Genomic DNA, 57,671 nt, shown 5'->3' on the forward strand with positions numbered 1-57,671 from the left:
AAGAACAACCTATCATGATAAATCTTGCATTGGAAATCAGAATTCTATATTTCTTCATTCGCTGGTTTCTATAAACTTAGAAATGCGATATAATAGGAAGAGAAAGTGAGTGATATAATGAAAAAAGGAATTCCGTTAGGAATCATGAATTACAGAGAATTGAAAGAAAAAAATTATTATGTAGTTGATAAAAGTCTTCTGATTCAGGAATTTCTTGAGCGGATGGCAAAAGCCACGTTGGTTACACGGCCCCGCCGATTCGGTAAAACACTCAATATGAGCAGGCGCTGCCCGCCCATGGCGTGCTTGCAGAATTCTTCGATATCACAAAGAATTCAAAAGTAATTTTTGCAGATACTGCTATTATGAAAACAAAGTACGCAGAACATATGAACAGCTACCCGACAATATTTCTTTCATTTGCAGATGCAAAGGATAGTAAAAACCGGATTGTTGCATGCGTGAAAGAACAACTGCTTAAGGTGTATGATCAATACTCCTTTACATTGGAAAATTTGAGCATCTTTGAAAAGCCCCAATTTGATTCTATTTTGAAGGGACTGTCAAATTTGGATGATGGAAATCTGGAGACCGTTGATCGCGCCATCAGTTTTCTTATGACAAGGTGTCATCAATACTATGGAAAGCGGGTCATGCTTTTTATAGACGAATAGGCGCTGCCCGCCCAAGGCGTGACACGCCTTTTATAGAAGCTCATACGGGAGGTTTTTATGAAGATGTACGCGGGGCGTTTGCTGCTTTGCTTCATACCTCACTGAAATCCAGCGATGATTTGGAATATGCTATGATTACCGGGATACAGCGTGTTGCGAAGGAGAACGTTTTTAGTGATTTGAATAATATATTTGTATGCACAGTGAAGGATGCTGATTATGCAAGCTATTTTGGATTTACAGAGAATGAAGTTAAGAAGATGCTTGTTGATAACGGGATGGAGTATACAGCTGATGTAAAGGAAATGTATGACGGATATAACATAGGAGGCATCGACATCTATAATCCATGGTCAATTGTGAACTATGTATGCAAGAAGGTATTGGCTCCCTACTGGATCAATACCAGTTCCAATACAATGATCAAAGAAGCAATGCAAAGCTGTGAACAGGATTTTAAGGATGATTATGAGAAACTTATCAAAACCGGTACAGTAGAAACATTGGTGAATTTTGAAACCTCCTTTTATGAATTGAAAAATACATCCAGCTTGTGGGGACTATTTGTCAATGCGGGATACTTAACTGTACATAAGACTTTGGATGTACTTGAGGACATGTACTCCTTACGGATTCCCAATAATGAGATCGCAAGAGAATTTCAATCACTGACGGTGTTTTTTCTGAATGTGGATGAAACCACGGTGGCAAAAATGTTTCAGGCACTAAAAACACAGAACTGGGATGGATTTTTGAAGAATTATCAGAGAATGCTGCTGGAGTCTGTCAGCTATTATGATTTAAGAAATGAGAATTCATACCACTCACTGCTTTTAGGTATGTGTATGTGGCTGCGAAACGATTATGAAATCGTCAGTAACAGGGAAAGCGGAGAAGGACGTTTTGATATTTTGCTCAACAGTAAAAACAATGCTCTGCCATCTATGCTGTTTGAATTGAAATACACGAAGGATGAGAGCGTGAATCTGGAAGCATTAGCTGAAGCGGGTATGGAACAGATGAAAAAGAAAAAATATGGTATCGGTTTGGAGAACTGTGTTTATATCGCCTTGGCACATTGTGGAAAACGTGTTTTCATGAGCAGAGAATAAGATAATGAAAAGAAGTTTCGAGACGATTGTGTTTATGAAATAATCACAATCCACAAAGAAACTTCTTTTTATCTGTCGAGCTAAACGAGTGCCGCGGATTTAAATTATTGTACAGATACCATAGGACAGGCGATACCTGCTTCAGCAGTTTCATAGTCTGCGGATTTCATCTTTTCACTTCGCATATTTTCTCATGCTTTTGCAAGGTCAGACACGAATTGATATCAAACGCAAAGAGCCTTTGTATTTTCAATTATGAATCTTCATATTCAAAGTGAATTTCTAGCTATCGTATGATGGTTTAATTCCATATTTTACACAGCAGGCAGTTGACATTTTATGCAGCTTCCTGTACGATATAGGTGACTTAATAAAGAATCTTTAAAAAGAGGTGGTGATTTATTGGCTTGGAATCCCATACAGATGAAACAGGAGAATCTATCTGTTTTACGAAACGTATTTCTCAAGCAGCACAGTGCGACAAAGCCACAGCTGGCAAAGCTGAGTGGTTTAAGCGTTGTGACTGTTAATTCTTTGATCCATGAGCTTTTGGAAACCGGTGAAGTAATACAAAAGCAGATGCTTCCATCCGGTGGAGGACGACCCGCCCTGCAGTATCAGTACAATGGCCGTTATAAAATGGCATTAACAGCGTATATGTATGTTCAAGAGGGAAGAGAGCGGTTATTTCTGGAGGTTCAGGACTTATTTCAAAACATGGTAGCATCCGATGCCTATGAGATAGCGGATATGGATATTGATATGCTGGAGCATGCCATTTCAAGGTGGATGAAACAGTATCCGACAATTTCAGTTATGGTCTTCGGTATTCCCGGTACGGAGTATCAGGGAAAGCTGAAGGTTATGGATTATGCAATCTTCCAATCACAGGAGCTGTTCGCAAGACTGCGCAGCACCTATCAGATGCCTGTGCTTATAGAAAATGATATCAATGCGGCTTTATTTGGTTACTGTCAGCGGCAGAATATACGTCAGGAATGTACAGCGGGTCTGTATTTTCCAAAAAAGTATCCGCCGGGTTCGGCACTCTATATCCGCGGAGATATTTATCGCGGCGCGAATCACATGGTAGGTGAGCTTGACCAGCTGCCACTGGGCGTTGATTGGAGAGAACAGAATATCAGTGATGAGCAGCAGCTGCGTAACATGGATTTGCTTATACAAAGCATCGCCTGTATGTATGATCCGCATGCGCTTCTGATTTATTGTGACACAATGGATGAGGCACTGCTGAAGAAGCTGATTACTATCATGAAGACAGAGTGGAAGGTGCTGACGCCTCCAACGATGATCTTACGTAGCAGTATCCACGAGGATTTCTCACTGGGCGTCAGAGAAATAGCCGCAAGAGAGCTTTTTGATCAGATCATACGGAAAGAAAGAGGTACTTCATTATGAAAAAACTGGATCTGCATATGCATTCCAAATATAGCGACGATGGGCAGTATGAACCCATAGAATTATTGAAAATGTGCAAAGCTGCCGGTCTGGATATGATGGCCATTGCCGATCATAACAGTGTAAGAGGAAGCCGGATTGCACTTCGCCATCAGCAGGAATATGGAATCACCTGTATACCTGCAATTGAAATAGATGCTGTATCACAGGATGTCGGCTATCATATTTTAGGATATGGAATTGATGTTCATAATCCTGTATTTGATGAAATTGAGGAGCATGTGGCTTCTCAGGAACGCGAGGCAAGCAAGCGCCGCCGCCAACTGGTACGGGACATGGGGATCGCCTTTGATGAAAAGCGTATTCAGGAATTAAGTCCCGGCGGTATCACGACCGGTGAGGCGATTGGAGAAGCTGCTATGGAGTATGATGTGGAAAAGAAAAACCCGCTTCTGCAGCCGTATTATCCAGGGGGGGAACGCAGCGATAATCCTTTTGTGAATTTTTACTGGGATATATGCGCACCTGGGAAGCCGGCCTATGTGGAAATCTTCTATCCGAGTGTCAGCGCCATCGTGGAGCTGCTTCACCAGCAAAATGCATTGGCCATTGTGGCACATCCCGGGATGAATGCCAAAGAACAGATGGATCGCATACATGATCTGCTTCAACTCGGTGTTGACGGGTTTGAGGTGTTCAGCTCCTATCACAGTGAACAGCAGACACAGTTTTATTATAATCTGGCAAAGAGCCACGGCTTGTATATGACCTGCGGAAGTGACTTCCACGGGAAGACGAAGCCTGCAGTTCACATTGGTATGTGCAGCATGGAGGAAAAAGAAAATACATGTCTGGTGCGTAAGCTGGAAACACTGCGCATATGAGAAAAAGCTGCGGTTATGCTCTCAACCGCAGCTTTTTCCATGGAAATGTCCTGACGAATGCCGCTTTTTTACGTATAATGCAGGCAGAACCAAGGCGTTCATTCTCTCATAATATCATTAGATGTCAATACCTGCACGTTCCAGTCCGCCCTGTGAAAAGTGCCAGCTTTTGATATGTCTGCCCTTGCTCAGAAGTGTCACGAAAGCCTCACCCCTCAGGGTTTCCTGTATCCTTCCCTGCATGGCTCCCTGTTTCGGTGAAGCAAGCGTGTGTCCCTTTTCACCAAACAAGCGTATGCGCAGCTCCAGAGGATATTGCTTCAGCACGATTTGCTGGTTTTTCCTGTCCTCTGTGGCACGACACCCCAGATAGGTCGCAAAGCACAGCTGTTTTTCATGAACCATCAATACGCAGATACAGCCCTGAAAGGAGCCGGTGAGAAATGGAATATGTGCCAGAGAAAAGAAAAAGCAGGAAGCAGTGTCCTCACAGTTGTTTGACTGAAACCAGGCATAAGCGGAGGGAAACGAGGTACCGCGGTCCTTCTCCATATAGCCGCTGCCATGAATCTGAAAGCAGCGATTGTTCAGTCGGATTGTTCCGCTGACGGTGTGACGCAGAGAAATGATGGAATGCACACATTCCATAGACACATAGGAAAACGGACCCATAATGGTCGGTGCATACGGGGAAGTATGCAGCGGTGTTAAGGAGCTGTGCAGCAGATCCGCCTGCAGCTGCGACAGGCGCAGTGTTACGGAATTCATAGACAGCCGGTTTCCTCTGATGTTAAGCACAAACGGATGCTGCTGTATGGTTACAGCCTTCCATGGATACTCCACATAGCGGCTTTTCTTCGTATGGGTGTCAAGAAACTGAATAAATGCGCTTTTCTTAGCATTGCTGATCTGTAATCCGAAGATGATTGCAAAGCTGATTTCTTTGGTTTGAACACGTACATACCAGCCCTCAAACCAGGGCTTGTTTCCCTTTGGCAGATGCAGTGCGAATTCCTGTTCAAGTGATGATTTCATAAGCAGCCTCCCATGTCCATTCGTATATCGCATGGAATATTGTATGTAGGAAGGATGCTTCCTATACCCATGGATTCTTCTTTACGCAAGGAACTGTTTTTGAAAGATGCTTTTCAACTTTCTACAATAATAAAGAAACTGAGATCAGGGGGATGAACACTTTCATATCTCAGGCTGAACACAGGCTGTAATCTTTTTCTGAAGGAACAGTTAGATGTTCTGCCGGCTTCTTGCTAATGTAAAAGCGGTAAAAGTAAGAAGCTGTAATTCATCCATCTATCTAGTAGAATCCAGCTTGGATAAGGACAAAATAATATTGTATGGCAGTAATCTCATAGATTAAGAGTCCCCTTTATAGTAGCCTTGATTGATTTATTCTCCGCTGAATCGTAATCAATCATAAAAAAATGTTAAAAATATACAAAAAAATGGTATTGACAACGCTTTCAGCGTGGTGCTATACTGTAGGTGCGGATAAAGAAATGACTGGATTGTAATTCTTAACTTGATTTTAGGAAGCAAGACCTATCAGTAAATCCAAATTTTTGGTATGATAACGTCTTGCTTTTTTGTGTCTTATAAACATAAGCGAAATGAGCGGGATGTGCAGAAACGGATACTGTTAAAGCACAGTGCTTCATACATAAAGGTGAGGCTGTGAATTAAACAAGGAAAACAGGAGGGAAAGAAAATGGAAGTTTTATGTAGTCCGGTGAATGGCAAAGCTACAATGCTGGAGAATGTACATGATGAAATGTTCTCGGAAAAAATGCTGGGAGACGGTATCGCAGTAATACCGGATGAGAATGAATTGAGGAGTCCTGTGGAGGGAACGGTAACCATGATTTATGAAACACAGCATGCAATCGGTATTCAGACAGATTTGGGAACCGATATTCTGATACATATCGGTATTGACACCGTGCAGCTGCACGGGGTACCGTTTCAAACAAAAGCAAAGGTTGGAGATCGGGTTAAGCAGGGAGATTTGCTGACCATCGTAGACTGGGATATGATAAGAAATAAAAACATGGATGTTATTGTGCCGATTATTGTAACAAATAAAAGGGTTGATCAAATGAAAACAAATGGGGATATCAGAGTGGGGGAGCCTTTGTTTGAGATAGTGTAAGCGGGTGCTCATATGCAGATCAAGAAAATTTATAACAATAACATCGCCATGGTCAAAAACGAGGATGGGGATGAGGTCATTCTGGTGGGAAAGGGCATTGTATTCGGTTTGAAAAAAGGGGATGAAATTCAGGCGGAAAAAGCGGAAAAGAAGTTCGAGCTGAAGGGGGAGGCGAAGCATAAATTTGAAAAAATGATTCAGGATACACCAATCGACTATATTCTGGTATCTGAGGAAATCATTGCGTATTTCAAGGAGCACAGCACAAAAGAACTGAATGACGGTATTTATGTAACACTCACCGATCATATAGCGAACACCATAGAGCGCATACGACTGGGAATAGATTTCGACATGACGATGCTGTTAAATGTGAAGTCATTGTACAGAGAGGAATATAAGCTCGCTTTACATGCAATCGAAATGCTGCGCAACGCATTTCATCTTCATATCGATGACAACGAAGCAAATTTTATAACGCTGCATATCGTCAACGCCGAGCTTACCTCCAATATGATGGAAATATATACCATTACATCCATCCTGGAAAGCATCAATACAATTGTGTTGCAGAGCTTCCAAGTCGATGTACAGGATAATTATGATTTTGACCGGTTCCTCATCCATTGCCGCTTCTTTGTGCAGCGCATTGTCAATGCGGAAGCCGGTGTGCACCACTCAACGGCAAATCAGGCAATCTTTCAGATGATGAAGGAACAGAGTGTGCAGCAGTATGCCTGTGTAAATCAAATCGCAGAGATGCTGGAAAAAAAGTATGCATACTCTGTCAATGATGAGGAAAAATTATATCTTCTGATTCATTTGAATAAATTAACGAAGGACAGCGTTTAGAAAAAGAATCCTGAATAACATACAAAAAAAGCCTGCAGAGAGCTTTTGGAATACCGGTACAGCATTGCCGGCTTACTCTTGTTTCACTGGTTTCAAAAGAGATAGCTATATGTGGTATGTACCCGTATGATATTCCGGAAAGCCTGGGGATGAACGGCACTTTCAGCGGCTTGTATGTAGTCTTCAGGTTCTGATATAAAATCAGTGAGAAAGGGATATAGAGAAGTAAGCCAAGCGATACCATCTCTATACTAGGTGAAAGACACACAGCATTGGATGGTGACGGTAGATCCGGCCAAACCTCTTAGAAAATTTATTTTCATAAAAGGAGGAAAATTTATGGCAAAGTATACAGAAATGGCCAAAGGAGTCTTGACGAATGTTGGCGGAATTGAAAATATCACATTCGTTGAGCACTGTGCGACGAGATTGAGAATTCACTATAAGAGCAAAAACAAGGTAAATGTGGAGGCCCTGAAAACGGTGGACCGTGTTGTTGGACTTGTTGAGAAAGCCGGACAGGTACAGATTATTATCGGTCCGGAGGTCAATGATGCGTATAATGAATTTCTGGATGTTTCCGGCTTCAAGGTAACGGATGAACAACCGTCCGTGGGGAATGATTCGTCCGATGATGAGCAGGAAAAGAACTTCATGTATTATTTGAATGTCTTCGGAAACAAATGTGCGGCAATCTTTATGCCGATCATTCCGGCTATGATTACCGGAGGTCTGATCCTGGCTGTTAAAAACCTGCTGGTAAACTACTTCGGTATGAGTGCGGATGGCGGAACTGCGACGCTGCTTCTGAATATCTTCACGGCTGGCTTCTCATTCTTCCCGATCTGGATCGGATACTCCTTCGCGAAATCATTGCGTATGGAACCGATTATGGGTGGTTTTTTAGGAGCTGTACTGTTTGTATGCAGTGATGCGAAGGGGCTTGATTTCCTGGGACTCAGTGTGCCAACCGTAACCTATGCAGGCAGTGTGTTCCCTATCATTCTGGGTGTGGCTGTTATGTATTTCGTTGATAAGTTCCTGAAACGCGTCATTCCGGAAATGTTTGTGTATTTCTTAAAACCAATTCTAACTATGATCATCGTTGTTCCTATAACTCTGATTGTTTTAGGACCGATTGGTACCGTGCTAAGCAACAGTGTCGGTGCCGCAATTCAGGCAGTCATGAGTGTTGCCGGCTGGATTGCAATGCCTATTCTGTCTGCCCTGTATCCGTATATGGTTATGCTTGGGCTGGATAAAGCATTTACACCGATTATGGCACAGTCCATTGCGGAAATCGGCTATGATCCATTCAATATGGTTATGGGTCTTGTATCCAATCTATGTATTGGCGGCAGTGCACTTGCAGTTGCGTTCCATTTAAAAGATAAAGCGAAAAAGGGTATGATTTCATCCTTTGGTATTACAGCACTGTGCGGTGTTACAGAGCCTGCCTTCTACGGCTCCCTGATCATGCGTCCGAAATGTCTGATCGGTACTGCAATCGGTGCGGTATGCTCCGGTCTGATTGCCGGAATCTTCGGTCTTCAAAACTATGTTGTCGGAGGATGTCCGGGTCTGTTATCCTTCTTCTATTTCCTGCCCGCAGATGGTTCTACGGGGAATATCATCCTATATTTTGCAGTAGCGGTTGTTGCGATTGTCGTATCCTTTGTGGCGACCAGCTACATTCTTAAAAAAACAGATACTGTGAAAGAATAGAGTAAGAAAAGACTTTGACGAAACTGTATTTGTTGAAGTCTTTCTTTCAAATGAAACAAACAAAGGAACGAAGAACACGGAGGTAAGAAAATGAAGGTACTCGTCGGAGAGTTTGTCACAGAATCAAATGCTAATATTCCCACTATATGTACGATAAAGCAGTATGATATCGGACTTGGTGAGGATTGTATTCAGAAAATGGGAATCCGTGAAGTTTTTGAAAGGAACGATGTCACGCTGATACCCAGTATATATGCAAATGCCGGAGCTGCCGGTGTTGTAGAGAAAAGCGCATTTACGTATATCGAGCATATGTTTATCGATACGCTAAAAAAGAATTTGCATGAAATTGACGGTATTTTCCTGATGCTGCATGGTGCCAGTGAGGTGGAGGAGCTGGGGTCCGGAGATCATCATATTTTAAAGGAGCTGCGTAAACTTGCCGGTCCGTATTTACCGATTGCGATTGTATGTGATCCGCATGGAAATTTATGCAAGGAATATGCAGAATCGGCAACCATCCTGCGAAGCTATCGCGAGTCTCCGCATACGGATGCTGATGAAACAATGGAAAAGGTAGCGGAAATGCTATGTGGGCTGTTGAAAAAACGGCGTAATATTCATGCGGTATACCGCAAGCTTCCTTTGATTCTGGGGGGAGAACAAAGCGTATCTGCGGATGAGCCGGTCTTATCAATCAACCGGTATATGGATGAACTGGAGAAGGACGATCGTATCTTAAGCTGTTCCTGGCATGTTGGCTATATCCGTCATGATTGTGATGTCGCAGGCTGCGGTATCATTGTTGTTCCATACAGTGAGCAGGATTTGCCTTATGCACAGGAGGCTGCGGATCGTCTGGCTGCCTATGTATGGGAAAAGCGTCATGAGTTTCATTATACAGGCTTAACAGCTTCGCCTTCCAAAGCGTTGCAGATGGCACTGGATGTTCAGGATAAGCCGGTGTTTCTCACGGATTCCGGTGATAATGTAACATCGGGTGCAACCGGATGGAATACCGGTATACTGCGTCAGGTGCTGCAAACGGAAACGACAAAAAAATTTTTATTTGCGACCATATGCGATCCTGCCGCATACCAGACACTGTCCGCATGTAAAACAGGGGAGGAGCTTTCCTTTACTCTGGGTGTAGGCTTTGATGAGCTGAGCAGTGCTGTGGAGCTGGATGCTGTTGTGAAAAGCAGTGGAAAGCTGACAGGCTTTATGATGCATGATCATACCTCTGTTTTCGGACACTGTGTCAATGTTCATGTAAAGGGAACTTCGATCGATATCATGGTTGCGGATACCGGTTGGGCAGTTTGTGAGCTGCATCAGTTTGTCAGTGTAGGCATTGATGTCGATGCGTATGATGTTATCGTCGTAAAGCAGGGGTATATTTTTCCCGATTTCAAAGCAAAGGGGAAGCTTTGTGTCATGTCACTGACCGAAGGGGCAACTCTTCAGGATACTGCACGTCTGCCATTTAAACGTATCATGCGCCCTATGTTTCCAATCGATGATGTCTGAAGCATACCAAACGTATATACGGATTATATGACAGGAGGAGGAAGCAGATGAAAATTTTAGCAGCTAAATTTGTATTGGAGGCAAATGCCCATGTACCGATGAAATGTGATATGGAGAATGTGGCGTTGTCTTATGGAAAGGAAGCACTGTCACACATGCAGCTTGGCAATGTGTTTGATGCAGAGGATATAGATCTCATTCCGGTAATCTGTGCGGATGCCGGATGCAGCGGAGTGATGAAAACATCTTGTTTTATGTATATTGAGCAGCGCATTCTACAGGCTGTGAAAGAACATGTAAAGGATTTGGACGGTATCTATCTTCACCTGCACGGCGCAAGCTTTGTAGAGGATATCGGTTCGGGCGAGCATCACTTGCTGCGCTGTATTCGCAGGATTACCGGTCCCTATCTGCCCATTGCGATATCCTGTGATCCGCATGGAAATCTGACAAAGGAATATGTGGAGAATGCTACCATTCTTCGCAGCTTTCGGGAGGCACCGCATACCGATATTCCGGAAACTGTACAATTTGTATGCCGTGCACTCGTTCAGGAAATCCGCGATCGGATGAATATGCGTCCTGTATACCGCAAGCTTCCATTGATACTGGGAGGAGAACAGAGTGTTTCTGCGGATGAACCGGTACATTCCATCAATCAGTTTATGAATGAACTGGAAAAGGATGAGCGGATACTGAGCTGTTCGTGGCATGTCGGATATCTGCGTCATGATGCCCCGGAAGCAGGCTGTGGGATTGTCGTGGTGCCAAGCGCACAGGACTTTCAGCAATATGCTGAAGAAGCAGCAGATCAGCTGATGAACTATGTCTGGGGTAAGCGCCATGAATTTCATTACACGGGTCTTACCAGAGAACCGCAGGAAGCATTGCAGGCGGCTCTTGATTTTTCAGGAAAGCCGGTGTTTCTCACGGATTCCGGGGATAATGTGACCTCCGGGGCGATGGGGGCTAACACATTTATATTACGGCAGGTGTTAGCTTGTGAACATCTGACAAAACGCTTTTTGTTTGCCGCAATCAATGATCCCGCAGCCTATCAGCTGCTGGAAGCACATGATGTGCAGGAGCAGGTTCATTTACGCCTCGGTATGGATATGGATGAGTGTACAGCTGCGGTGGAGCTGGATGTTACGATACTTGCGAAGGGACGGCAGGAAGGAACGCATATGTATGGGGAAGAAGGAGATTACGGAGGTCTGGTTAGCGTATCGGTAAAGGATAAGCCGATAACGATCGTTGTTACGGATAATAATCATTCCTTTGTGGAAAAGCACCAGATGGACGCATGCGGTATCGACTGGGATGATTATGATGTCATCGTTGTTAAGCAGGGATACATCCATCCGGAAATGAAGGAAAAAGGAAAGCTGTGCATCATGTCCTTAACGGATGGGGCAACCTTGCAGGATACAAAGCGGATACCGTTCAAGCTGATTATGCGTCCGATGTATCCACTGGACGATATGTAGCACATGCTCAACAGAAATGATAAACTGGAAATACGGTATGAGAAAGGAAGGAATGTATGATTAAGTTAAAAGAAGTAGAGGCACCGAAACCGGAGGAGGGGCTTATCCCTGTCATGCTGAGCGATGAAACAATGCAGAATCGGAAAGCACGTCTGCTTGAAAGCATGCAGAAGGACGGCTTTGATGCAGTAGTCGTATATGCAGATTTGGAGCATGGCAGTAATTTTGAATATCTGTGCGGTTTTCTACCGCGCTTTGAGGAAGCGTTGCTTATTCTTCATGCAAATGGCAAGGCATTTATGGTACTGGGAAATGAGAATTTAAACAAGGCGGGAAAAGCCAGAATCGAAGCAGTACCTATTCATATGCCGCATTTCTCCCTGCCGAATCAGCCGATGCAGACAGAGAAAAGTGTTGCGCAAATACTGGCATCCTGCGAGTTGGAAGATGCAGAAAAAATCGGATTGATCGGATGGAAGAATTTTACCAGCCATGTGGAGGATAATCATCTGCTGTTTGATTTGCCGTATTTTCTTGTTGAGGCACTTAAGACGGTTTGCGGGAAAGCACAGTTTACCAATGCAGCGTATCTCCTCATTGGAGAAAACGGTGTTCGTACAACCAACAATGCGAATGAGTTTGCACACTATGAATACGGGGCAGCATTGGCAGGAAACTGCATACTGAAGACCATGGATCGCCTAAAGGTCGGTAAAACGGAAATGGAAATGGCAGAAACACTTGCAGCTGACGGACAGCGTCACAGTGTTGTGACCATCATGGCTACAGGAGCCCGTTTTGAAAAAGCCAATCTGTATCCGGGTAATAAACAAATTCAGTGCGGTGATAAAATTTCCATCACCACAGGATTTAAGGGAGGATTGCAGAGTCGTGCTGGCTATGCAGTGGAATGTGCTGAGCAGCTGCCTGAGAAGGAACAGGATTATCTAAAGGCAGTCGCGATTCCTTATTTTCAGGCAGTAAAAACCTGGCTGGAAACCATTAAAATCGGGATAAACGGAAACGATTTGTATGAGGCAGTTGAGACTGTATTGCCAAAGGAGGAGTATGGCTGGACACTGAATCCGGGGCACCTGTGCGCTGATGAGGAATGGATGTCCTCACCGATCTATCCGCAGTCTGAGGAAACATTACAAAGCGGCATGCTGTTTCAGATTGATATCATTCCAAGTGTAAACGGTTATGGGGGAGTCAGCTGTGAAAGTGGAATTTTACTAGCAGATGAGCAGTTGCGGAAGGCAATCGCAAAGGAATATCCGGCTGTGTGGGAACGCATCGTGAAGCGCAGAGCATATATGCAGGAAGTGCTGGGAATCCGTATTCAGGAGGATGTGTTACCAACAAGCATGGCAACGGCATATCTCAGACCGTATCTGTTGAAGAAAGAGATGGCGCTTGCCAGTGTATGAAGAACGTCTTCTTACATCGAAAGCAAGATCATGAAACCGGAAAAGCTGCGGATGGTGGTATGTGATATTGATAATACCCTTGTTGTAAAACATCATGCGTTGACAAAAAAAGCAAAAGAAGTTATCAGAAAACTACGTAAACGACACATCGTATTTGGTTTGGCATCCGGACGCTCTCTTGCAGAAGTGCGAAGATTGCTGCACCGCTGGGGATTGGAAGATGTTGATATGCTGATCTGTATGAATGGATCAACGCTTTGGGACAATCTTACGAAAGAGGAAGAAACATACTATAAACTGAAAAAGGAATGGATTCGGGAAATCATAGAAAAAATGTCCGTTTTCACTTGTAATCCCGTTATCTATCGTAATGATTGCATATATTGCAAAGAGATGGATGAGGTTGTGAAATAATCGGCTACATCAGCAGAAATGGAAGTAATTGAAGTTATGGATATGAAGGTGTTTTATCAGGAAGAAAATGCCAAAATCATGTTCCGGGTAAACGAGGAAGATATGCCGCAAATTGAAGCATATCTTACTGCTCATCCTTCTAAGGATTATCACTTTCTCATCGCAGGGTTTCCAAAGCATACGATTTGAAAAAATTCTGTGAAAAACATCAGATATCTACAGCTGAAGTTATGGCGTTTGGAGATACGACAAATGATCATACAATGCTGGAACCAAGTGGTGTAGGTGTGTGTTTGAAAAACGGCAGCGATGATACAAAGGCGATAGCAGATATCATCACAGACTATCCATGTGATGAGGACGGTTGGGCACGTTTTATGGAAATGTATGCAGAATGAAAAAGAAAGCAGAAAAACAACCCTATCTGTATTTGCGTCTTATTGAAATGCTGCTGGGTATTCTGATAACAGCAATCGGGTTATCCTGCATGATGAAATCACAGTTGGGACAGACTGCAATAACAGCTTTTACACAGAATCTAACTGCCATTACCGGTATCAAGAGTGGAACAGTACTGATTATATTCTTCATATCCTGCACAGGAGCACAGATTGTTATCCTGAAAAAGCAGTTTGCAAACATACAGTACCTTCAAATACCTCTGGCACTGCTGCAGGGAAAAATTGTGAATCTGATCTGTTATGATGTGCCCGGACTCTGTGACTGGTATCCGAAAACCTATATCGGAAAATGGCTGTGTATCTTTTCAGGTATACTCTTCTGTTCCTATGGTGTGGCTGTATTATTTCATGCCGATCTTGTTAAAAATCCATTTGAGGAACTGGCTATGGTCATATCCAGACGGCTGCGGATGGAATTTTGTATATTTCGAACCAGAATAGACATTGTTTTCATGCTGCTGAGTCTGTTTATGATTCTATGCTTCCATCTGGATTTCACGACAGTTAGAGAAGGAACATGGGTATGTATGCTCCTGTTGGGGAAATCAATGAAATATACGTTTCCTTTCGCAGCGAAAACATCGGTATATCATCGAAAAGTAAATAGGAAATACCAATATCAAGAAAACGTGACATAAACGAGTAAAATGATGCATCTAAGATGCAGGAATGGAGGCTACTATGCAAAATATAGAAAAACAAAAATTTTTATGGGGCAGTGCCACAGCAGCGTATCAATGTGAGGGAGCATGGGATGCGGATGGAAAAGGCTTAGGGGAATGGGATGTATTTTCCCATGGTAACCCGTTGAATATCAATGGTGCTACAGGGGATGTATCCTGTGATTTTTACCATCACTATAAGGAAGATATTGATATGCTGAAGGCAGGAGGACAGAATACATACCGGTTTTCCATCTCCTGGGCAAGAATCCTTCCGAATGGAAGAGGTGCTGTAAATCAGGGGGGGATAGATTTCTATAACAGGGTTATTGACTATTGTCTGAAACAGGGTGTGGAGCCGAATGTGACCTTGTTTCATTATGATTTACCGGAAGCAATTGCAAAGGAAGGCGGCTGGGAAAATCGTGCCATCGTAGATGCGTTTGCAGAATATGCAAGGGTCTGCTTTACCGCCTTTGGTGACCGTGTAAAGCTGTGGGTCACGATTAACGAGCCGAAATACTATGCATATTGCAGTCATATGGTAGGGAATTATCCTCCCAATCACCGTCATGATTTTAACCGCTATTTTACGACGGTCTATCATGAAGCAGTCGCCAGTGCGAAAGCAGTGGCAATCTACCATTCGCTGAAGCTGAACGGGTCAATCGGTATTGTGCATGATTCCAGTAATGTGGAGGTAGCACCGGATACGAAGGAAAAAGAACGTGTTCATATGATTGCGGATCTGTTTTATAACCGTATCATATTAGACACCGCATGCAAGGGAGAATTTCCGGGCGCACTGATTTCTTTGTTGCGGGAGTATGGAATCGATACCAGCTATATTAAGTTTGAGGATATGCTGGTATTCCTACAGGGGAAAGTGGATTTCCTTGGGTTGAACGTATACAATCGCTTTTATATTACGGACTACTCAGCAGGGGAAACGGAGGTCTTCCATAACAATAAGGGGGCAGGCTCCAATGCAAAAGAGGGAATCCGTATCAGGGACTGGTATGAAACAGCGATCGATCCAAATACAAAACGGAATCTATGGGGAAGGGAAATCTATCCGAAGTGCATGTATAACACATTGATGGAAATTAAAGAACGCTATGGGGATATTCCTGTGTATATCACAGAGAATGGTCATGGCTGTTATGAAAAACCAAACGATGAAGGCTATGTGGAGGATGATGAGCGTATCGAAATGATGCAGGGATATATTGACTATATGTTGAAAGCGATGGAAGACGGCTGCAATGTAAGGGGGTACTATGCCTGGTCTACGATGGATTTATACAGCTGGGTTAACGGTTATGAAAAGCGTTACGGGCTTGTACGGGTGGATTTTGATGATCACAACAGGCGATATCCGAAAAAGAGCTATTACTGGTTCAAAAAGCTGATTGAAGATTATCGGAAAGCAGAAGAGGAATAATCAGCCTGTATGCTTTGAATTTTACATGAATACTGTCATACTTGTTTTGAAAAAGAACATGTGAAGCATGAAATCAGATCACAGAGCAAGGCATATCAGGAAAGATGGTAGCGTCTTGCTTTTTGATATATGCATGAAATAAAAGAGGTGTTTATATGCTGCTTACACAGATTTTGAAAAGAGGAGAACATTTTTCAAACATAGACAACATCATTGCATCCTATATATTGGAAAAAGGGGAGGAGCTGAATACTGAGACAGTACGCTCCATTGCAGAAAATACATATGTTTCACCAGCTACTGTGATGCGTTTTTTTCAAAGACTGGGCTATAACGGATATCGCACATTCAAAAAGGACTTTTTGGAGGAGATAACATATTTTTCTTCGCATTTTCAGAATATCGATCCCAATCTTCCCTTCCTGCCGCAGGATGATGGAAAGGTGAGAACCAATAAACTGGCTGCTTTGTTTAAGGAAACCATTGATGATGTCTTGGCGCTGACGGATTACGCAATGCTGCAGAGAGCATATCACATGATTGCAAAGGCGAAGCTCATTTATGTATACAGTGCAGGGATACAAATCGGGCTATGTGAAATTTTCAAGGACAAAATGATAAAGATAGGAAAGACTGTCATTGTATCGAATGTTATAGATGAACTATACTACAGTGCCTGCTTTACACAAAGGGACGCTGCATTTATCCTAGTATCCTATTCCGGAGAAACAAAAACCATTTTAGAGGTTGCCGCAAAATTAAAAGAACGCAGTATCTCATGGATTGCTATTACCTCTTATGGTAATAATACGCTTTCGAAATATTCGGATTGCTGCTTGTACGTATCAACACGGGAAAAGATAAATGCCAAAATCGGTGATTTTAGTTTCAATATCTCTGTACTGTTTCTGATGGATGTTTTATACTCCTATTACTTTGCTTCAGACTATTTTGGAAATTATCAGAGCAGACGAAACTACCTAACAGGCTTTGAACAGAATCGAGGGAATATGAAGAAATCGATTAAAAATCCTATATTGATAGATGATAAGTAAGTGGAAACGATACAGTGTTTCGCAGGTGTAAGGGAGATAAAGTGTTTTTTTAGTACAGTGTTTTTATATCCGGTATCAGCCTTGTGCTTGATGACGCAGGAAGGTATCATATGCTTACAAAAGAGAGGAGGATGTATTATGAAACAGTATTGTGAAAGCTTTCCAAAGAATTTTTTATGGGGTGGTGCTACTGCGGCCAATTAGTTGGAGGGAGGCTTCCGGGAAGGAGGAAAAGGACTTTCCACTGCGGATATGACACCGTTTCGAGAGGAGGCTGTAAAGGAGCACAGGCCTGTTATGGATGCTTCCTATGAAGAAATCAAAAAGTACAGAACAGATGGTTTCTGTGGAAACTTTCCAAAACACAGAGGGAATGACTTTTATCATCATTGGAAAGAGGACATCGCATTATTCGCAGAGATGGGGTTTCGCTGCTATCGGATGTCAATTGCATGGACAAGGATATTTCCGACAGGCTTTGAAGCCGAACCAAATGAGGAAGGACTTCTGTTTTATGATGACGTATTTGATGAATGCAGGAAGTATCATATGCAACCGATTGTAACGGTTTCACATTATGAAATGCCAATAGAAATAACCTTGAATCTAAATGGATGGGAAAGCCGGAAAACTATAGACCTGTATTTGAAATATTGTGAAACGATATTCAAAAGATATAAGAACAAGGTGAAGATGTGGATCCCATTTAATGAAATGAATCAAATGACGACAGTACCCTATGTAGGCGGCGGTTTGTTACTGGAGAAAGCAAAAACAGATAACCTGTTGGAGGTGGAGTATCAGGCGATTCACCATCAGCTTGTTGCAAGTGCAATGGCGGTGAAGTTATGCAAAAAGATTATAAAGAATGCAAGAATAGGAAGTATGATTGCTGTTATAGACCCATATCCGGAAACCTGTCATCCTTTGGATGTACTAGAGGCATTGAAGGAAAATCAATTAAATATGTTTTATCTGGATGTGACTGTGCGGGGCTATTATCCATCTTATATGGCAAGATATTTTCAAGAGCATGATATCCATATAGACATGGAGGAAGAGGATGAAGAAATATTACAGGGAGGCAAAGTTGATTTTATAGCTTTTAGTTATTATATGAGCTATATTGCTTCTCATAAGAGGAAGCAGAATGAAAGCAAAAACAGTGTCATCATGGTGGATAAGGTGAACCCTTATCTGGAAGTTAGTGACTGGCGCTGGCCTATTGATTCCGTTGGACTGAGAATCGTATTGAATAAGCTCTATGACCGGTATCAGCTGCCAATTCTGATTGCGGAAAATGGACTTGGCGCAGATGATGTTGTGAGCGAGGATGGATTGATTCATGATGCATACCGAATTGAGTATTTAAGAAAGCATATCATAGCAGTTAAAGAAGCAATGAGAGACGGCGTCGATGTTATTGGCTATACGATGTGGGGGCCGATTGATATCGTATCGCAGGGAACCTGTGAAATGAAGAAACGCTATGGCTTTATATATGTAGATGCGGATAATTATGGTAACGGAAGCTATAAGCGCTTACGGAAAGATTCTTTTTACTGGTACTCCCGTGTGATAGCATCAAACGCAGAGGAGCTGTAGGTGTGTGCGCAAAATACTGCTGAGGACTCAGGATATCCCTTTTGTTTCTGTGCTTTCATCAGCATGGAAGAAACGCTTACAGAATAAGGGGAGTGAAAGGGTAGAAATGCCGATTGCCAAATTTAAATGAAAGGAATTTACATAGGGAATCGCTTCTTAGCTGTTTGGTAATGAAATCAAAAAAAGGAGAATTCATTAGAATCTCCTTTTTATAAACACCCTAAGGTAAGAAAAACGAGTGCATGCAGCCTTTTGTTACCTGATTTCTCCGTTTAATCGGCAGATATCTGATACAATTGTGCGTATTTGTTCTTGAGATATTCGATGTAATACTTCGGATCAAAGGACTCCCCGCATACATCCATCATCAGCTCATCCGCATCCTTGAAGGCACCGTACTGATGAATATTCTCCTTCAGCCAGCCGCTGATTTTTTCAAAGGCACCGCTGCGCAGTGCTTCCTCCACATCCATATCCTGTTCCATCTGATGATAGAACTGAGCCGCAAATGCGCTTCCCAGCGCATAAGTAGGGAAATAGCCCAGCAGAGCACCGCCCCAGTGCATATCCTGTAAAATACCGTCCCGGTCATGCTCTGGACGGATTCCCAGATATTCCTCATATTTATCGTTCCACATCGTATCCAGATTGTCATAATCTGCAGTGCCGTTGAAGATTTCCTTCTCCAGCTCATAGCGGATCAGAATATGGATCGGGTAGGTCAGCTCATCCGCTTCCGTACGAATAAAGGAAGGTCGTGATACATTGATCATCCGCATGAAATCATCCAGAGAAACATCCTGTAGCTGCTTTGGAAAATGCTGTTGGAGCTTTGGATAATTCACTTCCCAGAATGCACGGTTTCTTCCGATGTGATTTTCCATAAAACGTGACTGTGATTCATGCATGGCTGTACCAATTCCGCTGAACAGGGAGGTTCCCTCATATGCTTCCTTTACCTGCAGGCCGTATTGTGCATGCCCGTATTCGTGAATGGTTGAGAAAATCGCAGACATCACATTGTGTTCATGATAATGCGTGGTAATGCGTGCCTCATGCGCTGAGAAGAAGTCCGTGAACGGATGCTCCGTTGTTGTCATATAGCATTCCCTGTCATTAACCTTCATATAGTCCATGAGCTCCTGCATAAAGGCCTCCTGTTCCTTGATATCAAAGGCTGTAAACAGCAGGGAATCGTCAATCGGTGTTCCCTCCTTCAGGAGCTTTTGCAGAAACGGAAGCAGTTCCTTTCGAATGGCATCGAAGAAGCGGTCATAATATGCAATATCGGTGTTGATCTGATAGCTGTCCAGCATAAAATCATAATCGCTTTTCTTATCTGTGACATAGGACAGAATCTCCTTCTGCTTTTCTATGACGCTGATCAGATGCGGCTTAAACAGCTGATAATCATCCTGTTCCTTTGCCTCATGCCATGCGGCCTCACTGTCTGCGATGGTTCTGCGATACTCCACGTACACCTCTCTTGGCAGTACACGCAGCTCATTCAGCTCGCGCAACAGCAGCTGCAGCTCTTTCTTACGCTCTGCACTTACATTCTCCTGCCTTGCCAGCTCTTCGATCCTTTGGATACTTTCCTTGTCCGCCATTTGATCGAAGGCTTCTCCCGACAGGATCGCCGTCATGCGGTTGCGGTAGGGAATGCCGTTTTTCGGAGCAATCGTGGCCTGGTCATAATACATTGTGCTCAGTGCCATCTGATAGGCATTCTTTTTTTCTTTATACTCATGAAAAAATGCTTCTAAATCCATGTTATCACCTCTGTAATGTATTGTATCACAGCTGAAGAAGAAACGTAACTGTTCCCGATAAAAAGATGGAAGGGACAAATGTGCAGCTGGATACCATCCGATGGCATCGGGGTGTGTCTGCTTCCCTTCTTACCGGCCTTGCAGAATCCTCATCTGTCAGCCAGCGTTTAGAAAAAACCTTGTCTTCAAACGCGGATGCCTGTTGACGAAAATATATGGAAATGGTATGATGAGCGTGGAAATAAGGGAGCTTGTAGACAGGCTGAGAGGAAGTTGTGAACTTCGACCGATTACCTGATTTGGATAATGCCAACGTAGGGACTGCAGATATAACGCGGGTTATGCATACATGGCATAGCCCTTTTTTCATTATAAAAGGAGGTGCAGCATTTGAAGGGGTACATATTTGATCTGGATGGCACGCTGGTGGACTCCATGTGGGTTTGGGAGGATCTGGCAGCGGTCTATCTTCAGACAAAGGGTATCAAAGCAGAGGAAAATCTCAGTAAAGAGCTGCAGCTGATGACGATGACAGATGCTATCCGGTATCTGAAGGAGAAGTATGTCATACAGGATTCCCTGGCACAGATGCGTACTGAGGTTTATGCAATCGTACGACGACGCTACAGGCAGGAGGTTGCTGCCAAGAAGGGGGCCGGGGCCTGTCTGGAAAGACTGCATACACAGGGGATGCGTATAGGCGTTTTGACGGCATGTGAACGGGTTTGCGCGGAAGAGGTCCTGAAACGAAACGGTCTGCTGGAATATATGAACTTTGTCGCAAGCTGTGAGGAGCTCCCCTATGATAAGCAGGACGGACGTCTGTTTGAGCTTATGCCTGCCATGCTGCATACGGATAAGGCAGAAACGATGTTTGTAGAGGATGCTCTGCATGCCGTTCAGACATTGAAGACGCATGGCTTTCACGTGACAGCGGTATATGATGCAGCCAGTAAAGCGCACTGGAAAGAAATCTGCATGCAGGCCGATGCTGCCTTCCTGTCGCTGGATGATTTGAAAGGAGAATGAACATGAAAACTGTTGTAACAATTGCCGGCACTGACCCTACAGGGGGAGCCGGTGCACAGGCTGATTTAAAAACCTTTATGGCACATGAGGTATACGGTATGAGTATCCTGACAGCCCTGGTTGCACAGAATACAACCGGTGTGACTTCGATTATGAATGTAACACCGAAGTTTTTAAAGGAACAATTTGACTGTGTCTTTACGGATATCCGTCCGGATGCGGTAAAAATCGGCATGGTTTCCCAACCGGAGCTGATTGCCGTCATTGTGGAAAAGCTGAAGCAGTATGCAGTGGAGCGCATTGTCATTGATCCGGTTATGGTCAGCACCAGCGGCTCCCGTCTGCTGGAGGATACAGCGCTGGAGCTGTTGCAAACAAAGCTGCTTCCTCTTGCCGATATCATAACACCGAATCTTCCGGAGGCTGAGGCTTTAAGTGGTATACGGATATGCAATCATCAGGATATGAGGAAGGCTGCTGCCATGATTGCGCAGGACTATGACGGATACATTCTGATAAAGGGCGGGCATTCCATGAACCGTGCCGATGATTTGCTGGTACATAAGGATGAGGCTCACTGGCTCTCCAGTGAAAAAATCGATAATCCAAACACCCATGGAACCGGCTGTACGCTGTCCAGCGCCATTGCCGGCAATCTGGCACTGGGATATGATATGATCAGTGCAGTGGAAAGAGCCAAGGCTTTTATCAGCGGTGCATTACGCGATGGTCTTGATCTGGGACAGGGCAGTGGACCATTGAATCACTGCTGGAATATCAAACAGAAGCAGCCGTTGTAGAAGGTGCCCTTGAAAAGATGTACATAAAAGCATTTGTTATTTCAGTATGTGTGATGCTGGTGTGATATATTTTTTTGATGAAGTTTCCATACAGTCTAAAAAACCATTCATTTAGGAAAATGATGCAATTTTTTTCATGCAGATGTGGTATGATATAGGAAGAAAGAGCTTCTCAAAAATACAGGGATTTTGATGCTGCATTCTGCCATTTTAAAGAAGCCTGAAATCAGAAACGGGGTTGTTGTATGAAAAGCGGTAAGGAGATTCTGGCTGAGTTTCAGCTGGATCCATGGATGCTGTATGATACCATAGTCAATAGTACGGATGATTATATTTACCTTGTGAACATGCAGGAGGATCGTGCTTTAATTTCTGAAAATATGCTGCAGGATTTTGACCTTCCCGATCTCATTGTCCCTGGATTGATTCCGTTGTGGGGGGATCTGGTTCATGAACGTGACAGACAGCGATTTGATGATTCCATTACGGCTATGCTGAACGGAGAAACTGATGAGCATAATGTGGAATATCAGGTGCGCAATCGTAAGCATGAATATATCTGGGTTATCTGCAGAGGACTTTTAAAACGCAATGACCGAGGAGAGCCGATTTTTTTCGCCGGAATCGTATCCAATCTGGAGAATAAGGGAAAAATAGATTCCATCACCGGACTGTTTACCCAGACAGCCTGTGAAAATTCTGTAACACAGCTGCTGGAGCATAAGAGAAACGGCGGGATCCTCCTGCTTGGTCTTGATGATTTTTCCCATATTAATGAATTGAACGATCATATTTTCGGGGATGCTGTCCTGCGTCAGTTTTCCCAGACGATGCAGCGTCTTCTTCCCGCGTCGGCACGCATGTATCGATTTGACGGAGATGAATTTGCCATCGTATATGAACAGGCAACGCGCAAGCAGGTGCGGGAGTTATATAAAATCATCCACGCATACTGCAACAGACGGCACTTTATTGATGATATCGGCTATTTCTGTACGGTGTCGGGTGGAATTGCGATGTTCTGGGAGGATGGCGACAATTTCCTGGATTTAATCAAGTATGCGGATAATGCTCTGGAAGCCAGTAAATACCGCGGAAAGAATCAGTGTACACAGTTTTCACATGAGCTAGTACAGATCAAACGCCGCCGCTTATCCATTGCGAATCAGTTGCAGAGCAGTGTTTTGCGGGGTATGCAGGATTTCTACCTCGTATATCAGCCCCTGATCAATGCTTCCAGTATGAAGGTGGAGGGGGCAGAGGCTTTGCTGCGCTGGTCCAGCAGTGAATATGGAAATGTTCGCCCGGATGAGTTTATTCCCATTCTGGAATCTGCCGGTCTGATTCATCAGGCAGGGAAATGGGTGTTTCAGGAGGCTGTTCATACGTGTAAGGAGTGGGTGAAGGAAAATCCGGGTTTTGTGATGAACGTGAACTTTTCCTATATACAGATGCTGAATGAGGATCTTCTGCCCTTTATCCGCAGGACCCTGAAGCAGGCGGATTTATCTGCAAAGCATATCGTCATTGAGCTTACGGAGAGCTGCTTTGTGACCGAGATGGATGCGCTGAAGCGCTCCTTCCAGCAGCTGCGGGAAATGGGGATTCGCATCGCGATCGATGATTTTGGTACCGGCTATTCCTCCCTGGGCATGCTGTCGCAGATGCCGGCGGATATCGTTAAAATTGATCGGCTGTTTATTTCATCGATTCATGAAAATTCTTTTCATCAAAGCTTTATCAATGCTGTAATTCAGCTGTGCCACAGTGTCGGCATACGGGTTTGTGTTGAGGGTGTTGAGGAGCAGGAGGAATTGAAGGTTGTACGGGATATCCAGGCAGATAATATACAGGGCTTTTATTTTTCAAGACCTGTGGAAAAGCGTACCTTCCATGATCGATTCCTTGATCTGCAAATGGTATTGTAAGGAATCGTGAATCAACTGGTGTCCATTAATATGCTGCGTGGCGGCAGTATCTGATGGACCTTTTTTATGTCTGATCGATGTAAATTGAGCGTGATGAAAGAAGCCTGTTCATTATCAATTCCGATACAGAGAAAAATGCAGGGGATTTTAAGACTTTATGCAGCTTTCAGATAGAGTTCAAGGCTTATGAGGTTCTCTATATTAAATTATGATAGAAACTTGAAATTTGATAAGGCAAGATACAATTACATAAATGAAGATTATGCAATATTGATACTACAAATGTGCTTCTATTCCTTATTTAATGTATTCTTATTGAGCTGTGTTTAAGATACATGTGAATGCGTTTACTCCCATCACTTTTTTACTTGATCCGTACTTCAGATGGAATTGTTTCCCGTCTGGTTTTTTGTTATACTTTATAAAAGCATGCAACCTTTCCGGTTGTCGTATGGTATTAAGGATGGAGGGAACAGCTTGGGTATTTCTATAGAAACAGGTGATGCGGAGACTGTCTTGGAAACCTATGGATTGATGGTATATAAGCTTGCTCTTTCGCAGACGCGCAATCGCAGTGATGCGCAGGATGTCTTTCAGGAGGTATTCCTGCGGCTTATGAAGAACAAAAAGCCGTTTGCCAGTGAAGAACATTTGAAGGCGTGGCTGCTGCGTGTCACAATCAATTGCAGTAAAAAGTTTTTTATGAGCTCATGGTACAGGAAGACGGAGGAGCTTGTAGTGGATATCCCCTTCGAGGAGGAACAAAACAGTGAGCTGTACTATGCGGTATTAAAGCTTCCGCTGAAATACCGTACCGTGATCCATCTGTTTTATTACGAACAGTATTCCGTTGCACAGATTGCACAATATTTAAAACGTAATGAATCAACGGTTAAATCCCAGCTGAAGCGGGGAAGAGAAATGCTGAAAGGAGTGCTGCGTGATGACACAGAAGAACAATGAATATAAGAGCATTATGGATCATGTGGAAATTCCGGAGGATGTATGGAATCAGACGCTTGAACGGATGCAGAGCGCAGGACAGCCACATGGCATACTGCTATGGAAAAAAGCCGCTGTCTTGTGTGTGCTTCTGGTGATCTGCGGCATTTCCGTGTTCACTGCAGTGCAGCTGAAAAAGGATAGCGGGCCGGTGTTTATAAGTGCCTTGCAGGAAGATAGTGAATTTTCCTATGTAGAGCTCGAGGAAGGTGCTTTAACCTTTGATAAAACAGAGAAAATCAGTAATTTGCAGGTGCAGACCGGCAGCATAGAGGGAAAGCGAACACCGATTTCATGGAATACGCTGGAGGAACTGCTCTCAACGAAGGTGGGTATATCACCACTACCAAGGGGGTTTACAAAAGCAAAGGAAGAGGCTGTGCAGGCAAAGGGAAAGGATGGGAAAGCGGAGCTGTTTGCCGAGCTGAGCTATGAAAAGGAACAGGCGTTTGTCCGGCTTCAAGTGGAGCAGGGGACAGGAGCGATTGTTGAAAGACAGAATTCACAGCTCAATGGAATCGGTCTGTATACTGCTATGCAAAAAAGCGGAGTTACGGACAGAAGCCGGCAGTATCTGGCGCAATATTCCAAGCATGGAGTCATATATACGCTGCAAAGCAGCGGTATATCACAGAAGGAATTTATAACGATTCTGTACAATTTAACAAAATAAAGAGGATCGGACATGGGAAACGTTGCATCCGTTGGAAATAAGCCAAAAGCTACCATCAGCTATCACATGCCAGGATAAAGGAATTTCCGGGCTTACTTGTGAGGAGCTGTGATGAGTAATGAAGGATAAAGATAGGAGAAGTGCTGCTATTGATTGTGTCTTTCATTTCCTGCTCGAATGCAAAGAGGGTCTCTAGGTGAATTTTTGCTTTTATGCTCTGTATTCAAAAGCGTATGGAAACGTATTGCATATAAAAAGTTTGATGTGTTTGGGAATAGCCAGATTCTGTTGTATTCGATAAGGCTTGAAAGGTCTTGGTGCTATGAAAGCTGAAGCCTGTAAAAACGTAAATTTAAAAAAATTAAAAAAATGCAACCTTTTGGAGGATATAGAGGTATATAAGGTGAAAAGGAAAGAGAGGTAATGGGAATGAAACATGCTGTAAAATCATCCATGCTGATAGTTCTGGCAGCAGCGTTACTGCTTGTCAGCGGCTGCAGCGGCAAGGAAAAGGAGCCGGCAGGCCTTGCGGATAACAGCAGACTGGCCAGCAATATCAAACAGAAGTATAAGGAAGAGGAAAAGGTCAGCTATGCGGATCCGATGTTTAACCTTTCCAGAGATCACGTGTTTGAAAAGAAGCTGGAGTTTGATCTTGAACAATACATCAAGGATCACCCCGACATTAAAAACTTTACACAGATTGTAAATGTGTATGCGGATGCAGATTTTAAGGATAGGGTGAATCCGGTTTATGAATTTGATAAGGAATCCAATACAATTCAAATCCATCCGCCAAAGCGTCCGAAGTTCTACGTTACGGATACCGCCACCTCCTCTGTGAAAAATCGGTATGAAAGAGGAGAAAGCAGGGATTGGGGCAATGCCCGGCAATATTATATGGTGCAGTATATGGATTTGAAGACAGGGGAAATGCTGAAAAAGCCGGAGGTCACCATTTTTTCAGTGAAGACAGAGCTTGCGACTCCGAATGTGGAATTTTCTGTCAGTGATGATGGGACTCCACAGCTGCGTTGGGATGCTGTTGCGGGGGCAGATCAATACATGGTGTTCTATTACAACTATGATATGAAGAACAATTTCACTGATACACAGCTGAGCGAGAAGCTCATTACAAATAAAACCGAATGGAAGGCAGAAAATGACAGGGATGGCCTGCTGGTTAACAAGGATTTCAATATGACGAAGCTGTTCAGCTCTGAGGATGATGTCACAGCCGATGATGCAAAGAAAGCAGAATTGAAGACTACGACCAAGGTATGGGGTGTGATTGCGATGAATGACAAGGGAACCTCACGTATTTCCGAGACCTTCAACGGGAACGATATCGCCTCGTTGCTGCCGTATCGGGAGGCACTGGCGAAAAATAAGTCGGATAAGGTTTCCAAATACGCTGATAGGGAGGTTGGATTGCTGCCATCCTATCGCTGGATTGTCATGTGTGACGGTAAGCTGTCACAGCGGCTGATAACATATGATATCGATAAGGCTGAGCTGAAAAACGGCAGCTTTGGAATCACAGATGATGAAGGTAATATCACCGGTACAAAGAAAATCGATTATCTGGATATTCCGTATACCATCGATGGAACAGCCTTTCAGGACATGGCGAGAATTTTCTATGTGAATAAAAAAACCTATTCGCAGGAGCTGAAGAAGCTGAAGGATCGTCAGGATTCCCTGCGCAGCAAGGGGGGCTCATTGAAATCAGAAAGCAATATGCAGGATGCCAAAGCCGCAGATGATATGGAAAAGGATGCTAAGCTGGATGCGTCAATCAGTGAGCATGTGTACGCCAACAGTGCACTGGGAGAATATCTCGCAGTGAACATGCTGAATGGAAATACCCGTGTTTCTTTGAATGACTTCAGGGAAAGCAGTGACCGCAATTATCTGGTGGATGCATGGAATGAGGCAGTTTATCAGAATCCGCTCATCCTGGGGGTGCGCTCCATATCGCTTGATACGAATACGAATGATTTGCTGATTCAATACGATATGACACGGGAGGAAATGAAAGAGAAGCAGGAGGCGATTCAGGCAGAGGTAAAGAAGGTCGCGAAGGAAATCATCAAGGATGGGATGAGCAATCTGGAGAAAGAAATTGCAATCAATGATTATCTGTGCACGAGCGCGGAGTATGATAATGCAGCTCTTGAAAATGCAGAGAAAAACGACTTCAAATACGTGGATGAAAGCTTTCATGATTCCTTTAATGCCTATGGTATTCTGTTGAAGAAAAAGGGAGTATGTGCCAGCTATGCAGCCAGCTTCAAGCTGCTTGCGGATGAGGCTGGTCTGGATTCCATTGTGGTTACCGGATATCTTAACGGAAATGTCCCACATGCGTGGAATCGCGTGAATATCGATGGACAGTGGCTGACAATTGACAGCACGAATAATGACAATGAGGTTATGCGTAACGCTCTGTTCAATCTTCCTGACAAAGTCGCCAGAGGTACCTTGAGTGAGGATAAGCTGTATATGATGGATAGTGAAATTTCTGCTTATAAGGCTGATGTGGAGGATAAGGAGTATTACCATTTAAAGAAGCGTTTCTTCGACAACAAGGATGAGGTTGTGGAAAAGCTGAGCAGTGAGCTGGAGAAAGACGGTTCGACGCTGCTTCGTACAGATTATAGTCTGGAGGATGAAGCGTTCAAGCAGATTGCACAGGAGGTCATGCAGAAAACAGGGGATGCTTCTTTGCAGGGGACGACTTTCCTCGGTATGATTTATTTGCAGAAGGCGAAATAGAAGAAATAAAGAGTTTTCTATTTCTGAAGAAGCAAATGAATGAGCGTTCGGATATGATATAGGTCCGACAGCTGTCATAAAGAAAAGAAGGAGACTTCGATACGATTGCGGTATATGGCGATGGTATTTGAAGTTTCTTTTTATCATTAATATGCTGATAATTAAAGCGATGGTCTTTCGTTGAAGGAGGTGAAAGAAAGCTGTATACAATAGATGGAAAAGGAATCATGAATAATTTTTAGCAGAAAAAATGTGGGCAGCCGAGGAACTCTTGATGAAAGAAGATATTGAACATGAATTTGATTTATAACATTATTATGGCGTCGATAGCAGCTATCGGATGATGGATTTCAAGTATGAAATTATCTGCTACAGTTGACGGAAGACTTTATGAAATCCGTATGAATTGATTAGAAAATGTGAACTTACATGAGTTGGAGAGTAAGAAAAAAGAATGCACCGACCTACTTATCCTGGTCTATCAATACAATCTCTGATTGTCTTATCTAGTCATGTTAGCAAAATACGATTTTTCTTAGCAATTCAACCGAAAAGCGTTTGACTCCATCCAGAAATATTTGTGAAATATCCACAAGATTAAATCTTCTTGAAAGTAAAAAAAAACACATCGACAGTTTGGTGTCAATGTGCTTTAAACCCTTTAAAATGGCGTCCCTGATAGGACTCGAACCAACTACGTTCCGCTTTGGAGGTCTTTTTTTCGCTTTTTGGCAGGTCTCCTCTTTTCTCCTGTGATCTTCAAAAAATCCATGGATAAAGGCTTTTTTTGAAGATGGCCAGCACTTTTTTTGTACCACCTGTTCCTTGCGATATTGCCTGATTTTAAGATGTCATGTTAGCAAACTGGATCTATGGTCTTTTTTTTATGACCGATGATTTTTATAAAACATAGTACCATACTTATGGATTTCCTTTTCATTTGGAAGTCCTTTTTTCATTTACATAGCCGGCAAAAGATCGGCTTATAGAAAGGAGTGGCAAAACGATGACAGCTGTCAGTATGAGTTCTTGTCTTGCGTTGTATGGTGAAAAGATATCAGTGTTAGATTTTGACCATCAGGGTCATGCGCCAAAAGGATGTTTTGATAGAAGCAAATATCCTTTATCTATGACGGATACGATACAATTAGTCATCAATGGTACTGGTATTGAAAAAATTTAATCTGTAGAGTTTATATATTCTTTTGTTATAGTCGATTTGATGATACAATATGTATACAAATTCGTAGCAAAATTTACGAGATGACTACAAGTATTATATTAGAAGTGATGAAAGAGTATTTGGGCTATTAGCTTCTGCAGTAATTCAAAAGGAGGAGCATTCAATGAAAAATCAATTTCAGTTTTTAATTTATAAAATCTCTAACGATAAAATGTCGATAAATGCGCTAATAAAAGATGAGATAATTTGGTTGACCCAAAAAGGAAATAACTACTCAACGTGGGGCTATGAGTGATAAACAAGTTAACAAAAAAATTGGTACTTTGGTTTACTAGATAAATTGTAATTAGTGGAGGAAATAAAGATATGATACTAGATAAAAATTATGTTAGTGTTTTTTAAAATATTAAAGAGCAAATACGGATGGCACAGCATAAAGCTTTATTGAATGCTAATAGGGAAATGATATATTTATACTGGAATATTGGGAAAATCATAGACGCTAATAGTGAATGGGGAAATAAGTTTGTTGATAATTTATCAAAAGATATAAGAAGAGAATTTCCCTCATCGAAGGGATTCTCAACAAGGAATTTAAAAAGCATGGTAAGATTCTATCGAGAATATCAGGAAGTTGAATTTGTGCAGACGGTGGCTGCACAAATTCCATGGTCACATAATTTAGAAATATTAAGAGTCAAATCAAAGGAAGAAAGGCTATGGTATATTGAAAAGACAATAGAAAATGGATGGTCTAAAAACATTTTAGCCCATCAGATTGATACAAATCTTTATATGAGACAGGTTGAGAATAAAAAAATTTCAAATTTCCAAAATAGATTGGAGGTATCACAAAGTGAATTGATTCTAGAAACTATGAAAGATCCTTATGTTTTTGACTTTTTAGATTTGCAGGAAAATATTAAAGAAAAAGATTTAGAAACTGCATTGATGAACAATATTACAAAAGTTTTACTCGAACTTGGAAAAGGATTCGCTTTCATAGGAAATCAATATCATCTTGAAATAGCAGGTGAGGATTTTTTCATAGACTTATTGTTTTATAATATTACTATAAAATGCTATGTTGTCATAGAATTGAAGATTGGACAATTCAAACCTGAATACGCAGGACAACTTAGTTTTTATTTGACCGCTGTTGATGAGACATTGAAAATAAAGTCAGATAAACCTACAATTGGCTTACTGTTATGTAGGCATAAAAACAACATCATTGCAGAATATACATTAAGAGATATGGAAAAGTCAATGGGAGTAAGCGAATACAGTGTTAATGATTATTTACCACAAGATTTAAAGGATGACTTGTCTTCCTTGGAAGAACTGATAAATACGATTGAGATTGATTTGGCTGAAAGTAAATAATATAGAATTTACTCCACTCTAACATAAGGCTGTACGATTCAATGATAGTGTACTTTCTGATTACTGTTTGAATGATAAGAAGAAAGTAAAAGGTGCGGTATCATTGTTAACAGTTTGAGCTATAGTTCATAAATATATGAATTTGGCATACTGAGGCAGATATGATAACGGTTGTATTTAGTTATATTTTGATGAAGATAAAAAAGTAAATACACAGAAACTTGATGATTCCTTTTAACGAAATGGAAAAGAAATCGATCATAAGAAAAATAAGGTGGATGTAGATGCACTGGTAAGTGCTTTGAAGGATAGTCCGAAATAGATGAAACAGCTGATAGATGCATTAAGATAAAGTTATTGAGAAATCAATAGCTTTTTTCATAATAAAGCCTATTCGTCTTTTTGATTCACTTCTAATCCTTGATTGTCATGGCTAGTCATGTTAGCAAAATACGATTTTTCTTAGCAATTCAACCGAAAAGCGTTTGACTCCATCCAGAAATATTTGTGAAATATCCACAAGAATAAATCTTCTTGAAAGTAAAAAAACACATCGACAGTTTGGTGTCAATGTGCTTAAAACCCTTTAAAATGGCGTCCCTGATTGGACTCGAACCAACTACGTTCCGCTTAGGAGGCGGACCCTCTATCCAGATGAGGTACAGGGACATTTGTGAAATATCTTGGTTTTTGTTTGAAATTGCTAGGAATAAGGCCTAAGGTGAGCGAAGGCTGAAAAGACCTGTAGTATATCCTTTTAACTGCAAGGATAACTGTAAAATATCCCGTATCCAATCAGAAACGTAATTTCTACTTGTTTCTGATTGGATACAATCTTATTATGGGATAAAAATAAATGCCGTCTTTAGTATTATACCATAATCTTTTATAATGAAAAGATGATAAACGCAAAAATTAAACGGATATAATTCGAAATAATCAGCTTCTGCATGAGAAAAGCAGAACAGTAAGAGTATACACCGTTCTGCCTGTTTTTAAACATCAGGATAGGGAATGCTGTCTCGCATTGTTTGGCTGAGGACGAAGGCCGGGAATCCATGGCAGTAAAAGCATTAGGATTTGACGTACGAGAATAGCGGATAGCGCCAGTATTGCGGTCAGGATAAGGAGTCGAAAGGATAGTAACGTGATATGAAGCAGATTATGAAATAATAGAATGGCTAATATGAATCCTGCAGTCATGCAAATGCAGATCAGCGTCCGCAAACGATTCAAGGGACGTGAGGAATGGTATACAGCCAGCATGGAAATAACTGCAACACATACATACATCATTGTAACCGCCTCATCATAGCGGATGGAAAAGCCGTCACTCATGAACTCAATAGCCAAAAAGCTGTATACAATGGCAATCGCGTTGGGTAGCGCATTGCGGAGTACGGTGGAAAGAAAATCACCATTCACTTTCCTGTGATCCGGTTCCAGCATGGTAAGGAAGGATGGAAAGGCTTCTATTGCAAGATCAATCAGGGTTATCTGAATCGGGATGAATGGAAAAGGAAGATTCATAACAATACAGAGGACTGATAGCAGGATGGAATATATGGTCTTAATAAAGAACACTCCGGCAACTCTTGTCGCGTTATTCACCACGCGGCGTCCTTCCTTCAGAATCATCGGCAAAGCTGAGAAATCGGAATCCAGCAATACAATTTGTGACATCTGCTTAACAGCATCACTCCCCTGTGCGATTGCAATACTGCAATCCGCTTCCTTCAATGCAAGCATATCATTTACACCATCACCACTCATTGCGACTGCGTGACCCTTTTTCTGCAATGCCTGTACAAGCAGCTTTTTCTGTAACGGAGTTACCCTGCCGAATACAGCATACTGTTCAGCAAGCTGCTCAATAACGAATGGATCATCACCGATTCCACTCATATCCAGGCAGGCATTCCAGTTATGAAGTCCTGCCTGCCTGGCGATAGCGGAAACCGCAGTTATATGATCACCGGATATGATTTTGATATTCACATCCTCCTCCCGAAAAAACTGCAGCGTTTTTTCTACATGCGGACGTATGGTATCGGTAAAGATGACAGCATACAAGGGTTGGATGATTGGGAGTGGTGCATCCTTGTCGATCACCTGAGCACATCTGCCGATCACAACCATTCGCTTACCTTCTTCCATAATAGCAGAAAAGGAAGTATCCAGCTTCTCCAGCAGCTTTTCCGGCGCTCCCATAACCAGAGAACCATAGCCTTCAAAATATGCGCTGCTCCATTTGCGAAGCGAGGAAAATGGAATCCTCGCTTTCGGCTCATGTACCGCACAGGGACTGATCTGCGCACAAAGCGCCTGATAGGTTGCATTGTTATCGTCGCTGTAGTGTAAAAAGGAGCGAATATATTCCATATCTGTTTCCGCTTCATCGCAAAGGGGAAGCAGTGCTTCCACCTTTAAATCTCCGGTGGTAATGGTTCCTGTCTTATCCAGACACAATGTGTCGACATTGGCCAGTGTTTCCAGTGAATACAGATCCTGTATAAGAACCTTATGCTTTGCCATGCGGCTTACTCCCGCCGCCAGGGATACACTGATCAAAAGAACAAGACCCTTGGGAAGCATTCCCAGCAATGCAGCGGAGCTTGTGATAACACTTTCCTGTATGGAATCTCCCCGAAATCCCCAGGCCTCCAGAAACAACAAAATACCTAAGGGAATAATTGCATAACCACTCAATCTTGTAATACGCTTCATGGCATTTAACAGCCGGGAATTAACTGCACGGACTTCCTTTACCTCACTGGCGATACGATTTGCGTAATTCTCCTCACCGACATGGATAATCCGTGCATAACATTTTCCGGATATTATGGAGCTTCCGGATAAAAGCTGATCCTTTTTGCGTTTATGAATGGGATCGGATTCACCACTTAATAAGGCTTCATTAACTTCAGCCTCTCCCTGTATAAGGACGGCATCACAGACAATTTGTTCACCGCTGGACAGAACCATGATATCATCCACAACGAGATCCTGAACATCTACACTGCATACTACACCATCCCGCATGACGGAAACCTTTTGCCGCATAAGCAGGGAAAGGTCATCTACCAGCTTCTTCGCATGCAGCTCCTGCAGAATGCCAATTACGATATTGCAGATAATCACAGCTAGAAAAAATAAATTCGACCAGGCATTTACCAGCACCAGTCCCAGTGCAATCAATATATTAAGCAGATTAAATAGGGTGCATATGTTTTCTTTGAAAATCTGCCCGTGAGTCTTCGTAATAGAATGCGATACGCTGTTTCTCTGATGATTTCTTATGCGTTCTTCTACCTGCTTCTGTGTAAGTCCTTTGATGGCTGTGTTCGTAACTTCCATTTCATCACCTAAACTTTCTTTATTGTCTATTATGGCCAATAATCGTTAAGATTCTTTTCGTATCTTCTTAAGAATGTATAAACTTTTTGTTATGTGAGAGGAAATTTGTTGTTTTCTTAAAAAAAAACAAAAATTAAAGTGCATAAACACAAAGTCTTTGGCAATTCTGTTATAATAAACTTGTATATATGAGGTGAGTGGAATGAATAATGATAAGAAAGCAAGGCGTCGGCATCAGAGAATCTGTGAAGTGCTCCAGGAGCAGGAGCATATGCAGGTTCTTGAGCTGTGTGAGCTGTTTCATGTCTCACCGGCAACGATTCGAAACGACCTGACAGTACTAGAAAAAAAGCAGCTGCTGAAACGTATTCCCGGTGGTGCGGTAAGTATTGGAAGAATGCCGCAAAATACTATTTTTTCTGCCAGAGAATCGCTCCATATGGATCTGAAGGATAAGATGGCTGACTACGCCGTTGCGCATCTGATCAAAGAAGGGATGAATGTTGCATTGGATGCCGGTACCACCTGTTGTGCTATTGCAAAGAAGCTGGCAGACGCATCCTGCCGCTGTACGGTTATCACCTATTCTCTTCCTGTAGCCAATGCCCTTGTTCATTGTGAGCATATAGAGGTGTTTTTAATGGCCGGACGGCTGGATAAGAAGCACGAATCGTTCCATGATGATGTGGCAGTTGAGGCAATGAAGCGAATGAACAGTGATGTATTTTTTCTTTCACCCAACGGAATCGATCCGATTGCCGGAATCACCAGCTCTGCAACCGATGAAAATATAATGAAGCGCATGATGCATGAGCATGCAGAGGAAACAATAGTTTGTGCAGATCACAGCAAGTTTTTCAAAAAGGCATTTAAAACGATCTGTCAGCTGTCAGATATCAAGGGAATTTTGAGTGACAGTGAGCTGAGCGGGGAGATACAGCAGAGATACAGCTCCATGGGTGTACGCTTGTATCTGGCAGAGAAATAAGACCGATATGAAGCTTTGGCTTCTGATGAAATGCACTGTTTCAGGAAAACAAAAAGGGAATCCGCCAATTGTGTTAACAATAGAATACGGATTCTTAAATGAGAAAGCAGCCGCAAACGTTTGCATTCCTCAGTATTCATAATCAACAGTTGCACTGCCACTTCGCACGGCATGAATATAAGGCTTTACCTTTTCTACATGGTAGGTGTTTTTCTGATAGTCCTCCAATGCCTGCCGATCATCCACCACAAGCTCCAGAACGACATCATAAGAACGCTGGGAATGCAGATAGTCAATTCCGACCTGCACCTCCCGCAGAAATGGAATCTGCTCCTTCATGGATAAGAACAATGCCTTCACTTTCTCACATTGCTCGATGGAATTATCCTTCATTTTCACAAACAGTATGTGCTTTACCATAACTTCCTTTTCCTCCTTATGATTTGAATTTTACTTCGATGCTGTACTGCTCTTTGATTTCCGGTATCATATTGAAGAATTTACGGATTGCGGATTGCGATTTTGTCGCCGCCTCACTGAGCAGCCCGTTTTCCACTGCTTCATCCGCTACCTTATCCTTCTGCTGAGTTGCAAATGCCGTATAGTCCTCAATGCTGATCGGATTGAAAATATTCTTTGTTTCATCATATACCTCTATGCTCTTCTCATCGATGATATTACTCAGAATTTCAACCTCCGGCAGTAAAACGGTTATCGTTTTTCCTTTTACATCAACCTCGGCCTGATCCATTCTCACACCGGCCTTCAGCTGTCCTGCATACGTAAGCAGAAAGCTTTTTTTTGTCAACGGGATATTCCATCCGTTTAAGGTCAGTGAATTCTCAAATTTCCCCACCTTCGTATAATTATATTCCATGACGGCAAGGTCATTGACCTCCTGCAGCTGCTGTGTCAGTGCTGTTGATGTGATTTTCGGTTCACTTTGTTTTCCTCCGAAAACGGTTCCTGCAAAGAAGATGACCGCAGCCAGTATACAGATGGCCACAACGCCGCCGATAGCTTTCTTTGTTTTCCCAAGGGTATCCAGTATTTTCATTCTCTACCTCCCGCTATAGGTAAAATTATATCATATTTGACAGATGAAGCCTATATGCGATATTCTTACATTTTTCTTTCTGCCGAACCTGTGTTTAGCCCGCAGCTTCATTATGAATGCCGGTGAAAATTTCTTATGACTTTTTTGCAGTACAAGCTTTCTTTTCCTATCTGTTCGTGATACCATAGGGATACGCATGGAGGGATCGTATGCTTTTTTCTATTAAATATGTACATAGACTAAAATGGAATGGTCTGTATCAATCATTGATGTGGAGCTGCTTTGGTATAATGTTTATGCTTCTGTATCCGGTTAGTCCGGATTTGATGACGTTTATCGGAGGCGTTATGCTGCTGTTTCAGGGTGTACCGCAGCTTATTTTATTTCTGGAGGAGGACGAGCGTTTTCTGATTTCACTACTATCCCTGGTAGAGTGTCTGCTGGTCAGCTTTCTGGGGGTGTGGATGCTGACGAATCCGGAGGAGGTTTATGACACACTGCCGGCTGTTCTGGCCTTTGTCACCTTTCTGCATGCTTTCAGCAATTTGATTATTACAGGTAGAATACGGCATCTGCAATATTCAAAATGGTGGATTGCTGCGCTTGTTACGGCTGCGAAGATGATAGCTACAGCTGCACTTGCCTTACAATTTCATTTACATAGTGAATTTATGGTTGTGGGAACCGGAATTTGTATGCTTCTCGATGCTGTTAGTGATATTTGGATGTGGAAAAAGCTGGAGGCATTGATCATTCAGGATATGGGAATATAATGTGCGGAAATCCCGCACTTTTTTTGAATCATTTTCAGAGCGTTAACTACTTCAAATTGTTCAATGCCTTTGTAATGCTGTAATCAAAACGTTTTAGAAACCCCTTTTTTAGGGGTATTTTTCGTATCTCCACTATTCTTTAAATGTGATAATATGTAGAAGTAAAGGGAAGGACAGTGACAAAACAGGCAGAAGCTGGGGGAAGAAGAGAAGTAAGGAGAGCTGAGTCATGTGTGTAAGAAGATATGAGGATAATTGGGGAGAACTGAAGGGGAAGCTGATGGAGCGGGATGTGCTGGAGGTGCTGTCGTTCAGTGCATTTGCACAGGATGAAAGCGACCTGGAGGAGAAGCTGCGCTACTGTGGAGAAAAGGATATCCACATACAGGTGAAGGATGCACGGATAACACCGGATGTGTATCTGGACATCCTGTATCTGATGAAGCGTGAGGAGAAAAAGAAGCGGGAAGAGCTGAAGAAGGCACAGTATGAGGGGATCGTAAAGGCGCTGGAAAAGAAGAAAGAGGGAGCGGGGAGCTATGGAAGACCGCGTGCAAGCCTGCCGGAGGATTTCCGGGAACAGGTGGAATACTGTCAGAAGAACCATATCCCGCTGGAGACCTACCGCAGAAGGACCTCACTGAAAAAGGCCACCTTTTATAAATATGTAAAGGTGCTGCAGAGCGAGCACGAACATACCTTTTAGCATCATAAGAAATAAAATAACAGTCGATATACAGAAACGTATGCAATCCTGTAAACCGGCTTTTCATTTTAGCCGCTGCATTGAAAAAGAACACAGGCAGTTTTGATGCTTGAAGGAAAACCTCTATCATACAGCTTGTTTCTATAAATATAGAGATAAATATAAAGGTGAAAACACGGATGCGGTCCTTTGATGCATCATCTTTTATAAAATCAACATGGTGTTAAAATATACGGATTATACAAATGTCAAGTTTTGTGATAAAAAAGTGAAATTAACCGATAAATAAAGCGTTTTTTTGCCTTTTTTGTATTTTAATTATTATGCCAAAATGATATATTTATACATATATCAGAAGACTGTAATTCCTTGAAAGGGGGATGCTTATGGGCTGGTATCAGAAACAGAAAAGAATATATGAATCCAGACAGCAGAATCATGTACATGATCTGCCAGAGGATGAAGTGGTTCATTCAGAACCCAAGAAGGAGGATATGACTAAAATGGAAGAAAACAAAGATGCGCAGCAACCTGTAAAGCCGCAGGAAAGTGCTTCTCTGATTGGAGAACATACAGAAGTAACAGGTGATGTCAGTACGGATGATGACCTGACAATTTACGGTCGTGTAAAGGGGAATATCAAATGCAGCAAGCGTATTCAGATATATGGGAGTGTGGAAGGCGATATCCTCTGTCAGGATGCCTCTGTTATACAGGCTGAAATACATGGTAATATTGAATCAAAGAAACACTGAAGATATCACAGGAAAGCACAGTGGAAGGAAATATCACAACGACTGCATTGGAAAACGGCGGAGCTGTTCGCGGAGATATTCATGCGGGAGGGCATATTCGCCTGAGTGAAAAATCACAGGTGAGCGGTGATATCACAGCCGCATCCATAAGTGTTGATCAGGGGGCAGTTATACAGGGCTGTGTTATGATTGGCATCCAGGATACAAACGGCGCACAAAAGGAAGCGTAAAAGAAGCCTGTTCCTGACAAGACGGTTCTTTCCTGCATTATGATGTTAGTAAAATGGAGAATACAGGTTCTATTGATGCATGCAATAGTATTGAATTCTCCATTCCTTCCTTGTATCCACAATCGAGTAAAAACCTGACGGGGCTGTCAGGTTTTTTTGTTGCTTTAAAACATTCCAAAACCAAGCATGTATCTGTGAAGCAGCATATCTGTACGTTTTGACGATTTCCTGTGAGAAATGCAATGATTAAAAAAATATAAGATATGTATCAAGTTACGCTGAAAAGCTTATCGTTGGGCAGAATTTTCTGTAAAATATGGGTATGTGATGATCCATCCCCAAGATGATCACATGTATCGGAAAGGAAGAGACTGCGATGCAGTCCCCCAACGAAAAAAGACGGCATCAGTAAATGTCCGCCTTTTTTTATATTTCATAATTTATCACAGAAAGCCTGCATCGATACCTGACTGGTGTCTATTTAACGCTCCAGCTTCACGATGACCAGTGTCAGCTGACCGTCCGTATTTGCTACATTGGAATTGTAATTGACGGTAAACGGGGTTGCCTGTGTCACCTCGATTATGAAATGACTGCTGCCTTCAGCTGTGTTCTGTGGGGAACCTGTTCGTGAATAAATACCAAATTCAATATGCGGTGCTCCGTTGTAGGCCGGGGTTATCTGCATATAGCCGGCTGTAGACAGTATTGTGCTGACCTCCAGTGAGATCTGATAGAAGCCCGGCTGCAGCAGCAGGGAAGTCGTGGAGGTTGATGTGATATTGCCGGTTGTATCCGCAATGCTTTGGTATAACGGCATTGGCTGAGCATTTTCAAAGGCTCTTGCAAAATCAGCAAAGCTGGCAAAGGACTGTGTTTCAATACCGCGTGGTCCGGTTGCTCCGGTAGCCCCAATCGGACCTGTGCTTCCGGTTGGTCCTGTTGGACCGATTGCTCCATCCGCTCCGGTTGGCCCTGTTGCACCTCTTAATCCGGTAGGTCCTGTCGGTCCCTGCAATCCTCTAAGTCCCTGTGGCCCGGTCGCACCCGTTGTTCCTGTCGCTCCGGTTGCACCATCTGCCCCTGTATTCCCGGTAGCCCCGCGTGGTCCGGTAGCCCCTGTTGCTCCGGTCATGCCGGTTGCTCCGGTCGCACCCGTCGGTCCATCTCTTCCATCTAAACCGGTTGGTCCGATGTTTCCCGTCGGTCCTGTGACACCGGGGGTTCCGGTAGGTCCCGTTGGTCCGATCAATCCCTGTGGCCCAGGACTTCCGGCAGGTCCTGTTGCACCCGTCGGTCCGGTAGCGCCATTTTCACCAGTTGCCCCTGTAGCCCCTGTGATGCCGGAGGCTCCGGTATTTCCTGTAGCCCCTGTTGCTCCCCGCGGCCCGGTTGGCCCCGTAGCCCCATCTGCCCCGGTATTTCCCGTAGCTCCGGTAGGCCCCGTCGGTCCGGTTACTCCAATGCCCGGCCCTGTCGGTCCCATAGGTCCTGTCGGACCTGCAGGCCCGCGAAAGCCCCTTGGACCTCTCGGCCCCGGACAACATGTATGGGAATAGGGTTCACAGCAGGTATCTGTTGGAATGTCCTCTTGCAGAGCATGCTCATCCTCACACACTGCATAGTTGTCTGTATAATCGTCATAATATTCATCCTGATATGTCATCTTTTCACCTCATCCTGTCGGATTTCAAATACTTCCTTATCCGTTTTATCCTATGTGTACAGGGACATTCTGCACATGGCAAATGCCCAGCAGTGAAGACGGTACCAGGAAAAGTGAGGATAAAAGCTGTTGGAAATACACTTTCACCGGATATGACCTGCTGTTGTGAAGATACCCCATTTCCGATATCCGATACCGCAGAATCAAAGCACAGAGCACCCCTTCTGTTTCGTGGGGAACAAGATGGAAAAATACACAATACGCTGCTTATAATACAATTCCAGCAAAATATATTCTGAAAGGAAATGAATGAGAAAGCGTATAAAAGGCAGGTGAGGAATATCGAACCGGCACCTGCCCTCTATGTACATAACTGCATGTAATGCTTGCGCTCACTTGGGGAGATATCACGTCCTCAGCTTTTTCTCCGCTCTTGCAAGCCCGTCCTCATAGCCTTCGATTTTCGTATACAGCCGCTTCAGGGTAGCCTGCATTTCCAGCACCCTTTTTTTCAGCAGGGTACGCTGTTCCTTCAAAATATCCAGCCGTGCCTGTGTGGAGGCATCTCCCTGCTGAAACAGCTCCACGTATTCAATCAAAGCTTCAGTCGGCAGTCCCGCACTACGCATGCATTTGATGAACGCAATCCATCCCAAATCCTTTTCACCGTAATCACGGATGCCGTCGGGAGTCCGCGGAACAGCAGGAAGCAGTCCGATTCTTTCATAATAGCGGAGCGTATCTACGGAAATTTCAAACATACGGCTTACTTCGGCAATTGTCATGATTGTACTTCCTCTATAAAGTATGTATCTGTTATCATATCACACAAAGAACCAGTGACTAGCAATACCATGGTAATGAATAACCATCAGCTTCACTAAATCACTTGGAGCACGCTTTAAGTCAATATAATTATTGCAGTATTGCGAAAACTGCTAAAGAATAAAGAGTTTCATAATATAAATTTTAAAAATATCACACATTATGAATCAATATGAATCAAAATAAATTAAAATGATATAAAAAGATTGACATCCTTTCTACATCCTTCTATAATAAAATTGTAAGAAGGACACAGAAAAGGAGAACATGGAATGAAAACTACTAATCCTAAGAAAAGAGCACTGCTGGACGGTCTGAAAGACGGTCTGATCGTATCCTGTCAGGTACAGAAGGATGACCCTATCTATACCGATGACATCGTAGTAAAAATGGCGGAGGCAGCCAAATGGGCAGGAGCTGTGGCAATCCGCGCGAATTCTCCGGAACAGATCAAGGCAATTAAGGATAAGGTTGATTTGCCGATGATCGGTTTATGGAAAATCTGGCATGACGATACGGATGTTTTTATCACACCGACGATGGATGCCGCAAGAGCTGTGTGGGAGGCAGGAGCGGAAATCATCGCTCTGGACTGTACATCACAGATTACACATGAAAACACACAGGCATGGGATTTGATCAAAACCGTGAAACAGGAAATTCCGGAAGCTATTATCTTTGCGGATGTTTCCAACATGGAGGAAGCAGCACGCGCTGTGGAAAACGGTGCGGATATCGTTGCACCGACGCTGTACGGCTATACAAAGGAAACAGAGCATATCGAGGGTGCGGATTACCGTATGTTTGCGGAGATGTGCCGTACCTTCCGCGATGAAGCATTCGTCATGATGGAGGGACATATCTATACGCCGGAGGATGCGATGAAGTGCATTTATCTGGGGGCGCATTCTGTTGTCGTAGGAAGTGCCATCACCCGTCCGCATCTGACTGCAAAGCGTTTTGTCGATCTGCTTGGCGGCTATCAGGATAATTGGAGAGATGCAGAAAAGGCAAAGCACTGATCTCATGATATAAGAAAGGAAGGCACAGGAGTATGAAAAAGAAAATCAGTATTGACGGCGCGCAGAATGTTGAGGTATCCAAACCGATTCCGTGCGAGAAATCACCACAGGAACAGCTTGCCATCATGGAGGCCTATACACAGGCTCACAGGGATAGTGCCGCTCTGGATAAGGCAGAACGTGAACTTCGCTGCCTGCGTACTATTTTTCCTGCTCTGTTTCGAAGCATAGAGGATGATGATCTGCTGGCCGGACGTCTGGATTTTCTGCCGATTGGCTTTGGCAGTGTGACCAGCATCGGCGGTGTTTCCCATTACTGTGTTTTCCATAAGCTGCGCTCGTTTAAGGAACAGCTCGACAGCGAGGAAGAAAAGGCCAGAGTGGATGCTCTGTATGCCTATTGGGAGGAGCATGACACCAAGGCGATATATTGTGCAGATGTTTTAAATGAGTCCACCATCGGCCGCTTTATCGATTGCTCCTATCCGCTGATGGCAACTGCACGCTTATCTGGTATGATGCTGAATTACAAAAAGCTCATGGCATATGGACTGGAGGGGCTGAAAAAGCTGATCCGCTCACAGAAGCCCAATACCTTTTTAAACAGCTGTGTGGAAAGCTTAACGCTACTGCAGGAGGTTATCGACCGTCAGATTGAGCTGGTGCGGGAAGCAAAGCTGGATGCTGCGCGCAGCCGATTGCAGGATCTGGAGCTGATGGAACGCGATCTTGCGGTAATCCGCACACAGAAGCCTGCGACCTTTCATCAGGCGCTGCAGCTGTTCTGGATTTATGCCTTAGTGGCAGGGGTTATCAATTACGGTCGCATGGATGATGTGCTGGGGCCGTATCTGCAGCGTGATCTGGAGGACGATCTGATTACGGAGGAGGAAGCGTACCGGTATCTGAAGTCTCTGTGGAAAATGATTGAGAACCGCCGTACAACGGTAAATGGACGTATCATCGTCGGCGGAGAAGGAAGAGAGCATCCAGAGGAAGGCGATACCTTTGCGCGTATCTGCCTGCGTGTCTGTCGGGATACCCGCTACGTGGAGCCGCAGTTTACGCTGCGCTTCAGTAAAAATACCCCGGCGGATATCATGGATATGGCATATGACTGCATCGGATCCGGTGCAACCTATCCGACGCTGTACAATGATGATGTCAATATTGAGGCAGTCATGTACGGCATGCGTGTATCCCGTGAGATAGCGGAGCAGTATGTTCCCTTCGGCTGTGGAGAATTCGTGATTCAGGGAAAAAGCGTCGGTACACCGAATACCCTTTTAAACCTGTTGAAGCTTCTCAATATCACCTTAAATGCAGGGATTGATCCAATGGATGGCAAGGCGAAAAACGGTCCGGTTTCCATACCGGAGTGCAGTGCGTTTACCACCTTTGATGAACTGTATGATACCTATAAGGAGCTGCTGGATTATTATTTTGACCTCAGTGTGGAGGCACAGAAGCATTCCTATGAGGTGATGAATCAGGAGGCAAGCTTTCTGTTTACCTCGATCCTGATGGATGACTGTATCACCCGTGGAAGGGCATTGCTTGACGGTGGTGTACAGATTCTGGGCGGTACCAATGAAACCTATGGAAACATCAATGCCAGTGATGCTCTGTATGCGATCCGTAAGCTGGTATATGAGGATAAGGTATACACACTACAACAGCTGCATGAGGCACAGCTCGCAGATTTTGAAGGCTATGAGCAGCTGCGAAGAGACCTGCTGCATGCAGACAAATATGGAAATGACAAGCCGGAATGCGATGCACTTGCCAATGATTTATATGAGTTTGTCGCTAAGGGAATACGGCAGCGGGGCATTGACGCGGGTCTTGGCTATTATCTGATTGTTATTTCCAATAATCAAACGAATACAGACTGGGGTCATCAGACCTTCGCCAGTCTGGATGGACGGAAAACGGGTGTCTTTATGAATCCTGCGAATAATCCGCAGGGCGGCGCCGCAAAGAGCGGACCGACAGCCTGTTTGAATTCCCTAAGCAGATTTCAGGCAAAATATCATGGCGGCAGTGTGCAGAATATCAAATTCACACCGCGCATGTTCAATGAGGATCGGGATAAAATCCGAATCCTGTTTGATACGTATTTTAAGAAGGGCGGCTGCCAGCTGATGGTGACCGTTGTGGATCACGGCGTACTGGAGGATGCGCAGAAGCATCCGGAAAAGTATCCGGATCTGATTGTGCGTGTAGCCGGCTACAGTGCTGTCTTCGTGAATCTTACCAGAGATATTCAGGATGAGCTGCTGAGCAGGATGCTGTATGATTAACGTCACGAATATTGAGCGCTTTGCGACTCATGACGGTCCGGGTATTCGCACAACACTCTTTCTGAAGGGATGTCCACTGTTTTGTCCATGGTGCGCCAATCCGGAGACACAGAGTGTGAAAAGCACAATGTTTCACAATGCCGTGCGCTGTGTTGGCTGCCGGTTGTGTGAGCGGGCATGTCCGCATCAGGCCATCACGTTTGCACAGGGAAACTTCACGTACAGGGAAGACCGCTGTCAGCGCTGCGGTGCCTGTGAACGGGTGTGTCTGCAGGATGCCATAGCATTTCAGGGAAAGGAAATGACGCTGGAAGCGATTATGGCGGAGCTGTGCAGGGATCGGGACTATTATGAAAACTCCGGCGGCGGTATCACCTTCAGCGGTGGTGAACCGTTTGTTCAGCAGGAAGCATTATGGGAGCTGCTTCGTGCCTGCAAGCAGGAGGGCTTTCATACCGCCGTGGAAACGACCGGTAACTACTCCAGCGATTTGCTGATACGCATGATGCCGCTGATTGATCTTTTTCTATTTGACTTCAAGCATCCGGATGATGCCATTCTGCATACGGTTACCGGTGCGGATGGAGCTTTGATTAAGGAAAATCTGCGTTATCTTCTCAAGGTGGATCCACAGAAGGTAATTGTACGCATTCCCGTCATACCGGGGTTCAATTATGAAAAGGACACACTGGAATCCGCATTGCGATATCTGAAATCCATTGGTGTCTGCGAGGTGAATCTTCTCCCGTACCATACACTGGGAAAGGTGAAATACGAAAAGATGGGAAAACCGTATACCTTATCGAATAAAATGCTGCAGAAAGAGGATCTGATGTGTTATCTGGAATATGCCCGACAGCTCGGTATGCAGGCGAATATCGGCGGATAGGGGTGCAGTTCTGCAAAAGCACACGGCACATCATGATGCAACGCGAATACTGCCGGAGCAATCCGGCAGTTTTTCACAGAAGAATGTGACAGAAGATAAATTCATGGTTTTCTTCAAAAGAAACTTTTGGTATACTGAATACGTGAAAGAGAAAGAGGGTTCGATATGTTAGCAGAAACAGCAGTGAAATATTATCATATGGGATACAACTGTGCGGAAAGCATCATTCGCGCAGGCAATGAGGTATATGGTCTTGACCTGCATGACAGGGATATGAAGATGACAGCAGCCTTTGGCGGCGGCTTTCAGATTGGAGATGTATGCGGTGCCCTGTGCGGTGCAGCCTGTGTAGTTTCCGCACGCTATGTGGAAACAAAGGCACACGACTGTTCTTTTCTTCGAACACTGACGCAGAAGCTGGTCATAGCATTTCAAAATAAAATGGGTTCTCGTCTTTGTGCGAAGATTAAACCGGTGTATCACAGCAAGGAAAAGAAATGTGAGCATACGGTGGAAACTGCCGCAGCCATTCTGGAGGAGGTCATCCGGGAATGGGATGAGGAAAGAAAAGGCATACAGGGATAGTAAGTTGTCTTTTCCGCTTTAAGGAATCCTCATAAAATCAGCTTAATCAAAAGAATCAGGCGCATCGGCTGATCAATGTGCTTGATCTTTTACTGTTTCTAAGTTTGCAGTCCTCTTCCTTTGAACAGGAATCGGATGAAGGAAGGAACTCTCGTATATTACCTGGATGAGGGGCAGATTCATGATGGACATGTTATCGATGTGGAAACCAAACAAAACGGCTTCGTGTTCAGTATTGACAGCTATGGAGAATGCGGTGGTTTCTGCCGTATTGATTCTGCACAGATCAACCGCACGGTGTTTGAGGATTTTGAGGAAGCGAAAAAGCACTTAAGATAACATGCGGCTGTTGTACAGCCTGTCACAGCTGCTTTCAATGGGGGTGTTCCGCTTTGTCTGATTGAAAATTTCTTGTCGTATGCGGAATGTCTGACAACTGCTGCCTTTTTTTTCATGCCCGCAGCGCGGTATCATAAAGAAAAGCATACCGACGGACGGATACTACTCACACTTAGGAGAGCACAAAAAAATCAACCGATGTGTATTCACTGTGGTTGATTTTTTTGATTCATTCTTTGCAGTAGGGAAAGCAGTTATTTCCTGCCTGTCTGCTTCAATGCCTGCATGGTTTCATCAAAGGGACAAATCATATTACTCAGTCTGCTGATTTGCGCGGCCAGTGTGTATTTAGTGGAAAGGGGAATCTCCCCGCCCTTTTGAAATGTCGCAAGCTGCTCCTTTTGCACTCCTGCCGTCGCAGCTACAAAGGATAGCGGCAGCTTATATTTTTCTACCAGAACATTCAGCAGTGCCTTCACAATATCGTCATTATCCACCCTCCATGCAGGAAGGGTGATGAAATTGGATACAAACGAACAGATCATTGCCTGTTCCTGCTCTGTATGCTTTGTTACGTTTACACTGATTCCCATTGCCTGCAAAACAGCTTTCATATCAATGCCGTTTACCTCTTCCGCGGTTTGCAGGATGTCAAATAATTCCATATCATAAGTGTCGCTTTCGTAATGCTTTCGTATGCAAGTATGTGCAGGATAAACAGATATATCCAGCAGCATTCCTCTGAACGCAGTCATCTACAGTTTAGCGTAGTAGACAATAAAAATGAAGTAAAAAATACCATCGGTTTCTTAAGTTATGTTAATCGGTGACAGGAAAGTATACGGCTGAAGCTGCTTGTAAATAGAAAGAAATCAAGGATGAAAAGAAATATGGCTGCATTCATGCCTGTAAGGTACACAGAGTGCGCCGTAGGGTGAACAGAGTATCCCCCATCTGTTCATCGACCACTGAGATGGGCGTATTCTGCCTGCTTTTTAGATAAAATCCCTTTTAACGTGAAAAATAGAAAAAGTTATCAAAAATTTGCGGATTTTTTAGGAATTTGACAGATTCCATACGTATAGAAGGGGGTAAGGAGCCCTTACAGAATGGAGGACATAAAAATGTCAAATGCAATGAATCAACTCAACTACAGTAACGATCTATTTTTTAAGTACACCCTTTCCCGCGAGGATGAAGGCTCTGTGTACGCGCGCAACACCATCATTGAACGTGTTACCGGTATCAGGGTAAAGGAAAGCACCGTACTCAATCCCAACCTGGATCCGGACATCATCGGAAAGAAGCGCATCATTCTGGATGTCCACGTGAAGGATGAACAAAATCGTCATTTCAATATCGAGATGCAGACGACCTGTAAGGGAATAGCGGAAATGATGCGTTTTGAATTTTACGGAGCCAGAGCGTTGAACAATCAGCTGAAAAGCGGTGAGTTTTATGATCAATTAAAGCCGGTTTATCAAATCATATTCATCGATGAGTATGCATGGAACAACAGAAATCTGATCAATCAATATCAGATGCGCAATGAGCAGGGAGAAGATGAAAGCGGATATCCGCTCATCCTTCGTACCTTTGTTCATATGCCGGCAATCAATGACATCGTAAAGAAGAAGGAAATGCAGAGGCTGAATGACTTTGAACAACTGGTATACCTGTTTGAAAATAATGAAAAAAATGATATACTGAAGTCGAAGGAAAGGCTGGTGAAGGTATTCATGAACAAGTATGAGGAAATGCAGAAGGATGATGAGCTGTGGTCAACGGCTATGGCGATTCAAATGGGAGAAGCACGTTACCGCAACGGCTTGCGTGACAGCTTTGAAGAGGGAAAAGCTGCCGGAAAAATGGAAGGAAAGATAGAAGGCAGGATGGAAGGAAAGATAGAAGGTAGGATGGAAGGAAAGATAGAAGGCAAGTTGGAAGGAGAAAGGCAGCTCTTACACAAACTCATAGAAATGAAATATCATGAGGATTGCGCTACGTGGCTGCAGGCATTAACTGAGGAGCAGATGCATATCGTATCCACTTTACTTCTGGAATGTGATACCTTCGAGGCTGTCAAAAAGCAATTAAATAAAACTGATACGAAATAAGTTATTCTATACATAATAATTGTGAATTTCTTTTCTATACCGTAAACGAAAGGTTCTCAGCACATGAAGTGCTGAGGCTTTTCATATTGTTCATACAAATGTCATATTTCTCTATGTGGCTGATAATATTGAAAAAAGGGAAAGAAAATCCAAAGTTGAATGAGTTGAATGACTTTGAACAGCTGCTGTATCTGTTTGAAAATAATGAAAAAAATGATATACTGAAGTCGAAGGAAAGGCTGGTGAAGGTATTCGTGGATAAGTATGAGGAAATGCAGAAGGATGATGAGCTGTGGTCAACGGCTATGGCGATTCAAATGGGAGAAGCACGTTACCGCAACGGCTTGCGTGACAGCTTTGAAGAGGGAAAAGCTGCCGGAAAAATGGAAGGAAAGATAGAAGGCAGGATGGAAGGAAAGATAGAAGGTAGGATGGAAGGAAAGATAGAAGGCAAGTTGGAAGGAGAAAGGCAGCTCTTACACAAACTCATAGAAATGAAGTATCATGAGGCTTGCGCAACGTGGCTGCAGGCATTAACTGAGGAGCAGATGCATATCGTATCCACTTTACTTCTGGAATGTGATACCTTTGAGTCACTCAGAAAACGATTAAATAAATCTGACAAGAAATAAGCTGTCTGTAATTTAAGAGAAATTTTTATATGTATTTTTGAATTATTCGCATAAACACTATACTTATAAGCAATTTTATAATTGCAAAAACATTCATTTTACCTGGATATGCCACGATTGAATGAGCCTTGATATGACAATAAAACCGATAAGGGAGATAGCACATAAAAGGGTTCTTTCTAACTTTAGGGTGTTTGCAAAAGGGAGACTTCAGCTTCTATTGATAACTACAATCGTATGGAACTCTCCCTATTTCAAGTTTACCCACAATCGAGAAAGAACCCATAAAAGCTGTGTATCTCCCTTTATTCTTGCAATCTAATATTTCTCTGACTGCCTTTTCATCTCCGCTAGTCACTCTGCAAATGAGGTCATAAGAGGGATAACCATAATCTTTTTTCATTTGTCCTATTTCCTTGCGTTTAATAACTGCTGTGATTTTTTCAGTCCTCTATCCCGTCTACTGTTGATAGCGGAACGCGGTACATGACACAGTTCTGAAATTTCTCTGTCACTCATATCTTGAAAGAAATGCAACAAGATAGTACTACGCTGTTTTTCTGTTCACTCTTTCGATGCTGTACTTAATTTTTGATCAGATATACGAATTACAAAATCCAGCACTTGAAATGATACAAGTTCATGTGAATAGTCATCATTCATACTATACTCGATCCGTTTCATTTTAGGTAATTCACAAAACAGCACTTCATGCTTGAAACGTTTGGTAATCTGCCTTCTATGACTTGATAATGTGCCTTTAATAACAATTAGTAAAGAATTAAACTGTAATCTGACAATATGCTCGAAAGAAGATGTCCTCATAATTTCATCTCCCCTCTACACATGCCTAAATATATAAACTAGTTATTTCGCAGTGGAAATAATGCTTATATCTTTTTGTTAGTACAGAAACAGAACGTGAAAAAGCCCGCACAAAATAAATGGTTTGTACGGGTAAAGGAATTGCAATCTCTTTAAAAAAATAGATATTTATACCGGCTTTTAGTATTCTGATTTTTTCTTGATATATTTCATACAGAAATTTCCTTTTATAGAAGAAGTAAAGGGATTTTAAAGATTAAAATAGGTATTTACCATAGAATAAATAAAATCCCGTATCAACGATTAACAAGATGGCAATGACGATCAGAATGATATAAAAAACATTTTTAACTCCCTTTAGATTTCTGTTTTTGAATTTATCAACCCAATGAACCAGCTTATTCAGAAGATTGCATTGATTTGCAATATATACAATCACTGCCAAGCACTGACTGACTAAAAACCAAATGGTTAAAAGCAGAATGGAGATAAAAATATTATCTGTTTCGCCACTTATAAGCACCACCGCATAAAATGTAGGGTCTGTAAAAGAACTGATTGCAAATACAAAACCCGTAATAATATGTTTTAAAACATTTCCACTAACGGTTTCTTTTGTCTGATTTTCGGTTTGCTTTTTATCTATAAACAATTTTTTTGAAATCCATATCAGAATAAAAATAGAGATAGCAAATTCTAAAACTGCCCATAGGGGACTATCATCACTTGGCGTTACACTCTTTATAAAATCTATTGCAGCTACACCTAAAATCATAGCAAGCCCTACACCGACAAAAATGCTGAACCCTGCAAAAGACAAAAAAAATAAAGTGACTTTTGTTTTCTTTTCGTTGCGTAATCCCATAGATAAAAGATAAACTGCTGTTATGGGATCAATACCAAGAATGCCTAAACCGAAAGTACTGAGTATCTTGTGTATCATTATTTCTCTCCTTGTAATTTTTCAATTTTATGACGGAAAGAACTTAAATAATTTTCAATTAAGCGCAAAATCTCCCGTTGTTCTTGGATCGTCATTTCATCAAAAACCTCATTTTCAGCCTGTTCAATAGGCAAAATGTTTTCATTTATAAAATTTTGACCTTTAGAAGTCAAATAGATTTTCATTTCTCTACCATTTCCTTGATGAAATTCAATCAACCCATTTTGTTTTAATTTTTTTACAGAGGAGTTGACTGTTTGCTTGTTTAAACAAGTATATTTACAAATATCTGTCTGTGTATTACCGTTTCCCAAAATCAGCATTGCTTGTAATATAGAATACGCGCTATCGGATATACCTTGTTTGACAGCAATTTCGTGATACAGTTCATTTACTAACCGATTTAGACGGTCAAATTCCTGTAAAGTTTTATTTTGTTTATATTGCATGTTATCTCTCCTTCAAGTATGAAATCATACTTGAATTATAGTATGATTTCATACTCGTGTCAATGGATATATAGGAAATTTTATTTTCGTGTTACACACAATATGGCAATAAACTACCCCTTTATTCCTCTTGATTACCCCAAAACAGTAAAGAAAAAGTTCTGTCAAGAGCCTTGCCACCGTAGGTGGTGCTGCTTGCACTCTTAATCGGACTCTTTGTTTGCTGTATCTTCCATGAGAGGATAAAAGTTATTCGTCTTCATCTTCAAAATTCATATTTACAATGACCTTGCCTTGGCCGAATGGAGCATAAGGGTTAATGTGTTTGTTTCCCTCTGTGCTTTCTCCAAACATATCAAGGCTCTAAAACTCATCATAGTGGTCTAAAATCTTCTGAAATTTCAAATACTGGACATATTCTTTGATTGGGTAAAGGACGGACGCTGCGATGTCTTTGCCATTGATATATTCCGTGATATACTCCGTAACTGCTATAATTCATAGTCCAGCCATTCTTCCTCATTGTCAAAGTAGTTATCATAGTGCCCGTATTTTAATTCAGCGTTTAACCGTTCTTCCCCTCTGACGAACAGACAGACTTCTTTCTCTATATGAGAAGCAAATTTCCATGTGCGTGACAGCATTTCATTCGGTGTGACTTCTAACACAGCCATTATCTTTAGATACCGCAAAATCAGAGATTCAGCGTTTAATTGCATAGAAGTATTTACCATGATTTTAACCACGTTTGATAGGAAAAATATAAGAAGTCAGACCTTGTTATGCGAGGTTTACCACAAAAGCAAAATGCTCGAATAGCTTGTAAAATTGGGCTATTCGGACATTTGAGAAGATTTGAAAAGATAAGGGAAAAAGCATATATAATTTCATAATAAATACGCATTCCTTTTCCATAATAAAATACTTTGAAGACAACAGAAAAGCCATCCTGTATAAAAAAAGGGATGACTTTTCTTTTCAGGCTCTTCAGTAATCAGCATTATCTCTGTATACATGACTGTAGGTAATGTTTTAATTAACTAGGCCTTTTCCTGCATGAAGATGTGCTGATGAATGGCAATACTGTTTAAGATACACAGTAGAGATTGCTGTATTTGTATTTTTAAGTTGACAAGGTAATTCATGGAGCTGTACGGGATGGTTATAAAGTATGGTAAAATAAAAGGTGACAGGATACAATTTGGATACAAGAATTATGTATCATACAGAAAAGAGGTGATAGCATGCGGCTTCTGATTGTTGAGGATGAACGGGCCATCGCAGAGGTGATGATGCTGAATCTGAAAAGAGTCGGCTATGAATGCGAGTATGCGCAGGATGGGGAAATGGGGGTAGCAATGGTGGAGAAACAAAGCTATGATCTGGTTCTGCTGGATATTATGCTTCCGAAAATCAATGGCTATGAACTGATGGAATATCTTGCACAGCTGCAGATTCCGGTAATTTTTATCACGGCAAAGGGCAGTGTGCAGGACCGCGTAAAGGGTCTGCATATGGGAGCGGATGATTATCTTGTGAAACCGTTTGCGGTGGATGAGCTTACAGCAAGAGTGGAAAATGTGCTGCGTCGTTATCATAAAAGTATGCAGGATATCCATGTACTGGACGTCACGATTCATACAGCGACCCGTTTGGTGGAAAAGGAGAACCGCACCATCGCTTTGACAAAAAAAGAATATGAGCTGCTGCTGTATCTGGTTCAAAATAAAAATATCGCACTGTATCGGGATACGATGTATGAAAAGGTCTGGCATGAGGAGGAGTTTGAACAGACACGCACCCTGGATTTGCATATACAGCGTCTGCGCAAGAAACTGGATTGGCACAGGGTGATTCAGACCGTGTATAAAATCGGTTATATGCTGGAGGTGAAGGATGAAGTTCAGCGATAAGCTCACACTGAGCAGCACTGCAGTTATCGCGATTCTGTTTTCCACCGGCGCAACCTTTATGATGGTACAGAATCATGACCACCTTTTGCAATCCTATATATCCCGCAATATGCAGACGCACGATCTGGAATCCTTTTCTCTGGAATCCAAGCTGACACAGGATGCCACATCCAATCTGACCTCCTTTGGGAGTGATGAAAAGGCAATAAGAAGCCGCTCAATGTATTATCTTCAGCAGGTTGCCAGTCATATGAACCAGCCGCAAACCCAGTATGCTTTGCTGGATACAAAGCATACCGTGCTGTATGCGACAGGGGAGAAAAAGCTGTTTGAAGAGCATTCGCTGAATGACCCGCAGACCTATCGCATTGTCTCCTATAACGATTCCCGTATCATGCTGGTCAGCAGTCAGATCACCGTTGGGAAATTCACCTACCTTTTGGAAAGCGGTTATGATATCACATCCTGCTTTCAGGAGCGAAACCGGCAGTTTCAAACCTTTTTTCTCACACTGCTGTGCGTCCTGCTGTTCTCCTTTCTGCTGCTGAAGCGGCTGTCCGTCTATCTCAGCAAACCGATTCTGAAGCTGCATGAGGCAAGCCGCCGCATCGCATCCGGGAATTATGAGGAACGCACCAGTATCCAGAGTGATGATGAAATCGGGGAGCTGAGCCGCAGCTTTGATGAGATGGCAAAAGCGACCCAGCAGACCATTCAACAGCTGGAGGTAAACCTTGCACAGCGGGAGGATTTTATGAGCAATTTTGCCCATGAAATCAAGACACCGATGACGGCGATTCTCGGGTTTGCGGACACCTTGCGCACGTATGACTGTGATGTGGACACAAGGAAAAAATGTGCGGATTATATTTATACAGAGGGCAAGCGTCTGGAAAAACTGTCCTATACCCTGATGGATCTTCTATCCCTGAGCGGGAAGGACATACAGCTGCAGCCCGTTTCTATTGCCAGTGTGGTGAAGCAGCTGCGCCAATATTACGATGCTGTTTCCATTACGGATCGGCTTTGCTTCCATTGTGCTTCCTGTACGGTGTATGCGCTGGAGGAGCTACTCTTCAGTGCCCTGCGCAATCTGATCGATAATGCCATCAAGGCATCCGACGCCGATCAGGAAATATTAGTAAAGGGAGAGCTGTGCGGGAAGAGCTATCGCATATCGGTAACGGATCATGGAATTGGTATGCGGAAAGATGATATCCAGCAGGCATCCCAGCCGTTTTATATGGCGGATAAGTCAAGAGCCCGGCAACAGGGCGGTGCAGGTCTTGGCCTGAGTATCGTCAAGCGAATCTGCGATCTGCATGGCAGTCCCCTGCTGATTACCAGTAAACTGCATGAGGGAACGGTTGTTGCGATGCTGCTGGAGGTGATCGATCATGAAAACTAGAATTGCATTTGCCTTGTGTCTGGGCGTTTGCAGTCTGTCTGTATTGCTGCCGCTGGGTATCTTTTACATCCAGGACAGCGTTGCAGTGGATAAGGATATCGTGTGGCAGTCATCCACGGAGGATATCGCCAAAAACTATCCGGTTGTCTCCAGAGTATATGCCAATTTCTATCAGGGTAATGAAACCATGATGGATAATGAAAGCTTTCATCTGTCCGATATGAGTGCCTATACAGAGAAGCAGCAGAGTCAGCTTACAGAGGTGAAAAAGAAATATAGCCGGGAGCTGAATCAGCTGCTTGCACAGGGAATCTTTCCCTATGAGCTGCTGGATTTGAAGAAGGGGGAGCCCTTTTCCGTCGAATTCGGCACTTTGTCCCAAATGAGTGAAAAAAGCGGTGCCTGGCAGCTGAATCAGGTATACCGCCTAAATACAGCGAATGATAATATCGGGGATTTCACACTGGACAAGCAGACCGAGAAGATTTTGAATCTTGAATTTTACAGGTATGAAGTAAAGCAGTACAGCGAACAGGAGCGTAAGGAATTCGCCTGGAATATGATTCAGTATCTGGGTCTTGATTCCCTAAAGGACTGGACCTATACCAGATATGGCTATGAATCCTATCAGGCGAAGGTACAGGTGTATTGCGAGGTGGAGGATTTAGGGGATTCCTCACGATTTACGATGGGAATCACACCATTGGGGCAGCATACCTCTACGACATTGTATAATTATATACAGCATTGAGAACGCTGAATATCGGCGTTTTTTCTATTGGTTTTTGTCAAAGCTGCATCGTATTAACAGTGAACAAAAGATACTCGCAGAATATACAACTGTGATACAACCGGATGCTAAAGTAGCAGCAAGGAGATGATATAATGAAAAAACTATGCATGCTGCTTTGCTGTATTACACTGCTTGCAGGCTGTGTAAGCAGGGAACAAGCCATATCGGATAAAGCTGGCGGAAAACCACAGAAGCAGAATGCTTCCTATGAAGCGCTGCAGCTAAAGAGATGGTCGTTTCGCTCCCTCAATCAGGGTGATGGAAATGAACAGGGCTTTTACCGTATAAAAACCATCGATAACGGTGGAGGGAACCTGTATTCCAATATCTTATATACCGATTATGAGAATAAGAAAGAAATCTTTTTATGTGATAAGCCGGAGTGCAGACACAATGACACTTCCTGCACCTCATATTATGCAGGTCTGGATATGATTACGCAGCTGATCGTTCAGCAGGACCATGTATATCTGATAGCAAATGAGGATAGTGTTGTTAATGAAAAAAATGAGACTGTAACCGTACCTGCTAGAATTTTACAAATGGATCTGGATGGTAAGAACCGCAAAGAGCTCTGTCAGCTTCCAAGCGGCTATGGCTTCAGCTATGAGGATTGGGCAGTAGCCGGGGATGTGTTGTATGTTCCTGTGGAGAAGACGGAGAATGTGAGTACCGAAGAGGGAGAAATGAGCTCCGCCGTACAGGTGGTCCGTGAAAAAAAGCTGTATGCCATACAGCTGAGCAGCGGCGAACAAAAGGTGGTTGCGGATATGAAAAACAAAAGCATTCTGGGGTGTATGGGAAGAAATCTCATCGTCAATGCCTACCGTTATAAAGAAGATCCGGAAGAGCTTTTGGATAAGGGGGATTTTGCAGGCTATGACCGCGCATCACAGCAGGCCGAGATTGCGTATGAACGCGTCAACGTGGATAGCGGAAGGGTGGAAAAAAGCTTTCATACAGATGCGGATACTTTGGGTGTCTTTGTCAACGACAGTATCTATTATACGGATACCGGCGGCATGCTGAAGCAGCTGAATATGAAGGATGGCAAGGTATATGCTCGAAAGCAGCTGGATACATCATCAGCCAGCTTGATGTTTGGTGAAGATGACCATCTGTTCCTGTATCTGGGAGAAAAGGAATATATATACAGCTTGAAGGATGACAGCTTGAAACCGGCTACGCTGCAAATGTCGGATACACAGGAGCCGATCCGCCTGCTTGGAGAATCCAGGGACATGTATTATGTCATCTATGATCAGGTCGGAGAGGTAAAGAAGACATGGGCAGGTACGGATCAGTATGAGGCAAGCAGCTATGCCTATGGATTGATAAAAAAGAAGGACTACTGGAACAACAAGGCGGATTATATACCGGTGGATGTCATTGTGAAAGGGGAATAGCAGCATGCTGGAAATCAAAAATGTAAGTAAATCCTATGCGGATAGAAGAGTGCTGCATCATATCGACCTGCGTCTTTCTCATGGCATCTATGCACTTCTTGGCCCCAACGGTGCCGGAAAATCAACGTTGATGAATATCCTGTGCAATCAGCTGAACTATGAGGAAGGCAGTGTTTTGTACAATGATAAGGATATCCGTGAGCTGAAGCAGGCGT

General features: G+C 43.1%; 52 protein-coding genes, 1 tRNA gene, 4 pseudogenes and 1 riboswitch (1 of these 58 running past the window's edge). Of the genes and pseudogenes, 44 read left to right on the top strand and 13 right to left on the bottom strand.

The window, feature by feature from the left end; all coding sequences use genetic code 11:
- Nucleotides 1-144 precede the first annotated feature (144 nt).
- The 5 genes from ACESPQ_RS03815 (at nucleotide 145) to ACESPQ_RS03835 (ending at nucleotide 4,089) form a co-directional block, all read left to right on the top strand.
- Nucleotides 145-345 carry an AAA family ATPase gene (locus tag ACESPQ_RS03815; protein WP_253278413.1) on the top strand — a complete coding sequence of 67 codons (201 nt, stop codon included), beginning with the start codon at nucleotides 145-147 and terminating at the stop codon, nucleotides 343-345.
- Complete coding sequence (locus ACESPQ_RS03820; protein ID WP_164468379.1) at nucleotides 303-674, top strand: AAA family ATPase; 372 nt, start codon at nucleotides 303-305, stop codon at nucleotides 672-674. The genes ACESPQ_RS03815 and ACESPQ_RS03820 overlap by 43 nt, the downstream gene beginning before the upstream one ends.
- Entirely contained in the window at nucleotides 626-1,786 is a 1,161-nt protein-coding gene (locus tag ACESPQ_RS03825) for an AAA family ATPase (protein WP_373143948.1), read from the top strand. Before ACESPQ_RS03820 ends, ACESPQ_RS03825 begins: the two co-directional genes overlap by 49 nt.
- Before the next feature lie 402 nt (nucleotides 1,787-2,188).
- Entirely contained in the window at nucleotides 2,189-3,205 is a 1,017-nt protein-coding gene (locus ACESPQ_RS03830) for an ROK family protein (protein WP_002607811.1), read from the top strand.
- Nucleotides 3,202-4,089 carry a PHP domain-containing protein gene (locus tag ACESPQ_RS03835; RefSeq protein WP_257328168.1) on the top strand — a complete coding sequence of 296 codons (888 nt, stop codon included), beginning with the start codon at nucleotides 3,202-3,204 and terminating at the stop codon, nucleotides 4,087-4,089. Before ACESPQ_RS03830 ends, ACESPQ_RS03835 begins: the two co-directional genes overlap by 4 nt.
- A gap of 117 nt (nucleotides 4,090-4,206) precedes the next feature.
- Here the strand turns inward: ACESPQ_RS03835 and ACESPQ_RS03840 are convergent, their stop codons facing one another.
- Entirely contained in the window at nucleotides 4,207-5,124 is a 918-nt protein-coding gene (locus tag ACESPQ_RS03840) for a hypothetical protein (RefSeq protein WP_002607813.1), read from the bottom strand.
- 691 nt (nucleotides 5,125-5,815) lie between these two features.
- Between ACESPQ_RS03840 and ACESPQ_RS03845 the strand changes: the two genes are divergently transcribed.
- The 13 genes from ACESPQ_RS03845 to ACESPQ_RS03905 all read left to right on the top strand — a co-directional run bounded on the left by ACESPQ_RS03845 (nucleotide 5,816) and on the right by ACESPQ_RS03905 (nucleotide 18,924).
- Nucleotides 5,816-6,256, top strand: coding sequence for a PTS sugar transporter subunit IIA (locus ACESPQ_RS03845; RefSeq protein WP_002607814.1), 441 nt, complete (start codon nucleotides 5,816-5,818; stop codon nucleotides 6,254-6,256).
- Nucleotides 6,257-6,268: 12 nt separating this feature from the next.
- Entirely contained in the window at nucleotides 6,269-7,108 is an 840-nt protein-coding gene (locus ACESPQ_RS03850) for a PRD domain-containing protein (protein ID WP_373143949.1), read from the top strand.
- A gap of 339 nt (nucleotides 7,109-7,447) precedes the next feature.
- Nucleotides 7,448-8,833, top strand: coding sequence for a PTS transporter subunit EIIC (locus tag ACESPQ_RS03855; RefSeq protein WP_008727002.1), 1,386 nt, complete (start codon nucleotides 7,448-7,450; stop codon nucleotides 8,831-8,833).
- A 90-nt stretch (nucleotides 8,834-8,923) separates the two neighbouring features.
- Nucleotides 8,924-10,363, top strand: coding sequence for a M81 family metallopeptidase (locus ACESPQ_RS03860; protein ID WP_373143951.1), 1,440 nt, complete (start codon nucleotides 8,924-8,926; stop codon nucleotides 10,361-10,363).
- A 47-nt stretch (nucleotides 10,364-10,410) separates the two neighbouring features.
- Nucleotides 10,411-11,853 (top strand): M81 family metallopeptidase, encoded by a 1,443-nt coding sequence (locus ACESPQ_RS03865; protein ID WP_257377212.1) that lies wholly within the window; start codon nucleotides 10,411-10,413, stop codon nucleotides 11,851-11,853.
- 56 nt (nucleotides 11,854-11,909) lie between these two features.
- Nucleotides 11,910-13,283 (top strand): M24 family metallopeptidase, encoded by a 1,374-nt coding sequence (locus ACESPQ_RS03870; RefSeq protein WP_257328679.1) that lies wholly within the window; start codon nucleotides 11,910-11,912, stop codon nucleotides 13,281-13,283.
- A 30-nt stretch (nucleotides 13,284-13,313) separates the two neighbouring features.
- The gene (locus ACESPQ_RS03875; protein WP_233105651.1) at nucleotides 13,314-13,697 is read left to right on the top strand and encodes an HAD family hydrolase; all 384 of its coding nucleotides are present in this window, start codon (nucleotides 13,314-13,316) and stop codon (nucleotides 13,695-13,697) included.
- An 18-nt stretch (nucleotides 13,698-13,715) separates the two neighbouring features.
- Nucleotides 13,716-13,886, top strand: coding sequence for a hypothetical protein (locus ACESPQ_RS03880; protein ID WP_233105650.1), 171 nt, complete (start codon nucleotides 13,716-13,718; stop codon nucleotides 13,884-13,886).
- A complete protein-coding gene (locus ACESPQ_RS03885) occupies nucleotides 13,883-14,095 on the top strand; it encodes an HAD family hydrolase (protein ID WP_233105649.1) in 213 nt (70 codons plus the stop codon). Before ACESPQ_RS03880 ends, ACESPQ_RS03885 begins: the two co-directional genes overlap by 4 nt.
- The gene (locus ACESPQ_RS03890) at nucleotides 14,092-14,796 is read left to right on the top strand and encodes a YczE/YyaS/YitT family protein (RefSeq protein WP_002607823.1); all 705 of its coding nucleotides are present in this window, start codon (nucleotides 14,092-14,094) and stop codon (nucleotides 14,794-14,796) included. The genes ACESPQ_RS03885 and ACESPQ_RS03890 overlap by 4 nt, the downstream gene beginning before the upstream one ends.
- 43 nt (nucleotides 14,797-14,839) lie before the next feature.
- Nucleotides 14,840-16,264: a glycoside hydrolase family 1 protein gene (locus ACESPQ_RS03895; RefSeq protein ID WP_002607824.1), complete on the top strand. Its 1,425-nt coding sequence runs from the start codon at nucleotides 14,840-14,842 to the stop codon at nucleotides 16,262-16,264.
- Between the two features lie 155 nt (nucleotides 16,265-16,419).
- Nucleotides 16,420-17,319 carry a MurR/RpiR family transcriptional regulator gene (locus ACESPQ_RS03900; RefSeq protein WP_002607825.1) on the top strand — a complete coding sequence of 300 codons (900 nt, stop codon included), beginning with the start codon at nucleotides 16,420-16,422 and terminating at the stop codon, nucleotides 17,317-17,319.
- Between the two features lie 204 nt (nucleotides 17,320-17,523).
- Nucleotides 17,524-18,924, top strand: a complete 1,401-nt coding sequence (locus tag ACESPQ_RS03905; RefSeq protein ID WP_257333700.1) for a glycoside hydrolase family 1 protein — start codon at nucleotides 17,524-17,526, stop codon at nucleotides 18,922-18,924.
- Nucleotides 18,925-19,196: 272 nt separating this feature from the next.
- Here the strand turns inward: ACESPQ_RS03905 and ACESPQ_RS03910 are convergent, their stop codons facing one another.
- Entirely contained in the window at nucleotides 19,197-20,696 is a 1,500-nt protein-coding gene (locus ACESPQ_RS03910) for a carboxypeptidase M32 (RefSeq protein ID WP_008816978.1), read from the bottom strand.
- Between the two features lie 233 nt (nucleotides 20,697-20,929).
- Nucleotides 20,930-21,033: riboswitch (TPP riboswitch) on the top strand.
- A gap of 44 nt (nucleotides 21,034-21,077) precedes the next feature.
- On the opposite strand from ACESPQ_RS03910, the gene ACESPQ_RS03915 reads away from it, so the two are divergent.
- The 9 genes from ACESPQ_RS03915 to ACESPQ_RS03955 all read left to right on the top strand — a co-directional run bounded on the left by ACESPQ_RS03915 (nucleotide 21,078) and on the right by ACESPQ_RS03955 (nucleotide 31,475).
- A complete protein-coding gene (locus tag ACESPQ_RS03915; RefSeq protein ID WP_257333699.1) occupies nucleotides 21,078-21,725 on the top strand; it encodes an HAD family hydrolase in 648 nt (215 codons plus the stop codon).
- Nucleotides 21,726-21,727: 2 nt separating this feature from the next.
- Nucleotides 21,728-22,525, top strand: a complete 798-nt coding sequence (gene thiD / locus ACESPQ_RS03920) for a bifunctional hydroxymethylpyrimidine kinase/phosphomethylpyrimidine kinase (RefSeq protein ID WP_257272118.1) — start codon at nucleotides 21,728-21,730, stop codon at nucleotides 22,523-22,525.
- Between the two features lie 245 nt (nucleotides 22,526-22,770).
- Entirely contained in the window at nucleotides 22,771-24,453 is a 1,683-nt protein-coding gene (locus tag ACESPQ_RS03925) for a putative bifunctional diguanylate cyclase/phosphodiesterase (RefSeq protein WP_002607830.1), read from the top strand.
- 477 nt (nucleotides 24,454-24,930) lie between these two features.
- The gene (locus ACESPQ_RS03930; protein WP_002607831.1) at nucleotides 24,931-25,416 is read left to right on the top strand and encodes an RNA polymerase sigma factor; all 486 of its coding nucleotides are present in this window, start codon (nucleotides 24,931-24,933) and stop codon (nucleotides 25,414-25,416) included.
- Nucleotides 25,397-26,128 carry a hypothetical protein gene (locus tag ACESPQ_RS03935; protein WP_373143953.1) on the top strand — a complete coding sequence of 244 codons (732 nt, stop codon included), beginning with the start codon at nucleotides 25,397-25,399 and terminating at the stop codon, nucleotides 26,126-26,128. Before ACESPQ_RS03930 ends, ACESPQ_RS03935 begins: the two co-directional genes overlap by 20 nt.
- 429 nt (nucleotides 26,129-26,557) lie before the next feature.
- The gene (locus tag ACESPQ_RS03940) at nucleotides 26,558-28,906 is read left to right on the top strand and encodes a transglutaminase domain-containing protein (RefSeq protein ID WP_257377218.1); all 2,349 of its coding nucleotides are present in this window, start codon (nucleotides 26,558-26,560) and stop codon (nucleotides 28,904-28,906) included.
- A gap of 1,006 nt (nucleotides 28,907-29,912) precedes the next feature.
- Nucleotides 29,913-30,089, top strand: a complete 177-nt coding sequence (locus ACESPQ_RS03945) for a hypothetical protein (protein WP_002607834.1) — start codon at nucleotides 29,913-29,915, stop codon at nucleotides 30,087-30,089.
- A gap of 163 nt (nucleotides 30,090-30,252) precedes the next feature.
- Nucleotides 30,253-30,384 carry a hypothetical protein gene (locus ACESPQ_RS03950; RefSeq protein ID WP_002607835.1) on the top strand — a complete coding sequence of 44 codons (132 nt, stop codon included), beginning with the start codon at nucleotides 30,253-30,255 and terminating at the stop codon, nucleotides 30,382-30,384.
- 110 nt (nucleotides 30,385-30,494) lie between these two features.
- Complete coding sequence (locus ACESPQ_RS03955) at nucleotides 30,495-31,475, top strand: PDDEXK nuclease domain-containing protein (RefSeq protein WP_373144117.1); 981 nt, start codon at nucleotides 30,495-30,497, stop codon at nucleotides 31,473-31,475.
- 592 nt (nucleotides 31,476-32,067) lie between these two features.
- Here ACESPQ_RS03955 and ACESPQ_RS03960 read toward each other — a convergent pair.
- A tRNA-Arg gene (locus tag ACESPQ_RS03960) sits at nucleotides 32,068-32,144 on the bottom strand.
- Between the two features lie 333 nt (nucleotides 32,145-32,477).
- The gene (locus ACESPQ_RS03965; RefSeq protein WP_008819566.1) at nucleotides 32,478-34,832 is read right to left on the bottom strand and encodes an HAD-IC family P-type ATPase; all 2,355 of its coding nucleotides are present in this window, start codon (nucleotides 34,830-34,832) and stop codon (nucleotides 32,478-32,480) included.
- Nucleotides 34,833-35,034: 202 nt separating this feature from the next.
- Here ACESPQ_RS03965 and ACESPQ_RS03970 point away from each other — a divergent pair, with 202 nt between their 5' ends.
- Nucleotides 35,035-35,820, top strand: coding sequence for a DeoR/GlpR family DNA-binding transcription regulator (locus tag ACESPQ_RS03970; RefSeq protein WP_118002953.1), 786 nt, complete (start codon nucleotides 35,035-35,037; stop codon nucleotides 35,818-35,820).
- Between the two features lie 129 nt (nucleotides 35,821-35,949).
- On the opposite strand, the gene ACESPQ_RS03975 is transcribed toward ACESPQ_RS03970, so the two are convergent.
- Complete coding sequence (locus ACESPQ_RS03975; protein WP_002607895.1) at nucleotides 35,950-36,240, bottom strand: Dabb family protein; 291 nt, start codon at nucleotides 36,238-36,240, stop codon at nucleotides 35,950-35,952.
- Nucleotides 36,241-36,256: 16 nt separating this feature from the next.
- A complete protein-coding gene (locus ACESPQ_RS03980; protein ID WP_002607896.1) occupies nucleotides 36,257-36,877 on the bottom strand; it encodes a DUF4230 domain-containing protein in 621 nt (206 codons plus the stop codon).
- A gap of 209 nt (nucleotides 36,878-37,086) precedes the next feature.
- Between ACESPQ_RS03980 and ACESPQ_RS03985 the strand changes: the two genes are divergently transcribed.
- The 4 genes from ACESPQ_RS03985 (at nucleotide 37,087) to ACESPQ_RS04000 (ending at nucleotide 39,341) form a co-directional block, all read left to right on the top strand.
- The gene (locus ACESPQ_RS03985) at nucleotides 37,087-37,650 is read left to right on the top strand and encodes a hypothetical protein (protein WP_002607897.1); all 564 of its coding nucleotides are present in this window, start codon (nucleotides 37,087-37,089) and stop codon (nucleotides 37,648-37,650) included.
- Nucleotides 37,651-37,879: 229 nt separating this feature from the next.
- On the top strand, nucleotides 37,880-38,356 hold the full coding sequence (locus tag ACESPQ_RS03990; RefSeq protein ID WP_257271542.1) for a hypothetical protein: 477 nt from the start codon (nucleotides 37,880-37,882) through the stop codon (nucleotides 38,354-38,356).
- Nucleotides 38,357-38,742: 386 nt separating this feature from the next.
- Nucleotides 38,743-39,111 carry a bactofilin family protein gene (locus ACESPQ_RS03995; RefSeq protein WP_373143955.1) on the top strand — a complete coding sequence of 123 codons (369 nt, stop codon included), beginning with the start codon at nucleotides 38,743-38,745 and terminating at the stop codon, nucleotides 39,109-39,111.
- Between the two features lie 20 nt (nucleotides 39,112-39,131).
- Nucleotides 39,132-39,341, top strand: a complete 210-nt coding sequence (locus ACESPQ_RS04000) for a polymer-forming cytoskeletal protein (RefSeq protein WP_373143956.1) — start codon at nucleotides 39,132-39,134, stop codon at nucleotides 39,339-39,341.
- 883 nt (nucleotides 39,342-40,224) lie between these two features.
- Here the strand turns inward: ACESPQ_RS04000 and ACESPQ_RS04005 are convergent.
- Nucleotides 40,225-40,827 (bottom strand): annotated as a pseudogene (locus ACESPQ_RS04005) (collagen-like protein); the annotation flags it as partial.
- Nucleotides 40,828-41,414: 587 nt separating this feature from the next.
- Nucleotides 41,415-41,792: a MerR family transcriptional regulator gene (locus ACESPQ_RS04010; protein WP_002607902.1), complete on the bottom strand. Its 378-nt coding sequence runs from the start codon at nucleotides 41,790-41,792 to the stop codon at nucleotides 41,415-41,417.
- Nucleotides 41,793-42,104: 312 nt separating this feature from the next.
- Between ACESPQ_RS04010 and ACESPQ_RS04015 the strand changes: the two genes are divergently transcribed.
- The 5 genes from ACESPQ_RS04015 to ACESPQ_RS04035 all read left to right on the top strand — a co-directional run bounded on the left by ACESPQ_RS04015 (nucleotide 42,105) and on the right by ACESPQ_RS04035 (nucleotide 46,970).
- The gene (locus ACESPQ_RS04015) at nucleotides 42,105-42,854 is read left to right on the top strand and encodes an N-acetylmannosamine-6-phosphate 2-epimerase (RefSeq protein WP_118002957.1); all 750 of its coding nucleotides are present in this window, start codon (nucleotides 42,105-42,107) and stop codon (nucleotides 42,852-42,854) included.
- Between the two features lie 32 nt (nucleotides 42,855-42,886).
- Nucleotides 42,887-45,157 (top strand): pyruvate formate lyase family protein, encoded by a 2,271-nt coding sequence (locus tag ACESPQ_RS04020; protein WP_008727170.1) that lies wholly within the window; start codon nucleotides 42,887-42,889, stop codon nucleotides 45,155-45,157.
- On the top strand, nucleotides 45,150-46,046 hold the full coding sequence (locus ACESPQ_RS04025; protein WP_109771156.1) for a glycyl-radical enzyme activating protein: 897 nt from the start codon (nucleotides 45,150-45,152) through the stop codon (nucleotides 46,044-46,046). Before ACESPQ_RS04020 ends, ACESPQ_RS04025 begins: the two co-directional genes overlap by 8 nt.
- A gap of 165 nt (nucleotides 46,047-46,211) precedes the next feature.
- Nucleotides 46,212-46,631: a C-GCAxxG-C-C family (seleno)protein gene (locus ACESPQ_RS04030; RefSeq protein ID WP_008819577.1), complete on the top strand. Its 420-nt coding sequence runs from the start codon at nucleotides 46,212-46,214 to the stop codon at nucleotides 46,629-46,631.
- 135 nt (nucleotides 46,632-46,766) lie between these two features.
- Nucleotides 46,767-46,970, top strand: a complete 204-nt coding sequence (locus ACESPQ_RS04035; protein WP_002607907.1) for a hypothetical protein — start codon at nucleotides 46,767-46,769, stop codon at nucleotides 46,968-46,970.
- A 254-nt stretch (nucleotides 46,971-47,224) separates the two neighbouring features.
- Here ACESPQ_RS04035 and ACESPQ_RS04040 read toward each other — a convergent pair whose 3' ends face one another.
- Nucleotides 47,225-47,635, bottom strand: coding sequence for an HTH domain-containing protein (locus ACESPQ_RS04040; protein WP_002607908.1), 411 nt, complete (start codon nucleotides 47,633-47,635; stop codon nucleotides 47,225-47,227).
- Nucleotides 47,636-48,094: 459 nt separating this feature from the next.
- Here ACESPQ_RS04040 and ACESPQ_RS04045 point away from each other — a divergent pair, with 459 nt between their 5' ends.
- The gene (locus ACESPQ_RS04045) at nucleotides 48,095-49,087 is read left to right on the top strand and encodes a PD-(D/E)XK nuclease family transposase (RefSeq protein WP_373143960.1); all 993 of its coding nucleotides are present in this window, start codon (nucleotides 48,095-48,097) and stop codon (nucleotides 49,085-49,087) included.
- 152 nt (nucleotides 49,088-49,239) lie between these two features.
- Nucleotides 49,240-49,719: pseudogene (locus ACESPQ_RS04050) on the top strand (hypothetical protein); the annotation flags it as partial.
- A 408-nt stretch (nucleotides 49,720-50,127) separates the two neighbouring features.
- On the opposite strand, the pseudogene ACESPQ_RS04055 reads toward ACESPQ_RS04050, so the two are convergent.
- The 4 genes and pseudogenes from ACESPQ_RS04055 to ACESPQ_RS04070 form a co-directional block, all read right to left on the bottom strand.
- Nucleotides 50,128-50,271, bottom strand: a pseudogene (locus tag ACESPQ_RS04055) (sigma factor-like helix-turn-helix DNA-binding protein); the annotation flags it as partial.
- Between the two features lie 529 nt (nucleotides 50,272-50,800).
- The gene (locus ACESPQ_RS04060) at nucleotides 50,801-51,487 is read right to left on the bottom strand and encodes a hypothetical protein (protein ID WP_109771154.1); all 687 of its coding nucleotides are present in this window, start codon (nucleotides 51,485-51,487) and stop codon (nucleotides 50,801-50,803) included.
- Nucleotides 51,487-51,936, bottom strand: a complete 450-nt coding sequence (locus ACESPQ_RS04065) for a MarR family winged helix-turn-helix transcriptional regulator (protein WP_002607922.1) — start codon at nucleotides 51,934-51,936, stop codon at nucleotides 51,487-51,489. The genes ACESPQ_RS04060 and ACESPQ_RS04065 overlap by 1 nt, the downstream gene beginning before the upstream one ends.
- Before the next feature lie 249 nt (nucleotides 51,937-52,185).
- Nucleotides 52,186-52,616: pseudogene (locus ACESPQ_RS04070) on the bottom strand (XRE family transcriptional regulator); the annotation flags it as partial.
- Between the two features lie 564 nt (nucleotides 52,617-53,180).
- Between ACESPQ_RS04070 and ACESPQ_RS04075 the strand changes: the two are divergent.
- The 5 genes from ACESPQ_RS04075 to ACESPQ_RS04095 form a co-directional block, all read left to right on the top strand.
- The gene (locus ACESPQ_RS04075) at nucleotides 53,181-53,849 is read left to right on the top strand and encodes a response regulator transcription factor (RefSeq protein WP_002607923.1); all 669 of its coding nucleotides are present in this window, start codon (nucleotides 53,181-53,183) and stop codon (nucleotides 53,847-53,849) included.
- Entirely contained in the window at nucleotides 53,833-55,257 is a 1,425-nt protein-coding gene (locus ACESPQ_RS04080; protein ID WP_257271278.1) for a sensor histidine kinase, read from the top strand. Before ACESPQ_RS04075 ends, ACESPQ_RS04080 begins: the two co-directional genes overlap by 17 nt.
- On the top strand, nucleotides 55,247-56,008 hold the full coding sequence (locus ACESPQ_RS04085) for a hypothetical protein (RefSeq protein ID WP_055200983.1): 762 nt from the start codon (nucleotides 55,247-55,249) through the stop codon (nucleotides 56,006-56,008). Before ACESPQ_RS04080 ends, ACESPQ_RS04085 begins: the two co-directional genes overlap by 11 nt.
- A gap of 134 nt (nucleotides 56,009-56,142) precedes the next feature.
- Nucleotides 56,143-57,456 carry a hypothetical protein gene (locus tag ACESPQ_RS04090; protein ID WP_373143963.1) on the top strand — a complete coding sequence of 438 codons (1,314 nt, stop codon included), beginning with the start codon at nucleotides 56,143-56,145 and terminating at the stop codon, nucleotides 57,454-57,456.
- A 4-nt stretch (nucleotides 57,457-57,460) separates the two neighbouring features.
- Nucleotides 57,461-57,671, top strand: partial view of an ATP-binding cassette domain-containing protein gene (locus ACESPQ_RS04095; protein WP_257271275.1) — the beginning only. It continues 515 nt past the right edge of the window; only the first 211 of its 726 coding nucleotides appear in the window; it begins with the start codon at nucleotides 57,461-57,463; its stop codon lies off the right edge, out of view.

Source organism: Clostridium sp. HGF2, from assembly GCF_964240115.1.
Taxonomy (GTDB): domain Bacteria; phylum Bacillota_I; class Bacilli_A; order Erysipelotrichales; family Erysipelotrichaceae; genus Clostridium_AQ; species Clostridium_AQ innocuum.

Excerpts from the sequence above, each read along its gene's own strand:
- ACESPQ_RS03890 (WP_002607823.1), top strand. The coding sequence starts at position 14,092 with ATGAAAAAGAAAGCAGAAAAACAACCCTATCTGTATTTGCGTCTTATT.
- ACESPQ_RS03950 (WP_002607835.1), top strand. The coding sequence starts at position 30,253 with ATGAAAAATCAATTTCAGTTTTTAATTTATAAAATCTCTAACGATAAA.
- ACESPQ_RS03975 (WP_002607895.1), bottom strand. The coding sequence starts at position 36,240 with ATGGTAAAGCACATACTGTTTGTGAAAATGAAGGATAATTCCATCGAG.
- ACESPQ_RS04080 (WP_257271278.1), top strand. The coding sequence starts at position 53,833 with ATGAAGTTCAGCGATAAGCTCACACTGAGCAGCACTGCAGTTATCGCG.
- ACESPQ_RS03865 (WP_257377212.1), top strand. The coding sequence starts at position 10,411 with ATGAAAATTTTAGCAGCTAAATTTGTATTGGAGGCAAATGCCCATGTA.
- ACESPQ_RS04090 (WP_373143963.1), top strand. The coding sequence starts at position 56,143 with ATGAAAAAACTATGCATGCTGCTTTGCTGTATTACACTGCTTGCAGGC.
- ACESPQ_RS03990 (WP_257271542.1), top strand. The coding sequence starts at position 37,880 with ATGTGTGTAAGAAGATATGAGGATAATTGGGGAGAACTGAAGGGGAAG.
- ACESPQ_RS03945 (WP_002607834.1), top strand. The coding sequence starts at position 29,913 with ATGACAGCTGTCAGTATGAGTTCTTGTCTTGCGTTGTATGGTGAAAAG.
- ACESPQ_RS04035 (WP_002607907.1), top strand. The coding sequence starts at position 46,767 with ATGAAGGAAGGAACTCTCGTATATTACCTGGATGAGGGGCAGATTCAT.
- ACESPQ_RS03875 (WP_233105651.1), top strand. The coding sequence starts at position 13,314 with ATGAAACCGGAAAAGCTGCGGATGGTGGTATGTGATATTGATAATACC.
- ACESPQ_RS04040 (WP_002607908.1), bottom strand. The coding sequence starts at position 47,635 with ATGGAATTATTTGACATCCTGCAAACCGCGGAAGAGGTAAACGGCATT.
- ACESPQ_RS04085 (WP_055200983.1), top strand. The coding sequence starts at position 55,247 with ATGAAAACTAGAATTGCATTTGCCTTGTGTCTGGGCGTTTGCAGTCTG.
- ACESPQ_RS03880 (WP_233105650.1), top strand. The coding sequence starts at position 13,716 with ATGGAAGTAATTGAAGTTATGGATATGAAGGTGTTTTATCAGGAAGAA.
- ACESPQ_RS03980 (WP_002607896.1), bottom strand. The coding sequence starts at position 36,877 with ATGAAAATACTGGATACCCTTGGGAAAACAAAGAAAGCTATCGGCGGC.
- ACESPQ_RS03985 (WP_002607897.1), top strand. The coding sequence starts at position 37,087 with ATGCTTTTTTCTATTAAATATGTACATAGACTAAAATGGAATGGTCTG.
- ACESPQ_RS03870 (WP_257328679.1), top strand. The coding sequence starts at position 11,910 with ATGATTAAGTTAAAAGAAGTAGAGGCACCGAAACCGGAGGAGGGGCTT.
- ACESPQ_RS03850 (WP_373143949.1), top strand. The coding sequence starts at position 6,269 with ATGCAGATCAAGAAAATTTATAACAATAACATCGCCATGGTCAAAAAC.
- ACESPQ_RS04030 (WP_008819577.1), top strand. The coding sequence starts at position 46,212 with ATGTTAGCAGAAACAGCAGTGAAATATTATCATATGGGATACAACTGT.
- ACESPQ_RS04025 (WP_109771156.1), top strand. The coding sequence starts at position 45,150 with ATGATTAACGTCACGAATATTGAGCGCTTTGCGACTCATGACGGTCCG.
- ACESPQ_RS04060 (WP_109771154.1), bottom strand. The coding sequence starts at position 51,487 with ATGATACACAAGATACTCAGTACTTTCGGTTTAGGCATTCTTGGTATT.
- ACESPQ_RS03835 (WP_257328168.1), top strand. The coding sequence starts at position 3,202 with ATGAAAAAACTGGATCTGCATATGCATTCCAAATATAGCGACGATGGG.
- ACESPQ_RS03815 (WP_253278413.1), top strand. The coding sequence starts at position 145 with ATGAATTACAGAGAATTGAAAGAAAAAAATTATTATGTAGTTGATAAA.
- ACESPQ_RS04045 (WP_373143960.1), top strand. The coding sequence starts at position 48,095 with ATGTCAAATGCAATGAATCAACTCAACTACAGTAACGATCTATTTTTT.
- ACESPQ_RS03860 (WP_373143951.1), top strand. The coding sequence starts at position 8,924 with ATGAAGGTACTCGTCGGAGAGTTTGTCACAGAATCAAATGCTAATATT.
- ACESPQ_RS03900 (WP_002607825.1), top strand. The coding sequence starts at position 16,420 with ATGCTGCTTACACAGATTTTGAAAAGAGGAGAACATTTTTCAAACATA.
- ACESPQ_RS03845 (WP_002607814.1), top strand. The coding sequence starts at position 5,816 with ATGGAAGTTTTATGTAGTCCGGTGAATGGCAAAGCTACAATGCTGGAG.
- ACESPQ_RS03965 (WP_008819566.1), bottom strand. The coding sequence starts at position 34,832 with ATGGAAGTTACGAACACAGCCATCAAAGGACTTACACAGAAGCAGGTA.
- ACESPQ_RS03895 (WP_002607824.1), top strand. The coding sequence starts at position 14,840 with ATGCAAAATATAGAAAAACAAAAATTTTTATGGGGCAGTGCCACAGCA.
- ACESPQ_RS04015 (WP_118002957.1), top strand. The coding sequence starts at position 42,105 with ATGAAAACTACTAATCCTAAGAAAAGAGCACTGCTGGACGGTCTGAAA.
- ACESPQ_RS03935 (WP_373143953.1), top strand. The coding sequence starts at position 25,397 with ATGACACAGAAGAACAATGAATATAAGAGCATTATGGATCATGTGGAA.
- ACESPQ_RS03995 (WP_373143955.1), top strand. The coding sequence starts at position 38,743 with ATGGGCTGGTATCAGAAACAGAAAAGAATATATGAATCCAGACAGCAG.
- ACESPQ_RS03840 (WP_002607813.1), bottom strand. The coding sequence starts at position 5,124 with ATGAAATCATCACTTGAACAGGAATTCGCACTGCATCTGCCAAAGGGA.
- thiD (WP_257272118.1), top strand. The coding sequence starts at position 21,728 with ATGAAAACTGTTGTAACAATTGCCGGCACTGACCCTACAGGGGGAGCC.
- ACESPQ_RS04020 (WP_008727170.1), top strand. The coding sequence starts at position 42,887 with ATGAAAAAGAAAATCAGTATTGACGGCGCGCAGAATGTTGAGGTATCC.
- ACESPQ_RS04010 (WP_002607902.1), bottom strand. The coding sequence starts at position 41,792 with ATGACAATTGCCGAAGTAAGCCGTATGTTTGAAATTTCCGTAGATACG.
- ACESPQ_RS03855 (WP_008727002.1), top strand. The coding sequence starts at position 7,448 with ATGGCAAAGTATACAGAAATGGCCAAAGGAGTCTTGACGAATGTTGGC.
- ACESPQ_RS03970 (WP_118002953.1), top strand. The coding sequence starts at position 35,035 with ATGAATAATGATAAGAAAGCAAGGCGTCGGCATCAGAGAATCTGTGAA.
- ACESPQ_RS03910 (WP_008816978.1), bottom strand. The coding sequence starts at position 20,696 with ATGGATTTAGAAGCATTTTTTCATGAGTATAAAGAAAAAAAGAATGCC.
- ACESPQ_RS03940 (WP_257377218.1), top strand. The coding sequence starts at position 26,558 with ATGAAACATGCTGTAAAATCATCCATGCTGATAGTTCTGGCAGCAGCG.
- ACESPQ_RS04075 (WP_002607923.1), top strand. The coding sequence starts at position 53,181 with ATGCGGCTTCTGATTGTTGAGGATGAACGGGCCATCGCAGAGGTGATG.
- ACESPQ_RS04065 (WP_002607922.1), bottom strand. The coding sequence starts at position 51,936 with ATGCAATATAAACAAAATAAAACTTTACAGGAATTTGACCGTCTAAAT.
- ACESPQ_RS03925 (WP_002607830.1), top strand. The coding sequence starts at position 22,771 with ATGAAAAGCGGTAAGGAGATTCTGGCTGAGTTTCAGCTGGATCCATGG.